The following is a 57671-nucleotide window of genomic DNA, read 5'->3' on the forward strand; positions in this document are numbered from 1 at the left end:
GAGGCGACCTGCTCGGCCAGGGAGACCACCTGGGCCAGCAGCGCGGGGTCGGCCGCGGCGAGCTGGGCGACGTCGGCGTGGTGGTCTCGTGGCACCACCAGGACGTGCAGGGGAGCCTGCGGGTCGATGTCCCGGAACGCGACAGCCGCCGAGCTCTGGGCCACGACCGTCGCCGGGACGGCCCCCGCCACGATCCGGCAGAACAGGCAGTCCGGGGCGGTGAGCGGGGCGCTCTCGTTCGACGACATGCCGCCAGGGTAGTGCCCTGGCCCGACGTGGGCCTGCGACGATGGCGACCTACCACCTCCGGCCGCGGCCGGGAGAACGGAGGCTGACGTGGCTCCTGCCCGGCCCCGCGCGCTGCGTGCCCTGGTGACCGGCGGGGCCGTGGTGCTGCTGCTGGCCGCCTGCCAGACGGGCTCGGAGGAGGTCGCCCCCTCCGAGCCCGTCCCCCCGACGGCCACCGAGGAGCCGGCCCAGAGCCCCGACCCGACCCCCGAGCCGAGCGGGTCCGCGCCGGAGCCGAGCGCCGAGGAGGGCGCGAACACCCTCACCAACGGCGACAACTCGATCCTCGAACCGGCCCCGGGCGCGGTCCTGACCGGTCCCGACGTGACCGTGAGCGGCGAGGGGACCGCCTTCGAGGCGAACCTCAACTACCACGTGCTCCGGACCGGCACCGAGGAGGTCGTCGGCGAGATCGGCTACACCATGGCCGGGGCCAACGGCGAGATCGGGCCCTGGGAGATCGCGCTGACCCTCGACCCAGGCACCTACACCGTGCAGGTGTGGGAGCCGAACGCCTCCGACGGCGAGGGCGAGGCCGGCCCCTTCATCAACCTGGTCGAGGTCACGTTCACCGTGGAGTGACCGCGCTCAGGTCCACCGGCCCAACCGCTGCGCGAGCACCGCGACCGCCACGGGCCCTGCGGTCGAGCTGCGCAGCACGTGCGGGCCCAGACGGACGATCCGAGCCCCGGCCTCGCCCAGGGACGAGACCTCTCGCTCGCTGATCCCGCCCTCGGGACCCACGACCACGAGCACCCGCGCACCCCTGACCGAGGGCAGCGGAACCTCTGCGACGGGCACCGAGCCCGCCTGGTCCAGCACGAGGGCGGCACCGCCCTCGGCGACGACCTCTCTCACGAGCCGGAGGAGGCCCGGACCGTCCTGGGCGGGGACGAGGTCGGGGACCCGCGCCCGGCGGGACTGCTTGGCCGCGGCCCGCAGGCACGCGGCCCAGCGCGCGCGGTTCTTCGCCACGCGGTCCCCCCGCCAGACGACGATCGAGCGGTCGGCCTGCCACGGCACCACGGCGTCGACACCGATCTCGGTCGCGGACTCGACGGCCATCTCGTCCCGCTGCCCCTTCGCGAGGGCCTGGACCAGGACGAGGCGGACCTCGGGGGCCGGTTCGACGACCCGCTCGACCACGTCGAGCTCGAGCTCCCCCGCCGCCACGGCGCGGATCTGACAACGCAGCCGGACCCCGGCGCCGTCGACCACGTCGATCCGCTCGCCCGGCCCACGCCGCTGCACGACCCCGGCGTGACGCCCCTCGGTCCCGCACAGCAGGTACGTCGAGCCTGCGGCGTACTCGTCCAGGCTCCCCGGCTCGTCGAGGAAGACCGGTGCGCTCACCGGCCCGCGAGCCTGTCGCGCAGCTTGGAGAACACCCCCGGGTGGGCCGGCGACAGCCGTGAGGCCGGCCGCTCCTCGTCGCGCAGCGCGGCGAGCTCTCGCAGCAGCCGCTCCTGCTCGGCGTCCAGACCGGTCGGCACCTGGACGTCGACGTGCACGTGCAGGTCACCGCGACCGCCGACGTGCAGGTGACCCACGCCGAGGCCGCGCTCGACGATGACCTGGTCGGGCTGCGTCCCCGGGCGCACGTCGATGTCCCGTGAACCGTCCAGGGTCTCGAGCTGGACGACCGTGCCGAGGGCGGCGGCGGTCATCGGGATCTCGAGGGTGCAGTGCAGGTCGTCGCCACGGCGCACGAAGGTCTCGTGCCGCTTCTCGCGGATCTCGAGGTACACGTCACCGGCCGGTCCACCTGCGGGGCCGACCTCGCCCTGCCCGGTGAGCTTGATGCGGGTACCCGTGTCGACCCCGGCCGGGACGTCCACGCTCAGGGTGCGACGGCTGCGCACCCGCCCCTCCCCCGAGCACTCGGTGCAGGGCTCAGGGATGACCGTGCCGAAGCCGTGGCACGCGGCGCACGGGCTCGAGGTCATCACCTGCCCGAGGAAGGAGCGTGCGACGCGCTGCACCACGCCACGGCCGCCGCACACGTCGCAGGTGCGCGGCGAGGTGCCCGGTCGGCAGCAGCTGCCCTGGCACGTCGAGCAGAGCACCGCCGTGTCCACCGGGACCTCACGGTGGGCACCGAAGGCGGCCTCACGCAGCTCGATCTCGAGACGGACGAGGGCGTCCTGACCGCGCCGCGCGCGCGGGACGGGTCCACGCTGGCCGCCGCCGCCCTGACCCCCGCCGAAGAAGGTCTCGAAGATGTCCTGGAAGCCGAACCCGGCGCCGAAGCCCGGGTCTCCCCCGCCGCCGGGGGCCGAGGGGTCGACCCCACGGTCGTACATCTGGCGCTTCTCGGGGTTCGACAGCACCTCGTAGGCCCGGGACACGTCCTTGAAGCGGTCCTCGGCCCCCTCGCCGGTGGCGACGTCGGGGTGAAGCTCGCGGGCGAGCCGTCGGTAGGCCTTCTTGATCTGCTCGGGGGTCGCGTCGGGGCTCACGCCGAGGACCTCGTAGTAGTTGCTGCTCACGTGTCGCTCTCTGCTGGGTTCGGGCTGCTGGGGTGCGGGTCAGCCCGCGAGGATCCTGGACAGGTACCGGGCCACGGCGCGGACCGAGGCGATGGTCCCCGCGTAGTCCATGCGCGTGGGCCCGAGGGAGCCGATGCGGGCCAGGGCCTCGCCGTCCCCCCCGTAGCCGGTCGCCACGAAGGAGGTCTCGGCCAGGCCGGCGTGCTGGTTCTCGTGGCCGATGCGCACCGTGACCCCCGCCGTGTCCTCGGCCATCTCGGTCAGCAGACGCAGCAGGACCACCTGCTCCTCGAGCGCCTCCAGCACGGGCCGGATGGTCTGGCTGAAGTCGGTGCCGCTGCGGGCCAGGTGCGAGGCGCCCGCCATGACGACGCGCTCCTCGGTCGCCTCGGCGAGCGTGTCCTCCACGACCCTGACCACCCGGTGGACCAGTGGGCGGTCCTCGGCCACGAAGGCGAGGGCCATCTGCTCGAGGGGCTCGGGGAGGTCCACGAGACGACGCCCGGCCACCGCGGCGTTGAGCCTGGCGCGCAGCTCGGGGACCACGTGCTCGGCGATCGGTGCGTCGAGCTCGAGGGTTCGCTGCTCGACCCGGCCGGTGTCGGTGATGATGACGACGAGCAGCCGGGTGTCCCCGACGGGGACGAGCTCGAGGTGTCGCAGGGCCGAGCGCCGCAACGAGGGGTACTGCACGACGGCGACCTGCTGGGTCAGCTGCGAGAGCAGGCGCACCGAGCGGTCGACGACGTCGTCGAGGTCGACCGCGTCCGCGAGGAACTGCTGGATCGCACGGCGCTCGGGCGAGGACAGGGGCTTGATGGTGGACAGCCGGTCCACGAACATCCGGTAGCCCTTGTCGGTGGGCACCCGTCCTGCCGAGGTGTGCGGCTGGGCGATGAACCCGGCCTCCTCGAGGGCAGCCATGTCGTTGCGGATCGTGGCGGGCGAGACGCCCAGGGCGTGCCGTTCGACGAGGACCCGGGAGCCGACCGGCTCCTGGGTCTGCACGTAGTCCTCGACGATGGCGCGCAGCACGTCGAGCCTGCGGTCGTCGCTCATGGCACCTCCCGTCCTGCCGTCGTGGTAGCCCTTCCCCGCCCCTGGGTCAGGTGACCGGCGGGGTCGGGCGGCGCTCGTGCCCGAGCTGCGGGCATGATCAGGGCATGGCACTCGCCGACCCGGAGTGCTAATCCTACGACGGCAGGACCGGAAGGCCCAGGTCGCGGCCCTCAGGCGGCGGGCACCATGTGCTCACGCACGGCCGAGACGAGCTCGGGGGTGATCGTCGTGATGCCGTGGTCGGCGGTCGCGTGCCGGCCGACCGCGCCGAGGATCTCGTCGTCGGCGCCGTGGAAGGTGGCCGTGCAGCCAGGCACGACGTCGCCGCAGCGGAAGGTCTTCATGGTTCCTCCAGGGGGTGGACGGACCCGCGGGGTGCGGGGTCCGAGAGCGTGACGCGGGGATCCGCGACAGGACGACCGAGGCGCAGCAGGGAGGTCATCGAGCCACCTCGAGGCCAGCGCTCCGGCCACCGACGAGGTCGTCGACCAGGCCCGCGATGCTCACGGTGCCCAGCACCCTGCCTCGCGCGTCGGTGCAGACCACCGGGGCGTGCTGGAGCCCGGCCGGGCGGGCCATCGCCCGCGTCAGCACGTCGGCGGGCGCGGCGCTCGGCGCCACGACGAGTGCCGGCAGGCGGTGCAGGGTGCCGTCCGGGCCCGGGCCGACGACCGCCGTCGGTCGGCCACGCCCGTCGACGAGCACGTCCTCGTCCGCGCACGCCCCCGCCTCCCAGTCGACGGCGGCACGGACCCGTGCGGGACGGACCAGGGTCAGCACGTGGGCCCCGACGCGCGAGCGGGCGACCTGCTCGCGCAGGAAGGTCCGCGTGAGGTCGTCCAGGGCGGGCCAACCGGGGGCAGGGCGGCCCACGGCCCACCCCTGCACGAGGGGGACGCCGAGGTCGACGAGCTCGGCGAGCTCGGCTCGGGTCTCGACGCCCTCGGCGAGAAGCCAGGCGTCCATCTGCCCGCTGAGGTCCCCGAGCAGCCGCACGACGGTGCGACGGACCGGGTCGCGGTCGAGGCCGGTCACCAGGCTGCGGTCGAGCTTGACCACGTCGGGACGGAGGCTGAGCATCTGCGACAACCCCGAGTAGCCGGTGCCCGCGTCGTCCATGGCGATGCGGCCGCCCAGCGCGCGGATCTCGGTCAGGACCTCCTCGAGGGCCGCGTCGTCCTCGGCCTCGACGTGCTCGGTGAGCTCCACGACCACCTCGTCCAGCCGGCCGTGGCCGCAGACCGCCTCGCGCACCACGGGGAGCGGCAGCAGGTGCGGCTCGACGTTCATCGTCCAGAACGTCGCCTGCGGTCGGTCGGCGACGAGCGCGTGCATCGCCCGGACCGTGCACGCCGTGAGCTCACCGTCCAGGCCGTGGCGACGAGCGGCGGCGAACCACACGTCGGGCGAGGCCGAGGGCGGGCCCGTGAAGCGGGAGAGGAGCTCGTACCCACCGACCCGGGCGTGGGCCACGTCGATGATCGGCTGGGCGACGACCGCCAGGCCCTCGCCGGCGAGCACGCGCTCGAGGGCGGGGCGCCAGCTCGGGTCGTCGAGACCCACGACCGGCCCCTTGCCGTCGACGTCGGGCGACACGCGGCCTCCAGAGATCAGGGGGTCCAGGCACCCCACTGGCATCATCGACACTCCCCCCGGCCGAGATGAGGAGTTCGTGACCACTGACAGGTACGGCCGGGACGTCCTGGCCAGCCCGCGGGAGCCTCGCCGCCCCACCTCGAGGCCGGTGCCCGCCGAGACCGGACTGGTCGTCGAGGAGGTCACGAGCGGGTGGGTGGGTGCCGTGCTGCGCGTCGAGAAGTCCGGCGGCATGCACGTCGTCGTCCTGGAGGACCGGCACGCGCGGACCCGGACGTTCCCCCTCGGGCCCGGCTTCTGGGTCGAGGGCGCCCCCGTGGTGCTCACGGCACCCGCCGGACCGGCGGCTCCGTCGGCGCCCTCCCGGACCGCCTCGGGGTCGGTCGCGGTGCACGGCGCGAGGGCCCGCGTGGCCCGCGGTGGTCGGATCTGGGTCGAGGGGCGGCACGACGCCGAGCTCGTCGAACGGGTGTGGGGCGACGACCTGCGGCTCGAAGGGGTCGTGGTCGAGATGCTCGACGGGGTCGACGACCTCGCGGGGGCGGTGCGGGAGTTCGCCCCCGGCCCGGGCCGCCGCCTCGGCGTGCTGGTCGACCACCTGGTCCCCGGCAGCAAGGAGTCGCGGATCGCCGCCGACGCGATGCGGGTCGCCCGCCCGGACGCGCTGCTGGTGCTCGGCCATCCGTACGTCGACGTGTGGCAGGCCGTGCGTCCCGAACGCGTCGGGCTCACCTCCTGGCCGACCATCGACCGCGGCACCGAGTGGAAGCGCGGGATCCTCGACGAGCTCGGCTGGCCCGCGCAGAGCCAGGCCGACGTCGCGCGGGCCTGGCAGCGCATCCTGGGCACCGTGCGCGACTACCGCGACCTCGAGCCCACGCTGCTCGGCCGCGTCGAGGAGCTCATCGACTTCGTGACCGCAGACCCCCTCCCCACGTGATGACCCGTTTCGCTAGGGTGCGAGTGCCGCACGGCGCAGCGACCCCTGCTGCGGCGTGCAGGCTCTCGTCCGGTGCCCACCGGTCCGTACCGAAAGGCCTCTGCCATGACTGATCCGAACACACCGCCGTACCCGCCCGGAGGGCCGAGCACGCCCCCGCCGGCAGGTCCGCACGGGGCTCCCGGGCTCTCCGACGCCGAGGTCCGCCAGTGGGCCGGGTTGGCTCACCTCGGAGGCATCCTGGGGTTCCTGCCCTCGCTCATCATCTGGCTCGTCTACAAGGACCGCAGCGGCTTCGTCGCCCAGGAGGCGAAGGCGGCCCTGAACTTCCAGATCACCCTGCTGATCGGCTACGTCGCGCTCAACGTCCTCGGCTGGATCATCCCGGGCGTCGGGCTGCTGGTCCCGGTGGTGTGGGTGGTGGGCATCATCTTCTCGGTGCTCGGCTACCAGGCCGTCAACCGCGGCCAGGCCTACAAGTACCCCTTCTCCCTCGAGCTGGTGAAGTGACATGACGACCGACCCGTCCGCCCAGAACCCCGACCACGGCGACCAGCCGGGGAGCGCGACCCCGCCTCCGCCCGCGGCTGGAGCCACGCCTCCCCCGCAGGGCTACTCCGCGCCGGGGGCCTACCCGCCCCCGCCGCCGGCGGCCCCCTACTCGGGCGCCCAGCCGCTGCTGAGCGACTCCGACCAGCGCCTGTGGGCGACGCTGTCCCACGTGGGCGGCATCCTGTTCGGCTTCGTGCCGCCGCTGGTCATCTGGCTGATCTTCAAGGAGCGGGGCCGCTTCGTCGAGGAGCAGTCGAAGGAGGCGCTCAACTTCCAGATCACGCTGGCGATCGCCTACGTGGTCGGCTGGGTCACCAGCCTGATCCTCATCGGCTTCGTGATCCTCGTGGCCGCAGCCCTCGCCGCGGTCATCTTCGGCATCCTCGCCGCGGTCGCCGCGAACCGGGGCGAGGCCTACCGGTACCCGTTCGCCCTGCGGCTGGTGAAGTGACCTCGGCGCGACGAGGTTGACGGAGCCCGCTCGCAGCAGTCGGGCGGTGAGCTCCTCGCAGTGCCACGGGAGGGTCGGCCACAGGTCGGCCCTCCCGTCCTGCGTCGGGCCTCAGTCGGTCAGGGCCCGGACCACGGTGTCCGCGAGGAGGCGCCCCCGCCGGGTCAGGACCACCCGGCCCTGGAGGGCAGAGCGACCGTCGAGCAGCTCGTCCGCGACGAGACCGGCCACCGCGGTGCGTGCCCGCGCCGTGAGCGAGGCCACCGCGAGGCCCTCCCGGATCCTCGAGCCGAGCAAGGTCCGCTCGAGACCGACCTCCGCGGGGCCGAGGAGCTCTCTCCCGGCAGCCGGGCTGAGGCCGCCCTCCAGGCGCGACGCGTAGGCGCGCGGGTGCTTGACGTTCCACCAGCGCACCGCCCGCTCCCCTGCGCCGACGTGCGAGTGCGCGCCGGGACCGATCCCCCACCAGTCGGCACCCCGCCAGTACGCGAGGTTGTGCTGGCAGGCGTCAGCGGGGGTCCGGGCCCAGTTGCTGACCTCGTACCAGGCGAGGCCCGAGGCCTCGAGCAGGTCGTCGACGAGCTCGTACTTCGCGGCCTGGTCGTCGCCGTCGGGCAGGTCGAGCTCGCCCCGCCGGACCTGGACCGCCATCTTGGTGCCGGGCTCGACGACCAACGCGTAGGCCGACACGTGATCCACCCCGCAGGCGACGGCCGTCTCGACCGACCGGCGCCAGTCGTCGAGGGACTCCCCCGGGGTGCCGTAGATCAGGTCGAGGGAGACGGCGAGACCTGCGTCCTGGGCCCACCGGACCGCCTCGGGTACCCGCGCAGGGTCGTGCGTCCGCTCGAGGGTCGCCAGGACGTGCGGGACGGCTGACTGCATGCCGAAGGACACCCGCGTGAACCCCGCCTCGGCGAGCCGGGCCAGCGAGCCAGGGGTGACCGAGTCAGGGTTCGCCTCGGTGGTGACCTCGGCCCCGCTCTCGAGCCCCCAGGTCCCCCGGACGTGGTCGAGCATGCGCACGAGGTCCTCGGTCGGCAGCACCGTGGGTGTGCCGCCCCCCACGAAGACCGTGCCGACCTCACGCGAGCCCCGACCCACCGCCTCGAGGGTCCTCGCCGCGAGGTCGATCTCGCGCAGGGCGGTCTGGGCGTAGGCGAGCTGACTAGCACCACCCCCGAGCTCGCTCGCGGTGTAGGTGTTGAAGTCGCAGTAGCCGCACCGCACCGCGCAGAAGGGCACGTGCAGGTAGACGCCGAACCCCGGGACCTCAGGAGTCGCCTGGCCGACCCACCCGGGCAGGTGCCCGTCCGGCGGGGGCACCTCGCCGTCGGGCAGGGCGGGGGTCACGCGGCGACCCGGGGGGCGGCACCGCGGGGTCGGGTGCTCACTTCTTGGGCTTGTCCTTGCCGCCGCTGTCGTCGGAGGACAACGCAGCGATGAAGGCCTCCTGCGGCACGTCGACCCGGCCGATGGTCTTCATGCGCTTCTTGCCCTCCTTCTGCTTCTCCAGGAGCTTGCGCTTGCGGCTGATGTCTCCGCCGTAGCACTTGGCCAGGACGTCCTTGCGGATCGCGCGGATCGTCTCGCGCGCGATGACCCGGGAGCCCACGGCTGCCTGGATCGGGACCTCGAACTGCTGGCGCGGGATGAGGTCCTTGAGCTTGCCGGCCATCATCACCCCGTAGGCGTAGGCCTTCTCCTTGTGCACGATCGCGCTGAAGGCGTCGACCTGCTCACCCTGCAGCAGGATGTCGACCTTGACGAGGTCGGCGGCCTGCTCGCCGGCCGGTTCGTAGTCCAGCGAGGCGTAGCCGCGCGTCTTGGACTTGAGCTGGTCGAAGAAGTCGAAGACGATCTCGGCGAGGGGCAGCATGTACCGCATCTCGACCCGTTCCGCGGAGAGGTAGTCCATCCCCTGCAGGTCGCCCCGGCGGCTCTGGCACAGCTCCATGACGGCACCGATGAACTCGCTCGGCGCAAGGATCGTCGCCTTGACGACGGGCTCGCGGACCTCGCCGATCTTGCCCCCGGGGAACTCGCTCGGGTTGGTCACCGTGACGATCGAGCGGTCCTCCATCGTGACCTCGTAGACCACGTTGGGCGCCGTCGAGATCAGGTCGAGGTCGAACTCCCGCTCGAGCCGCTCACGGATGATCTCCAGGTGCAGCAGACCGAGGAACCCGACCCGGAAGCCGAAGCCCAGCGCGACCGACGTCTCGGGCTCGTAGGCGAGAGCGGCGTCGTTGAGCTTGAGCTTGTCGAGGGCGTCGCGCAGCACCGGGTAGTCGGACCCGTCGATCGGGTAGAGCCCCGAGAAGACCATCGGCCGAGGGTCGTGGTACTCGGCCAGGGCCTGGTTCGCAGGCTTGCTCGCGTTGGTGACGGTGTCGCCCACCTTGGACTGCCGGACATCCTTGACGCCGGTGATCAGGTAGCCGACCTCGCCGACGCCGAGCCCCTGGGTCCGGATCGCCTCGGGCGAGATGACGCCGATCTCGAGGAGCTCGTGGGTCGCCCGGGTGGACATCATGACGATCTTCTCGCGCGGGTTGAGCTGTCCGTCGACCACCCGGACGTAGGTGACCACGCCGCGGTACGTGTCGTAGACCGAGTCGAAGATCATCGCTCGGGCCGGAGCCTCGGCGTCGCCCACGGGCCCCGGGACGGTCGCGACGATGCGGTCCAGGAGCTCGGTCACGCCGGCGCCGGTCTTCCCCGAGACACGCAGGACGTCCGCGGGGTCCCCACCCACCAGACCGGCGATCTCCTCCGCGTACCGCTCGGGCTGGGCTGCCGGGAGGTCGATCTTGTTGAGCACCGGGATGATCGCGAGGTCGTTCTCCATCGCGAGGTAGAGGTTCGCCAGGGTCTGCGCCTCGATCCCCTGGGCGGCGTCGACCAGGAGGACGGCGCCCTCGCAGGCCGCCAGGGAGCGCGACACCTCGTAGGTGAAGTCGACGTGGCCGGGCGTGTCGATCATGTTGAGCGCGTACGGCGTGGTGGTCCCGTCCTGCTCGACGGCCCACGGCATCCGGACGGCCTGGGACTTGATGGTGATGCCCCGCTCGCGCTCGATGTCCATCCGGTCGAGGTACTGGGCACGCATCGCACGCTGGTCCACCACCCCGGTCAGCTGGAGCATCCGGTCGGCAAGGGTCGACTTGCCGTGGTCGATGTGGGCGATGATGCAGAAGTTGCGCAGCAGCGACGGCGGCGTGGCCGCGGGCTGGATGCGCGACGTCAGCTCGGTGCTCGGGATCGGGGACAAGCGATGGGCTCCGGGGATCGGGAGGGCACGAGGACAGGTCGCTCCATGGTCCCATGCCCCGGGACGGCACGGCCCCACACCTGCACCTTCAGGCACGGCGTGGCGACCCCGTGACGGCGGCGCTCCTGGGCGGACGTGGCCGTCCACGCGCTCAGACTGCTAGCATGTGAGAACGCGTGTCCGCCCAGGTCGGCGGGCACTGATCCGGCCCCTCTCCGCGGGTGTCCCCACGCCCCAGTCCCGGAGCCGGACGCGCCCTCGACGACCTGTCCATACGCACAAGAGAGTTCACACGTGGCGAACATCAAGTCCCAGATCAAGCGGATCCGTACCAACGAGATCTCGCGACTGCGCAACAAGGCCGTGAAGTCCGAGCTCAAGACGCAGGTGCGCCGCGTCCGCGAGGCCGTCGCCGCCGGCGACAAGGAGGCAGCGGCCACGGCCCTGCGTTCCGCCTCGACCAAGCTCGACAAGGCCGCCAGCAAGGGCGTCATCCACGCCAACCAGGCCGCCAACCGCAAGTCGGCCCTGGCGAAGCAGGTCGCCTCGCTCTGACCGGCCCGCGGGTCGACCCGCACGCATGACGACGGCGCCGCTCCCTGAAGGGAGCGGCGCCGTCGTCATGCTCAGGCCGTCGTCATGGACAGGCCGTCCGACCATCGATCAGCGACGTACCACCACGTCCGGAAGCGACGCCAGCGCTGGCTCCCCCTGCAGGCCAGCGCTCACGTGCACCCGGACGAGGTGGCCCCGGTCACGCCTCCGAGCGGTGAGACCCGGCTGCCTTCGTGCTGGCCACCTGTCCTGGGGTGACGAGGGGGGTCGTCGTCGGCCGGATACCGACCTCGCGCAGCGCGGTCTCGTAGGCCTGGGCCGCGCCTGCGAGGTCGCCGTGGGCCAGGAGGCGGTCGCCCAGCGCGCGCCAGACCGAGGCCGACTCGCGGCCAGCTGACATCATGCCGAGCATGTCCGCCGCCCAGCGGTAGGCAGCATGGGCCTCGTCGAGAGAGCCCTGGGCGGCGAGGACGTCGCCCAGGAGGATGTGGCCGTTGCAGCGGTCCAGGGTGGCGGTCTCGTCGAGCCGTCCGAGCCCAGACCGCGCGAGGTCCTCGGCCGCGTCGATTTCCCCGAGAAGCAGACGGGCGCGCCCACTCTCGAAGTCGCATCGCGCGAGCTCCACCTCCGAGCCCACGAGGGCGAGGTTCGTCTGTGCGCGGCCGAGCTGCTCGAGGGCTGCCTCGGGCTCGGGGGCGTCCAGGCGCAGGAGCAACCATGCGTAGTGCAGGCGAAGCCGTGGCACGTCGCGGCTGCTGGCTCCTTCGCTCAGGTAGGCGAGGGCTCGCTCGGTCAGCCGGCGCGCCTCGGCGAGGTCACCACGCCCCTCGGCGACCAGCGAGGCGTTCCAGTAGATGCTGCCCCGGCCTCGCATCGTGCCCGCCTCGTCGGCGAGCCTGACCAGCTCGGCCGCCCGGTGCGCTGCGAAGAGCAGGTCACCCCGCTCGTAGTAGGACCACAGGATCGTCGAGGCGAGCCTCAGGTGCTCGTCCGTCCCGGCGACCCCGAGGGTCTCGAGCTCCTGGAGCACCTGCTCCCCGAGCTCGATGCTGTGCCCGAGGTCACCGGCTTCGTGGTACGCGGCGACGAGGCTGGTCGCGAGGGTGGCCGCCTCCGTCGCACGGCCCCTCAGCCGCGCCTCCTTGAGGAGCGGCTCGAGGACGTTGATCGACTCGTCGAGCTCACCCAGGGCCTCGTGGGCCTGGGCGAGGGCGTGCAGGGCCTCGGCGTGGTGCCTCGGCGCGATCGTCGAGAGGTCGAGGGCGAGGAGCCGGTCCCGTGCTTCTTCGGCGGCGCCGTTCGCGAGGGCCAGGCGTGCGAAACCGATCTCCAGACGGGCGCGCTCCTCGCTCGGAGCCTTGTCCCCGTGGCGCAGGTAGTCCGCCGTGGTGCCCAGCCGGTCGGCCAGGACCGCGAGGGCCGCGTCCGTCGGCATGCGACGTCCGGCCTCGATCAGCGAGATGTAGCTCGGAGAGAAGTCCTCACCCGCCAGGGCGGTCTGGGACATCCCGGCACGGGTGCGCTCGTCACGGAGTCGCTCGGAGAGTTCAGTCACAGTTGGTCACTCTAGCCTTGACATCGCCCTCGCGGGAGGGCCCCGGTCCCTCCGAACGGGTGAAATCTTCAACTACTGCTTGCAGCAGCCGGTGCTGCCTATCGCGGTGACCGTGACGGCGTCACCAGGGACAGGCAGCCCGACGACGGCGAGACCCAGGGTCAGCAGGGCGGTCGAGACGATCTTCGTGGTGCGGTTCATGGAGGCTCCTCGGTAGGACGACGCGGTGTGTCACGACGACTATGACAGGATTCCTCCGCGTTTGCACCCCCTCTGACCTGGCTTTTTGACGTGATCATGAGGGACTTTTGAGCATGAACACGCAGAGACCGGGGCAAAGCTTGCGGGTTTTCGAGCGCGTTCAGAGACGAGGCTCACAGCATCAGATCTCGCCTGCGGCAGCGGGAGTCATTCCCTTCATGACCACCGCATCGCCTGAGTCGCCAGGATCTGCGCCTCACCCGCCGCGAGAGCTCGTGATCAGCCGCGAGCGGCCTCGGCCACACGGAGCACCGCGCGCTCGACGGCGAAGACGGGATCCTTGCCAGCGCCCTTGACCTCGGCATCGGCCCGGGCGACCGCCGTGATCGCGGCGGCCAGGGACTCCGGTGTCCAGCCGACGAGCTCTCTGCGTGCCCGGTCGACCTGCCAGGGCGCCAGACCCAGATCACGTGCGGGGTCGAGGCCACGTCCCCGCGCGGCCGCGACCTTCGCCAGGAGCCGGAGCTTCGCGGCGAGGGCTGCGACGACGGGGACGGGGTCAGAACCGGTGGCGAGGGCGTGCCGGAGGAGCGCGACCGCCTCGCCGGCCCGGCCCGAGGCCGCCGCGTCGGCAACCTTGAACCCGGTCGCCTCGACCCGGCCGCCGTAGTAGCGCGCCACCGTCTGCTCGGTGATCACACCGCTGGTGTCCGCCGCGAGCTGCTGGCAGGCCGCGGCGAGCTCGCGCAGGTCCGCGCCACAGGCCTCGAGCAGTGCCCGCAGCCCCGAGGCATCGGCCCGTCGGCCCGCTCGGCGCAGCTCCGCCGTGGCGAAGGCGCTCTTGTCTGCCTCACGCTTGATCGGGTCGCAGGCCACCACGAGCGCCCCCGCGGCCCGGATCGCGTCGAGGGCCTTCTTGCCCCGCACCCCACCTCCGTGGACGAGGACGAGGACCACGTCCTCCGCGGGTTCGGCGACGTAGTCGACGACGTCCGCGAGGGCGGCGTCGGTGCCGGCGTGCAGCTCCTCGACCACCACGACCCGGGGCTCGTCGAACAGGCTCGGGCTCACGACCGCACGGAGCCGACCGCCCTCGTAGCCGGCTGCCGAGACCCGGGTCACCTCGACCGCGGGGTCGGCCGCGCGCGCCTGGGCCAGCACACGGTCGACGGCCCTCTCCGCCAGGAGGGCCTCGGTCCCCGTGACGAGGACCACGGGGGCGGGGGTCACCTCGTCCCAGGGGATGCCCGAGCTCGTCGAGGGCGCACTGCGTCGCGGGGGACGTGCCATGGCATCAGCCTCCCATGGACCACCGTCATGCCATGGTCCGGCGCCGCGCGGCCCTGAGGGCGGCCGCGAGAACGCCCGCCGTGAGCACCGCGAGCAGGACGGCGCCGCCCGGCCCGGAGGGCCACGCGATCGTCGCGCCCGGGAGGTCGGCGGCAGCCCGCGCGACCCACGCGATCCAGCTCGCGGGGACGGCAGCCGCCTGGGCCAGCAGCGCACCGCATGACGGCGCCCAGGGCGCGACGAGGGTCGCCAGGACCCCCAGCAGCGTCGCGGGCACCAGGGCCGGGGTCGCCAGGAGGTTCGCCGGGACGGCGTAGGGCCCGACCACGGGCTCGAGCAGGACCAGGACCGGGGCGCACACCGCCTGGGCCGAGAGGGGGACGGCCAGGAGCATCCCTCGCGGGCGCCCGGCGTCCAGGGCCCGCACCAGGGCCGGGGCCAGCAGGACGATCGCCCCCGTCGCGAGCACCGAGAGGATGAACCCGTACGACCGCGCGAGCCAGGGGTCGAGCACGACCAGCACCACGACGACGGCGCCCAGGGCGGGAGCGGCGCGAGACGGCCGACCGACCAGCAGCCCGACCAGGCCGAGCGAGCCCATCAGCCCGGCGCGCATCACGCTCGGCTGAGGGTGCACCAGCAGCACGAACCCCAGCATCGTGACCGCGGCGACGACCACGCGGACGGACCGCGGCGCCCCGGACACCGCGAGCAGGGCCAGGACCGTGCTCGAGACGATCGCGAAGTGCGCCCCCGAGACTGCCGTGACGTGCGTCAGGCTCACCGTGCGCATGGCCGCGTCGAGGTCCTCCGGCACCTTGCGGGTATCGCCGATCGCGGTCCCGGGGACGAGCCCTCGGGCGTCAGGGGCCAGGTCGTCGCTGGCCTCGAGGAGGGCCTCACGCGCAGCGGCCACCCACCGCGCCGAGCCCTCAGGTGCGGCGAGGACCTCGGGCGGCCCCGTCGTGCTGAGGACGCCGAGGGTCGGCGCCCCTGGCTCGCCGCCTCGTAGTCGCCCGGCGACCCGGACCTGGGCCCCTCGCTCGGCCGCCTGCCAGCTCGGGTCACCGATCACGACGACGCTCGCCGCCGCGCGTCCCGCCCGTCCCCGGACCGTGATGTGCTCGACGCGCAGGACCACACGGTACTGAGACGGTTCGACCTCGGTCTGCCAGGGGGACACGACCGGCACGGGCTCGGAGGCCACCCGACCGACCAGCGCGACGACCGCACGTTCCTCGAGCGACCGGGCGAGGTCGCCCGAGCCACGCAGGTGCGCCTGTGCTGCGACCGAGGAGAGGCAGCAGGCCACCGTGACGACGGCGAGCCAGATCGTCCACCCCGGCCGCCCCGGTGCGCACCGGTGCGTGCCCGGCCCGGTGCGGCGAGGCCGAGCTCGCCGACCGGCGCCTCGCCGTCCTCGGCGGTGCCCAGGGAGCAGCAGCGCCGCCCCCACGGCCGCGACGCAGGTCGCCACCACGCACGCGAGAAGCAGCACCCGCAGGGGCAGGGTCACCCCCACCACGCAGGTCAACCAGCCGGCGGCTGCGGCCGGCACCAGGCGGAGGTCGACCCCTGTCGGCACCATCAGACGCGGACGAGATCACGGAGCCCGGCGAGCAGGGCCGGACCGATGCCGGTGACCTCCTGGAGCTCCTCGACCGAGGTGAAGGGTCCCCTCGAGCGGTGGTCCACGATGCGCTGGGCCAGCACCGGCCCGATCCCCGGCAGCTCCTCGAGCTCGGCCGCCCCGGCGGTGTTGAGGTCGACCAGCACTCCCCCGCCTCCGGCAGGACCCGCCGCCGAGGTCGTCCCCGGGCCGGCGTCGGGTCCCGCCGGAGGAGGCAGGGCCGCGGCCTCGGTGGCGTCGGGGACGTACACCTGCTCACCGTCGACCAGCACCTGGGCGAGGTTGACGGCCGCCAGCTCCGCCCCGGGGGTCGCACCCCCCACAGCCGTGATCGCGTCAGCCACCCGGGCGCCCTCGGAGAGCTCGACGATGCCAGGCGCCGCAACCTGTCCCGCGACGTGGACCACCACGACCGCGGCGCCGCCGTCCTCGTCCGTCCCGGGCCCACCGTCCTCCGTGGGGTCGCCGTCCACCGGCGCGGAGGCCCCGGGCTCGCCCGTCGCGGTCGTCGCCCCCGCTGTCGCGCCGTCCCCTGCCGCACCCCCGTCGGGGCGCTCGCCCTCGTGGACCCAGGAGGTCGACGGGTCCTCGCCCAGCTCGACCGACGGTCCCGGCACGCGAGTCAGGGAACGCACCACGACCAGGCCCGTGAGCAGCGCGAGCACCACCGCTGCTGCCAACGCGGCCGCGGCAGGGGTCCGCCACCGGGGCGGGCCGACCTCCTCGGGGCGCGGGTGGTCGAGCGGATGCCCGTGCGCGGCCGTGTAGGCCCCGACCGCGGCGGCCATGGCTCGCTCCCGGAGGTCCTCCCGCGGCCCCCTGTCGGCGTCCGCGAGCTCGACGAGCCTCAGGTGCACCTCGTCACGGGAACCTCGGGGGTCGCTCACGGGTCGACGCTAGGTCCGCCGCAGCTCCTTTCCCTGGCCGGGACCGAGGCGGCTGTGGAGAGCAACGCCCGTCCCCGGGCTGTGCACGGACCGGTCCGTGCCGCCGCTACCCGTCGGAGAGCACGACAGCCAGCAGGCCAGGCCCGACGTGCGCGGCGAGCACCGCACTGACCTCGGCCACGTGCACCGCGCGCACGGCCGTGCCGCACAGGTCCTGCAACCTCTCGGCGGTCGCCGCTGCGAGGTCCGGCTGGCCGAGGTGGTGGACCGCGACGTCGCACCGACCTCGCCGGACGACCTCGGCCGCCGAGATCTCGACGATCCGGTCCCGGGCCCGCCCGCCGGTACGAGCCTTCTCGACCACCTCGATCGTGCCGGCCTCGACCCCGAGCACGGGACGCAGCCCGAGAACGGTGCCGAGCGCGGCGGCCATCGGGCCCAGGCGCCCGCCGCGGCGCAGGTGGTCGAGGGAGTCGACCGCGAAGAGCACCCGGCTCGTGGCGGCCCGGCGGCGCGCGGCCTGAGCCGCCGCAGCACCGTCCCCGCCCGCCTGGGCTGCCGCGAGGGCCGCGAACCCGAGCCCCATGCCGACCGTGCGGGAGTCGACCACGGTGACGGGGACGCCCGCGGTCTGCGCAGCGAGCTCGGCCGAGGTCACGGTCCCCGAGAGGGCACCGGAGATGTGCACCGAGATGATCTCCCGCGCCCCTCGCGCGGCGACGCGCGCGTAGACCCGGCTGAACGCCTCGGGCCCGGGTTGCGAGGTGGTCACCGTCCCACCCCGGCGCAGCGCCTCGACGAGGCTCGACGGGCTCAGGTCGACGCCCTCGAGGTAGGGGGTGCCGTCGATCACCACCTGCAGGGGGACGACGACCACCTCCGCCGTCTCGAGGGCGAGGGCGGGCAGCGAGGCGGTCGAGTCCGTGACCACGGCCACCCGGCGGTCCATCGTCAGACCGGGACCACGTTGACGAGCTTGGGGGCCCGGACCACCACGGTGCGGATCTCTCGGCCGGCCAAGGACCGGAGGACACCCGGGGCGGCGAGGGCCAGCTCACGGAGCTCGTCCTCACCGATGCCCGGTGGCACCTCGAGCCGGTCCCGGACCTTGCCCTGGACCTGGACCACGCAGGTCACCGTCTCCTCGACGAGGTACGCCGGGTCTGCCACCGGGTACGGGGCCCGCACCAGGCTCTCGGTGTTCCCGAGCCGTTCCCACAGCTCTTCGGCCACGTGCGGCGCGAACGGCGCCACCAGCAGCACGATGACCTCGGCAGCGGCCCGGGGAACGCGCTCGAGGGAGGTGAGGTGGTTGTTGAGCACGATCAGCTTGGCGATGGCGGTGTTGAACCGCATCGCGTCCATCTCGGTGCGGACCTCGTCGATGGTCCGGTGGACCAGCCGCAGGGTCGCGGCGTCGGGCTCGGCCTCGACCACGGTGAGGTCACCCGTGTCCTCGTCGACCACGTTGCGCCACAGGCGCTGCAGGAAGCGCTGGGAGCCGACGACCGCCCGCGTCTCCCACGGGCGGGACAGGTCCAGGGGACCCATCGACATCTCGTAGACACGGAAGGTGTCCGCGCCGTAGGCCTCGTACATGTCGTCCGGGGTCACGACGTTCTTGAGCGACTTGCCCATCTTCCCGTACTCGCGTCGGACCTCCTGGCCCTGCCACAGGTACGTCACCGAGCCGTCCTCGGCCGTCCGTTCCTCGACCTCGTCGGCCGGGACGTACTGCCCGCGCGAGTCGACGAAGGCGTAGGCCTGGACGTAGCCCTGGTTGAACAGCCGGTGGAAGGGCTCGACGCTCGTGACGTGGCCGAGGTCGTGCAGGACCTTGTGCCAGAAACGCGCGTACAGCAGGTGCAGCACGGCGTGCTCGACGCCCCCGACGTACAGGTCGACGCCTCCGCTCGCCCCGACGGTCGCGTTGTGGTCGGGGCCCATCCAGTACTGCTCGAGGGACGGGTCGACGACCATCTCGCGTCGGGACGGGTCGAGGTAGTTGAGGTAGTACCAGCAGGATCCTGCCCAGTTGGGCATCGTGTTGGTGTCACGGCGGTAGGTCCGTGGGCCGTCACCCAGGTCCAGGGTGACGTGGACCCAGTCCTCGTTGCGGCCCAGCGGGGGCTCGGGGTCCGAGTCGGCGTCCTCGGGCTCGAAGGTCCGAGGCGAGTAGTCGGGCACCTCGGGCAGGTCGACCGGGAGCATGGACTCCGGCAGCGCGATCGGCAGGTCGTGCTCGTCGTAGACGATCGGGAACGGCTCGCCCCAGTAGCGCTGCCGGCTGAAGAGCCAGTCCCGCAGCCGGTAGGTGACCGTGCCCGTCCCTGCACCACGGCCCTCGAGCCAGGAGATGATCGTCGACTTCGCCGTCACGACGTCCATCCCGTCCAGCGAGATCTCGGCGTTGGCCGAGGCCACGACCACGCCGTCCCCGGTGTAGGCACCATCGGGCACCTCGGCGTCGGGTGCAGGGAGCACGGTGTGGACCACGGGCAGCTCGAAGGCCCGCGCGAAGGCGTGGTCGCGCTCGTCGCCGCCCGGGACGGCCATGATCGCCCCGGTGCCGTAGCCCATCAGCACGTAGTCGGCCGTGAACACCGGGACGGCCGTGCCGGTGACCGGGTTGGTGGCCAGGTGGCCGGTGAACACCCCGGTCTTGGAGGTCTCGGCCTGTCGCTCGACGGCCGTTCGTGCAGCTGCCTCGGTGCGATAGGCCGCGACCGCTTCCGCCGGGCTCGCATGCCCGCCGGTCCAGGAGTCCCGGGTGCCGTCGGGCCACGCCGCAGGGACCTCGTCGAGGAGCGGGTGCTCGGGGGCGACCACCATGAAGGTCGCGCCGAACAGCGTGTCCGGGCGCGTGGTGAAGACCTCGAGCTCACCTCCCCCGAGCACGTCGAAGACGACCTGGGCGCCCTCCGAGCGTCCGATCCAGTTGCGCTGCATCGCGCGGACCTTGTCGGGCCAGTCGATCAGGTCGAGGTCGTCCGCCAGCCGGTCGGCGTAGGCCGTGATCCGCATGTTCCACTGGCGCAGGCTGCGCCTGAACACCGGGAAGTTGCCGCGCTCGGAGCGGCCGTCGACCGTGACCTCCTCGTTGGCGAGCACGGTGCCCAGGCCCGGGCACCAGTTCACCGGGGTCTCGGAGACGTAGGCGAGCCGCTGCGGGTCGATCACCCGGCGGCGCTCGACCTCGTCCAGCGCAGACCAGGGGCGGCCGTCGGGCGTCGGGCGTGTGCCGCTCTCGTACTGCGCGACGAGCTCGCTCACCGGACGGGCACGACCCGTGCCGCCGTCGGGGCGAACCGCCGCCTCGTCGTACCAGGAGCTGAAGACCTGCAGGAAGATCCACTGGGTCCAGCGGACGTAGTCCGTGTCCGTGGTCGCGAAGGTGCGGCGGGGGTCGTGGGCCAGTCCCAGCCGGCGCAGCTGGCGGCGCATGTTGGCGATGTTCGCCTCGGTCGTGGTGCGGGGGTGCTGCCCGGTCTGCACCGCGTACTGCTCGGCAGGCAGGCCGAAGGCGTCGTAGCCCAGGGCATGCAGCACGTTGTCCCCGCACATCCGCCGGTGCCGCCCGACGACGTCGGTCGCGATGTACCCGAGGGGGTGACCGACGTGCAGTCCTGCGCCCGAGGGGTACGGGAACATGTCCATGAGGAAGTACGCCGGGGCGTCAGCGGAGGCACGCGCGCCGCCGCCGTCGCTCAGCTCTCCTGAGGGGTTCGGGGCGTGGAAGGTCCCCCGCTCGTCCCAGAGGTCCTGCCACCGCTGCTCGATCCTGCCCGCGAGCTCGGCGGTGTACCGGAACGGCGGGATCCCCGGCGCGCCCGAGGTGGGGCTGGTCGCGGCGGGGCTGGCGGTGGTGGAGTCCTGCGTGTGCACCCGCCCAGGCTACCGGTGCGCCAAGGCCCGGCCGCACGTCGTGTGCGGCCGGGCCTGGGTGCTGGGTGAGGGCCCGGGTCGAGCCGCGGTCAGCGTGCCGAGCGGTACTCGAGGGTGAGCGGGCACTGGAACGGGTCACGCGCCGCCAGGCCGACCCTGTTGAGGTACTCGATGACGATGCCGTACGAACGGAGCATGGTCGTCTCGGTGTAGTGGATCCCCCGGCTCTGGCAGAACTCACGCACGATCGGTCGGACGTGGCGCAGGTGCGGTCGCGCCATGCTCGGGAAGAGGTGGTGCTCGATCTGGTAGTTCAGCCCGCCCATGAACTCCTCGACCATCCGACCGCCCGAGACGTTGCGGCTCATGAGGACCTGGCGACGCAGGAAGTCGATCTTCGCGTCGGGGGGCACGATCGGCATCCCCTTGTGGTTCGGCGCGAAGACCGCGCCCATGTAGAGGCCGAAGAGCCCGAGCTGCACACCGAGGAAGGCGAAGGCGAGGCCCACCGGCATGAACCAGAAGACCAGGGCCAGGTACCCGCCCAGACGCAGGGTCACGAACGCCATCTCGACCGGGCGACGCTTGACCTCGCCCCGACCGAAGATCGTCTTGACCCCGGAGATGTGGAGGTTCAGGCCCTCGAGGAGCAGGAGCGGGAAGAAGAGCCACCCCTGGCGCTTCGCGAACCAGGCCTTGGCACCGGTACGAACCGCCGGGAGACCATCGGTGTGGAACACGAGCACCCCGTTGTCGATGTCCGGGTCGGCGTCGACCTGGTTCGGCTTGGCGTGGTGCCGGCTGTGCTTGTGCTGCCACCAGCCGTAGCTCATGCCCGCGTAGAGGTTGGCGATCACGAGGCTCGCCCAGTCGTTCCACCGACCCGAGGTGAAGATCTGCCGGTGCGCGGCGTCGTGCCCGAGGAACATCACCTGCCCGAGCACCAGGGCCATCGCTGCCGCGACCGCGAGCTGCCACCAGGAGTCTCCCAGCAGCACGACGGCTGCCACGAGTCCGGCGAGCGTGCCGGTCAGGACCACGAACCGGGTCCAGTAGTAGCCGTGGCGCCGGCGCATCAGGCCAGCATCACGGACCGTGCGGGTCAGCGCGGTGAACTCGCTGACCTGACGCTCGCGGGGGGTGGTCTCGGGTGGCGTGGCGGCGATGGCTTCCATGCGGTGCTTCCTGTCGGGTCCGGGAGAGGTGTGTCGCGAAGCCCGGGCGGCGCCGCTGTCGAACGAACCTACGCAAGCGTAACCTGGGGCGCCGTCGAAAGCACCCGTTCGTGGGTCCGACGTGTCGAGCGGCGTCCGCGGGCCTCGCGGCCCCCCGGTGGTCAGCGGCTCAGGACGAGGAGCATCTCGACGGTCGCCGTCGGCTCGACGGTGACGAACCCCAGGTCAGGGGCCGTGAGGTCGAAGTCCTCGAGGGTCACGGCGATCTGGCCGGCGACCTCGACCTGGTCCTGTCCGGTCGGCTGGACCTCGAGCACCGCGGTCGCCGGTCGTGCCACTCCGTGGAACGTCAGCGTGCCGAGGGCCTCGACGGTGACCGACTCGGTGACGCCTTCGAGGGCCGACAGGTCCACCGGGTCGGTGACCTCGAAGGTGGCCTCCGGGTGCGTGGTCGTGTCCAGCGCGCGCCGGAAGTAGGCGTCCCGTGCCGACTCGTCGGTCACGATCGAGGCGACGTCGACCACCACCTCGGCCTCGAGCAGGCTGCCCTCCTCCAGGACCACGCCGCCGGTGACCTGGTCGGTCCGGCCGACGACGGTCACCTGCTCCCCCGAGAGCACCTCCCCCAGCCGGTAGCCCGCCTCCGACCCGTCGACGACGGTCCAGGTGCCGTCGACCTCGTGGATCTCGTCGACCTGCGGTGCCGCCGAGGCGGCCGGGTCGGGGGTGCTCAGGGCCAGGGGCTCGGCGGGGTCAGGGGCGAGGTAGCGCGCGTAGAGCCACGGGCCACCGGCGATCGCTCCGAGCGCGACCGTCACCGCGACCAGGGTCCGGATCAACCAGCGCCGGCGGTGCTCGGGGTGCAGGTCGGACTGCCCGCTCACGAGGTACGCCGTCCCGCCGGGCACGGGCTCACGCCCGCGGACGCAGGTCGGCACGGGACGGCAGGGGGCAGCCGCACGGCGCTCCTCTCACAGGCAGGGGGGGATCATGCGGGGACCACCGTACGCCGCCCGCGGCACCGCCCAGGCACGGACACGGCGGCGCCCCGCCAGCAGGATCAGCGCGCGCCCCCAGGCAGCACCGAGGGCACCGGAGCGCCTGGCCACCGCACGGCGAAGCCGACGTCGGCCGAGGCGTCGGGGCGGACCTGCACCAGCCGGTAGTCGAGGACGCGGCGCTCCTCGAGGTCGAAGCGCAGGACGGTCATCTCGGCGACGCCGTTGAGCGGGCCCACGGTCGGCTGCCCGAGAGCCGCACCGGCAACGCTCGACCCGATGTACCGCACCCCCTGGCCGTAGCGGTACGGACCGATCCGGCGGTGCATGTGACCCGCCACGACGGCCGGGGCGCAGCCCTGCTCGAGGGTGGCTGCAGCCATGCCCGAGTCGTGGACGAGCATCAGGTCGACGCCTGCCTCGTCCGCGCAGGCCACCTCCGCCAGGCGGGCGCTCACCCCGGCGACCGTCTCCTCGCCCGCGAGCGCGGTCCCCCCACCGATGCGCGTCGCGCGCGGGTCCTTGTCCCCCAGGATGCGAACCCCCGCGACGTCGACCACCGCACCGTCGAGCACCGTCATCCCGGCGGCGCGTCCCTGGGCCGAGGTCTCGTCGCTGTCGTGGTTGCCGTCGGCCACGACCGTGGTGACCCCGTCGGGGATGGCGTTGGCGAGAGCGGTGACGCAGTACGACTCGACCGAGGTGCCGTTGACGGTGGTGTCCCCCCCGTTGAGCACGACGTCAGCCCCCGAGAGCTCGACCGCACGCCGGATCACCGGCGCCATGCCCACGTTGCAGTGCATGTCGGTGAGCAGGAGGAGGGTCACGACGCCCTCCTCCTCGGGAAGCAGGGGGCCCTCGTCGCCCTCGGACGGGTCCTCCTCCTCGGAGGAGGACCCGTCCGAGGTGCCAGGCTCCTCCGCGTCCTCGGGTGCGGCACCGGCGCCGATGTCACGCACCGCCTGGCGCAGCCGGGCGAGCTCCGCGTCGGCCTCGGCCCGGGCCGCCCACGACTCCTCCAGGTTGGCCGTCGCGGTGGCGTAGAAGGTCTCGTTCTCACGGTAGGCGTCGACCACGACGCCGCCGTAGGTGTCGATCACGCCGGCGAGCCGACCGGTGATCCGGGCGCCCTCGAGGGGGGTGTCGTCGAAGACTGCGGAGGCCTGGGGACCGCTCTGCGGGGCGGCGGGGAACGGCCCGCTCGCCGAGACGGTGCCGACCACCAGGAGGGCGACCACCGCACCCCCCGCGATGAGCGACCGGTGCGGTGCCGCCGCCGCGGCGAGCTCAGCCCTGCGGCGCTTCCCGAGACCGGAGCGGACGAGGACCACCGTGACGGTCACGGTGGTCGCCGCGAGCAAGGTTCGTCGCAGGGCGTCCACCGCCAGGGCCCGGACAGCGACCTCGACGGTCGAGGCCGGGGAGCTGAAGAACTGGACGTAGCTCTCGAGGTCGCCCAGCAGGGCGTCCAGCGTGTCGACCCCCTGCAGCGCCGTGACCTCGCGGGGGATCTCCTGCACGACCACCCGCGCTCCGAGGGCGAACGGCATCGGCGAGTCGACGACCACGGTGCCGAGGGGGCCGAGGTCGAGGGTCACGGCACGGTCGAGGGTGACCTCGTAGCGAGCCGTGTGGGGCCCGAGCCCGGCGTCGGCACGGGCGGTCGAGATCCCCCAGGCCGCCGACGGGATCAGCACCGCCAGCACCACGAGGGCGCTGGTCGCCAGGCGTCGGGGCGACAGGCGCACCGGTCGTCCGGCCAGGACCGCGAGGCGCTCACGGACGGTCGGCCGCTCGGACGGGGTCGGCGGCTCGGGGGAAGACGTCGTCGTCGGGTGCATCAGCGGTCCTCCTCTCGCGTCCATCGGACACCTGGGTGCGCCTGCAGGGAGGCGTGTTCACCGTGAGCGAACACCCCGACCGCGGCCGGAGCGCCCGGGCGCTCCCGCGACCCTAGGACCTCGTGCCGTGGTGAGCGAGACGTGCCCAGGGACACGCGGAGGGCAGATGGGGGTGCGCACCGCACCCTCTCCCGCCAGGCTGTCCCCGTGACGACTCTTCTGCTGCTCGGCGGTCTGGTCCTGCTCGTCGTCGGGGGCGAGGTCCTCGTCCGCGGAGCGAGCGGCCTCGCGAGGTCCTTCGGGCTCTCTCCCCTCGTCGTGGGCCTCACCGTGGTCTCGTTCGCGACCTCGGCCCCCGAGCTCGCGGTGACCGTCCGTGCCAGCCTGAGCGGCAGCCCGGGCCTGGCCGTCGGGAACGTCGTCGGCTCGAACATCGCCAACGTGCTGCTGGTCCTGGGGGTCGCCGGGCTGATCCTCCCGCTCGCCGTGCGTCGTCCGGTGGTGCGGCGCGACGTCCCCGTGCTCATCGCCCTCTCGGTGCTCTTCCTCCTGCTGAGCCTGAACGGGACGATCTCCCGGCTCGACGGAGCGGTCCTCCTGGCCCTGCTCGTCGCGTACACCACGTGGGCCGTGCTGCGCAGCCGCCGCGGGCACGACGAGCCCAGCACCGACCTCCCCCCCTCTGGTCCCCCGCCACGGTCTCTCGTCAGCGTGCTGCTCGTCGCTGTCGGCGTCGGCCTGCTGGTGGTGGGGGCGGCGTGGCTCGTGGACGGCGCCACCCGGGTCGCCACCAGCCTCGGCCTGAGCGAGATCGTCATCGGTCTGACGGTCGTGGCTGTCGGGACCTCCCTCCCCGAGCTCGCGACCTCGGTGATCGCAGCCATCCGCGGCGACGTCGAGATGGCGGTCGGCAACGCGGTCGGGAGCTGCATCTTCAACATCGGGGCCGTGATGGGCATGGCCGCGATCTTCTCCCCCGGAGGCGTGCCCATCGAGCCGAGCGCCGTGCGCTTCGACCTGCCGGTGCTCGTGGCGGTCGCCCTGGCCCTGCTGCCGATCGTCTTCACCGGGTTCACGGTCGAACGCTGGGAGGCGGGCCTGTTCCTCGCGCTCTACGCCGCGTACGTCCTCTACCTGCTGCTCGACTCGGCAGGTCACGACGCCCTGCCCGCCTACAGCTCGGTGATGATGCTGTTCGTCCTGCCGATCACAGCGCTCACGCTCGTGCTGCTGGCGACGTACGAGCTGGGTCTGCGGCGCGGCCGCCGCGAGTCGGGCTCGGTGGGCCCGAGCTGAGCACCTCGGGCCCACGGCCGGAGGATCCCGCCTCGGCAGGGGCCCAGGACTCGCGGGAGTGCCCGGGAACGACTCAGGGCGCCCGACCACGTGGTCGGACGCCCTGTTCGCGGTGGAGCTGAGGGGACTCGAACCCCTGACCCCCTGCATGCCATGCAGGTGCGCTACCAGCTGCGCCACAGCCCCGCTGCCCCGGAGGGCGAACTGCAGTCTAGGGGGAAGTCCGCGTGCATTTCCAATCGCGAGCCGCGACGTGACCCACGCCACGGAGCTGCCGCCGCGTTCAGGCCCGCAACGCGTCCTCGGCGCTGCTCGGCAGCTGGGCGCTCGCCGTCCCCTCGTTCCACTCGTCGGCCTGCACCGAGGGGCCGAGGTCGTGCCCCTCCAGCCGCCAGGCGGGGCGCGCCTCGCCGGCCGAGGGCCGCAGGACGGCCCAGTGCGCGTTGTGGAGGCCGACGAGCCCCCGCCAGGCCACAGGGTCCAGCCCGAGCAGGGCCGTCAGACCGAGGGTGATCGCAGCACCGTGCGAGACGACGACGAGCGCCCCCGTCGGGGTCCGCGCCGCCTGGTCCGCGACGGCCTCGGCCATGCGCTCGGCGACCTGGGCCCTCGTCTCGGCCCCCGCGCGCTCGGGGTCCTGGCCCCGACGCCAGACGGCGTGCTCCTCGGGCCACCGCGCAGCGATCTCCTCGGAGGTGAGGCCCTCCCAGGCACCGAAGCCCCGCTCGCGCAGCCGCGGATCGGTCTCGACCTCGAGGCCGGCCAGCTCGCCGAGCGCTGCTCCGGTGGCAGCCGCTCGCCCGAGGTCCGAGGAGACGATCCGTACCGGCCGGTGCCGCACCTGGAGGGCCCGTGCAGCCTCACGGGCCTGCCACCGGCCGACCTCGTCGAGAGGGATGTCGACCTGGCCCTGCAGCCGCGCCTCCGCGTTGTACGCCGTGCGTCCGTGCCGCCAGAGCAGGACGGTGCCGGCGCTCACTCCTGGGTCTCGGGGCCGCCGTCGCCGCCACGGGCATCGGCCGGGAGCTCGACGACCGGGCAGTCCGACCAGAGACGCTCGAGGGCGTAGTACACGCGGTCCTCGTCGTGCTGGACGTGGACGACGACGTCGCCGAAGTCGAGCAGGGCCCACCGGCCCTCGCGGACGCCCTCACGCCTGAGGGCCTTGACCCCCCGGGCATGCATGGCCTCCTCGATGGCCTCGGCGATCGCGACCACCTGCCGCTCGTTGGTGCCCGAGGCGATGAGGAAGACGTCGGTCAGGACGAGACGGTCGCTGACGTCGAGGGCGATGATCTCCTGGGCCTTGCGGTCCGAGGCGGCACGGGCGGCCTCGACCGCGAGGTCGAGGGCGTGGTCGGTGGCGGGCACTAGTCCCCAGCTTCGTGAGTAGGTGTGACGGTCATGGACTGCGCGGCGGGTTCCGTCGCGTCTGCGGGAGGCGGCTCGTTGACGACGACCATGAAGATCAGCATCCCCAGGACGAAGGCGACGAGCACCAGCACGAGCATGTGCAGGAAGGTGTACGGGTGGGCCCGGGCGGGGGTCTCGGCAGGCTCCTCGTCGGGGACGCCGTCGCCCTCGGTCCCGCCGTGCACCGGGGCGCCGGCCCCGCTGCGCGCAGAGCCGGGCTCGCTCGGCACCGGGCTCCAGCCCGCGGGGGACCCCGCCTCGACCGCTCCCCACCGCGGGGTCGACGGGACGTCCGCGGCTGGTGAGGCGAGCCCGGAGCCCTGGGGCACCCCCGGAGCCTGGACCGTCCCCGCCGGGGCAGGCCCGCCGTGGGGCGCGCCCGGGCCGGGCTGGAGGGAGACCGTCGCGAACGCGGACCCGACGACCGGGGGCGCAGGGGTCGACGCACGGGGAACGGGGGTCGGCTCCGCTGCCGAGGGCCTCGCCGTCGAGGTGCGCTGGGGTGCTGCGGAGGGTCGCCCTCGCGGGGCCTCGTGGCCTGCCCTGTCGGCGGCGTGCGACGCGGAGCCCCATGCGCTCGAGGACCACAGCGCGGAGGTCGGCGGGGTGTCGGGACGCGCCGGGGCTGCTGCGGTCTGGTCACCACGGTGCGAGGCCGGCTCGGCCCGCCCCGCCGGAGCAGCACCACCCGGGGCTGCTGGACGTGCGCCCACGTCAGCGGTCGGGGCCGCCCGAGGAGCGGGGACCTCGCGCGAGCTCCCCGGGCGCTGGGACACCGCATGCAGACCGCCGGCGGCTTCAGCGGCCTGACCGGTGGCGTGGCTCCCGGGAGCCGTCGAGGCGTCACGGCCACGGCCCCCCTGCTGCGAGCCTGACCGGGCCTCGGCACGCTGGGGCTGAGCAGGCTGAGACTGAGCAGGCCGGGACTGAGCGGGCCGGGGCGGGGCCGAGGGCTCGGCCCGCCGAGACTCACCAGGCTGGGGCTGGGGCTGGGGCTGGGCGCGCTGGCTCTGCGCCCGCTGGGAGGCTGCCCGCTCGGCGCCGAGACGCGCGGCCTCCTCGCGCTCAGCCTGTGCGCGGGCCGCCTGCGCCCGGACGGCGGCGGCCCGGGCCTGCGGGGAGAAGCTGGTCCGATCGGGCGCCTCGGGGTTCGGGCGCACGGCCGGGCCACCCCGGGCAGGAGTCGCCTGCTCGCTCTCCTCGCGCCCCGAGGCGGGCTGCACCTCGGACAACCGGCCTCCGGCGTCCACACGACGGATGCCACCCGTGGTCGCCGGGGGACGCACGACGGGCGAGGTCGGCCGCGGATCACGCACCGTCGTCGGCCCCTCGCCCATGGTTCGCGCGGCAGCGGGACCCGCCGGCGCCGAGGACTCCCGCAGGGCGCGCCGTGACGGTCGCGCCGACGGTGCCTGGGCGGGCGGGGTCGGAGCGCGCGGGGGCTGGACTGCCGGGGTCGGAGCGGGCGGGGCCTGGACGGCCGGGGTCGGAGCCGGCGCGCTCCGGGTGGGCCGCTCGCCGCTGCGTCCCTCGGCATCGGGCGAGACGGGTCCGGAGGCTCCGGCGTCAGCGGCGGCGGCCTGGGCGCGCTCGCGCAGCTCGCGCCGCGAGAGAGGACGTGAGGGGACGTCGGCCGCGGCGTTCTCGACCGATGACGCCGGCGTGCCCGCAGGATCGTTCTGCTGCTCGGCAGCGAGGCCGCGCAGGCGCTCCTGCTCCCGTCGACGGCGGCGCTCACCCCACTCCGTGGAGGACTGCTCAGACATCATGACCTCGATACAGACCGTGCTTGGCGATGTACTGGACCACGCCGTCGGGCACCAGGTACCAGACCGGCTCTCCCCGGCGCGCCCGTTCCCGGCAGTCCGTCGACGAGATCGCGAGGGCCGGGACCTCGAGCAGGCTCACGGCGTCCTCGGGCAGCCCGTCGAGGGACAGGGTGTGCCCGGGCCGCGTCACGGCCACGAGGTGCGCCATGGTCCAGAGCCGCTCGGCGTCCTTCCACGTGAGGATCTGCTCGATGGCGTCGGCCCCCGTGATGAAGAAGAGGTCCGCCTCGGGTCGCTCGGCCCGCAGGTCCGCGAGGGTGTCCACGGTGTACGTGAGCCCGGGACGGTCGACGTCGACCCTGCTCACGGTGAACCGGGGGTTGGACGCCGTCGCGATCACGGTCATGAGGTAGCGGTGCTCGGCAGGCGTGACCGAGGCGTGCTGCTTGAGGGAGGGACGCCCTGTCGGGACGAAGACGACCTCGTCGAGGTCCAGACGGGCGGCGGCCTCGCTCGCGGCGACCAGGTGACCGTGGTGGACGGGGTCGAAGGTTCCACCCATCACCCCGATCCTGGGCCGGTGCTGAGTCATGCCGCTGGTGTCCTCCAGGCCTCGTGGTTGGGAACGGCAGGTGTCAGTGGCGGGTGCCGACGCTGCGGAAGGCGTACGTGACCGCGAGCAGCGCCATCAGGGCACCGAAGGCCACGAGACCGAAGGCCTCGGGTGCCATGGGAAGGTGGTTCACGACCTCCGCCTCCTCTGCGGCGAGCAGGGCAGCGTGCACGTCGACCTCCTGATGATCGTTGTTCTCACCGCTGGCTGACGGCCGCAGCGGTCCGTCCAGTGTCGCACGTCTGGCGTAGCCGGGTCGTCGCGCCACGACGTCCGGACGGGTGACGAGAGCCTCAGGGACGGATGTGCCCGTCCCCGTGGACGACCCACTGGGTCGTGGTGAGCTCGGCCAGGCCCATCGGACCGCGGGCGTGCATCTTCTGCGTCGAGATGCCGATCTCAGCCCCGAGGCCGAGCTGACCGCCGTCGGTGAAGCGGGTCGAGGCGTTGACCATCACCGCGGCCGAGTCCACCCCCGCGACGAACCGCTCCGAGGCTCCGAGGTCACCGGTCACGATGGCCTCGGTGTGACCTGAGGACCACGTCCTGATGTGCTCGAGCGCGGCATCGAGGTCGTCGACCACCCGCACGGCGATCTCCAGTGCCAGGTACTCGGTGGCCCAGTCCTCGTCCTGCGCCGCCAGCACCTCGACCCCGGCGGGGGCGAGGTCGACGGTGCGCTGGTCGCCGTGGAGCACGACCCCGGCCCCGGCGAGCGCGGCGAGGGCGCTGGGCAGGAACCCCGGGGCCGCGTCGGCGTGGACCAGGAGCGTCTCGGCCGCGTTGCAGACGCCGACGCGCTGAGTCTTGGAGTTCATCAGGATGGGCAGGGCGACGGCCGGGTCGGCACTCGCGTCGACGTAGACGTGGCAGTTGCCGACTCCGGTCTCGACCACCGGGACCCTCGCCTCGCGCACCACGGTCTGGATCAGCTGGGCCCCACCGCGGGGCACGAGCAGGTCGACGAGCCCACGCGCGTGCATCAGGGCCACCGCACCGGCCCGCCCGTGCTCGTCGATCGACTGGACGCAGTCAGCCGGGAGCCCCGCAGTCTCGAGGGCCTCGCCGAGGACGCGCACGATCGCCGCGTTCGAGCCCGAGGCCGCCGACCCACCGCGCAGCACGGCCGCGTTGCCGCTCTTCAGGGCGAGGCCAGCCGCGTCGACGGTGACGTTGGGCCGCGCCTCGTAGATCATCCCGACGACACCGAGGGGCACCCGGACCTGACGCAGCCGCAGGCCGTTGGGCAGGGTCGAGCCGCGCACGACCTCCCCGACCGGGTCAGGGAGGGCCGCGAGCTCACGGAGGGCCTCGGCGATGTCCCGGAGGCGAGCGGGGTCGAGGGTGAGCCGGTCGAGCAGCCCGGGGGACACACCACGGGCGTGCCCGCGCTCGAGGTCGACCGCGTTGGCAGCGACGATCTCCTGGGTCCCGGCCACCAGGGCATCCGCCATCGCGTGCAGGGCGGCGTCCTTGTGCGCCCTGGACGCTCGGGCGAGGCTCCTGGCCGCGACCCGGGCGCGCTCGGCGACCTGCCTCACGGCCTGGGTCACCTCGGCCGGGACCTCCACGGGGACCTCGTCGACAGGGGCAGCGGCTGCGGTGCTCATGGCCGAAGGATAGGCACTACCGCCGCGTGGGGACGAGGACGAGGTCGTCCCGGTGGACCACCTCGCGGTCGTAGCCCACACCGAGACGGTCACGCAGCTCGTGGGTCGAGCTCCCGAGCAGCTCGGGGAGCTCCGCGGATCCGTACGAGACCAGCCCGCGGGCCACCACCGTCCCGGTGGTCGACACGAGCTCGACAGGGTCCCCCGCCTCGAAGTCGCCCTCGACGCCGGTCACCCCCGCGGGCAGCAGCGAGGTCCGGCGTTCGACGACCGCCGCGACCGCCCCGTCGTCGAGCACGAGGCGTCCCTCCGTGCGGGCCGCGTGGGCGAGCCAGAGCATGCGGCGAGAGCGCCGCCGCCCCGTGGCCCTGAACCAGGTGCCGACCTCGTCCCCGGCCAGGGCTCGCTCCGCCTGCGCCGCCGAGGTCAGCACGACGGGGATGCCCGAGCCCGTGGCGATCGCGACCGAGGCGAGCTTGGTCACCATCCCCCCCGTACCGACCGCGCTCCCCCGGGCGGTCACGGAGATCCCCTCGAGGTCCCCGGGGCCGTGGACCTCGGCGATGCGTCGGGCACCGGGCCGGCTGGGCGGACCGTCGTAGAGCGCATCCACGTCCGTGAGCAGCACCATCGCGTCCGCGCGGACCAGGTGGGAGACGAGGGCCGCCAACCGGTCGTTGTCACCGAAGCGGATCTCGTCGGTGGCAACCGTGTCGTTCTCGTTCACCACCGGCACGACACCGAGGTCCAGCAAGGTCTCGAGGGCGCGCTGGGCGTTGCGGTAGTGCCCGCGCCGGATCGTGTCCTCGGCGGTCAGCAGGACCTGCCCGACCCGCAGGCCGTGCTCGGCGAAGGCCTCGGTGTAGCGAGCGACGAGGAGCCCTTGCCCGACCGAGGCCGCGGCCTGGGCCGTGGCGAGGTCCCGGGGCCGAGCAGCCATGCCCAGGGGCCCGAGCCCCGCCGCGATCGCCCCGGAGGTGACGAGGAGGACCTCCCCGCCCGCGGCGCGCCGCTGCGCGAGGACCTGGACCAGCCGACGCAGGGCGTCCTGGTCGAGCCGCCCGTCGTCCCCCGTGAGAGAGGACGAACCCACCTTGACGACCACACGACGGGCCTCGGCGAGGCCTGCTCGCCCCGAGATCACGCGTCGTCCTCAGGGGAGGTCCAGTGACCCGACTCGCGCTCCGTCCACAGCTCGGCACGGGCGTCGGTCTTGGCGTCCATGCGCTCCTTGTACTCCTCGCGCCGGGCCGCACGGGTCGGCCGACGGGTGTCCTCGAGGCGCAGGTCCGTGCCGCGAGGGCCACCCAGGAGCTCGGTGCCGGTGAGCATCGTGGGCTCCCAGTCGAAGACCACGGCGTCGTCCCCCGCCCCGATGACGACCTCGGCCCCCGGGGTCGCGCCGGCCTTGAACAGCTTCTCCTCGACGCCCAGGCGGGCGAGGCGGTCCGCCAGGTACCCCACGGCCTCGTCGTTCGAGAACTGGGTCTGGCGCACCCAGCGCTCGGGCTTGGTGCCGAGGACCTGGAACCACACGCGGTCGCCGCTCTCGCGGCGTGTGACGGAGAACCCGGCGTCGTCGACGGCCTTGGGGCGCAGCACCACGCGGGTGGGGGTGCTGGGTGCGGCCGCCGCCCGCGCGGCGTCGACCATGGCGGCGAGGGCGAAGGTCAGCGGGCGAAGCCCTTCGTGGCTCGCTGCCGAGATCTCGAAGACCTGCAGGCCACGGGCTTCCAGCTCGGGCCGGACCATCTCGGCGAGCTCGCGCGCCTCCGGGACGTCCACCTTGTTGAGCACGACCATGCGCGGCCGCTCGGTCAGGGGTACCTCGCCCTGGACCTCGAGGTCCCCGGCGTAGGCGGCGAGCTCGGACTCGATCACGTCGAGGTCGCTCAACGGGTCCCGCCCGGGCTCGAGGGTCGCGCAGTCGAGGACGTGCACGAGGACGGCGCAGCGCTCGATGTGGCGAAGGAACTCCAGGCCCAGGCCCTTGCCCTCGCTCGCCCCGGGGATGAGCCCCGGCACGTCGGCCACCGTGAAGCGTGCGGAGCCGGCCTGCACGACGCCGAGGTTCGGCACGAGGGTGGTGAAGGGGTAGTCGGCGATCTTGGGGCGGGCCGCCGAGATGGCCGCGACCAGGCTCGACTTGCCCGCGCTCGGGTACCCGACCAGCGCCACGTCGGCGATCGTCTTGAGCTCGAGCACCACGTCCCGCGCCTCGCCGGGCTCGCCCAGGAGGGCGAAGCCGGGGGCCTTGCGTCGGGGAGAGGCGAGGCTCGCGTTGCCGAGCCCGCCACGGCCCCCCGCGGCGATCACGTACTGGCTGCCCGGGCCGACGAGGTCCGCCAGGACCGACCCGTCCGTGGCCTTGACGACCGTGCCGTCCGGGACCGCGAGAACGAGGTCTCCCCCCATGCTCCCCTGGCGGTGGTCGCCCATGCCCTGGGTGCCGGACGGGGCGTGCCGGTGCGGTGAGTGGTGGTACTCGAGGAGGGTCGTCACCTGGGGGTCGACCTCGAGGATCACGTCCCCCCCGTCCCCGCCGTTGCCACCGTCGGGCCCGGCGAGGGGCTTGAACTTCTCGCGACGGATGGAGGCACACCCGTGGCCGCCGTCACCGCCGGACGCGTGCAGGACGACGCGGTCGACGAACGTGGCCACGGTGAGCTCCCTTCGTGGGGCCGGTCCCGCGAGGCGGGCCGGCGGTCAGTCTGCTGAGACGACGAAGGGGCGCACCGTGCGGTGCGCCCCTTCGTCGACGAGATGGGTCAGGCGTCGGCCGTCACGATGTCGATGACCTTGCGGCCACGACGCACACCGAACTGCACGGCACCCGGGGTGAGGGCGAACAGCGTGTCGTCGCCGCCACGCCCCACGTTCACGCCGGGGTGGAAGTGCGTGCCGCGCTGACGCACGATGATCTCGCCCGCGTTGACGAGCTGACCACCGAAACGCTTGACGCCGAGGCGCTGCGCGTTCGAGTCGCGACCGTTCCGCGAGGAGCTTGCGCCCTTCTTGTGTGCCATGGCTGACCTGCTTTCGTGCTGAGCGGGGAGGGAAGGAGATCGGGACCGGCGATGACCGCCGATCGCCTCACTTGATGCCGGTGACCTTCAGGCGGGTCAGCTTCTGACGGTGCCCCATGCGCTTGCGGTAGCCCGTCTTGTTCTTGTACTTGAGGATGTCGATCTTGGGGCCCTTCTCGGCCCGGACGATCTCGGCGGTGACCGTCACCTTGGCGAGGGCCGAGGCGTCGGAGGTCACCTTCTCCCCGTCAACGAGCAGGAGCGCGGGCAGCTGGACGGTCGAGCCGGCGTCACCGGACAGCCGGTCCACGACGACGACGTCGCCGACCGACACCTTCTCCTGGCGGCCACCAGCCTTGACGATCGCGTACACCACGTTGCTGCTCATCTCTACTCGTACGGCGTTCTCACGTCTGATGACGTGCCCGGTCACTGCGCAGACACCCTGCCCGACCGGGCAGGTGCCCGGTCGAACCCAGCGCTGGTCGAACGAAGCCTCACAGGAGGCCCAGCACCCTGGGCACGTGAAACGGTACGCGCACGGCGCACCGACGTTCCAGAGTACGGAAGCCCGGGCCATCCGGTCAAATGGACAGGACGGCCCGGCCCCACGACTACGGGGTCGACCCCGACGGCTCCTCCGCGGCGACCTCGTCGGCGCTGCCGTGGTCGCCCTGCTCGACGGCTTCGATGCTCCGCACCGTCGCCTCGAGCTCGGCCTCGGCAGCCCGCGAGCCCTGGGCCGCGCCGTCGTGCTGGTCGGCGCTGCCCTCCTGGGTCTGAGCCGGGTCCTGGCCCTGCACCGGTTCGTGGTCGTGGTCGTGCGCGTGGGCCGCGGCCGCGGCGATCGTCGCGAGGGTCGCCTTGACGGCCTCGCGCGCCTCGGGGAGCACCGGGACGCTGACGGCCGCAGCAGGCTGCGACGCGCCCTTCTTGCGCCGGGACCGCTTCGACTCCCCGTCACCCTCGCCACCGCCCGAGGCCTGCTCCCCCGACCCCTTGGCCTCGACGGGCTCGTTCAGGACGTGGAAGCCGCGACCGTGGCAGTGCTCACAGGTCTCGCTGAAGGCCTCGACCAGCCCCTGGCCGACGCGCTTGCGGGTCATCTGGACGAGCCCGAGCGAGGTCACCTCGGCGACCTGGTGCTTGGTCCGGTCCCGCCCGAGGCACTCGACCAGGCGCCGCAGCACCAGGTCACGGTTCGACTCGAGGACCATGTCGATGAAGTCGATCACGATGATCCCGCCGATGTCCCTCAGCCGGAGCTGACGCACGATCTCCTCGGCGGCCTCGAGGTTGTTGCGCGTGACGGTCTCCTCGAGGGTTCCGCCGGTCCCCGTGAACTTGCCCGTGTTGACGTCGACCACGGTCATCGCCTCGGTGCGGTCGATCACGAGCGACCCACCCGAGGGCAACCAGACCTTGCGGTCCATGCCCTTGGCGAGCTGCTCGTCGATCCGGTGCGCCGCGAAGACGTCGCCCTGCTCGGTCCACCGAGAGACGCGGTCGGCGAGGTCGGGGGCCATGGCACCCACGTAGTCGGAGATCGCCGTCCACGCCTCGTCCCCCTGGACGACCAGGGAGGTGAAGTCGTCGTTGAAGATGTCCCGCACCACACGGATCGCGAGGTCGGGCTCACCCTGCAGCAGCGCCGGCGCCGAGGCCGTCTTGGCCTTCTTCTCGATCGCGGCCCACTGGTCCTGCAGGCGCTGGACGTCGCGGCGGAGCTCCTCGTCCGAGGCGCCCTCGGCAGCGGTCCGCACGATCACGCCTGCGGCGTCCGGCACGATCTCCTTGAGCAGCTTCTTGAGACGAGCGCGCTCGTTCTCGGGGAGCTTGCGGGAGATCCCCGTCATACCGCCGCCCGGCACGTAGACCAGGTAGCGGCCGGCGAGGGTGATCTGCGAGGTCAGACGAGCACCCTTGTGGCCGATCGGGTCCTTGGTGACCTGGACCAGGACCGAGTCCCCCGACTTCAGGGCCTGCTCGATCCGGCGGGGCTGGCCCTCCATCCCGGCGGCGTCCCAGTTGACCTCACCGGCGTAGAGCACGGCGTTGCGTCCCTTGCCGACGTCGACGAACGCGGCCTCCATGCTGGGCAGCACGTTCTGCACCCGGCCGAGGTAGACGTTCCCCGCCATCGAGGACTGCGCGTTCTGGGCCGAGCGAGACACGAAGTGCTCGACCAGGACGTCGTCCTCGAGCACCGCGATCTGCACCCGCCCGTTGCTCTCACGCACGACCATCGACCGCTCGACCGCCTCGCGCCGGGCCAGGAACTCGGCCTCGGTGAGCACCGCTCGACGACGACCCGCATCCCGGCCCTCACGTCGGCGCTGCCGCTTGGCCTCGAGCCGCGTCGAGCCCTTGAGGGCCGTGACCTCGTCCGACGCCGTCCGTCCGGCCCGCGAACGAGAACGACCCGAGCCCCCTGCTCCGTTCGAGCCCGAGGTCGAGGTCGAGCCGGAGTCCTCGGCCTGCTCGCCCTTGCTCCGGCGCCGGCGGCGACGGCGACGGCTCGAGGAGCTGCCACCCTCGTTGTCGCCGTCCTCGCCGACGTCCCCGTCCTCGGAGGGTTCCTGGTCCTCGGCGTCCTCGGCGGCGTCCTCCGTGGAGGTCTCGGCCTGGGGGGCGCGACCGCGCCGTCCCCGACGTCCGCCCGTGGCACGGGCGGGCTCCTCCTCGCGCTCGGCGCCCGAGCCGTCGGTGCCGTCCTCGTCCTCGTCCTCGCGGTCCTCAGCGGACTCGGCCGCGCCCTTGCGGCGGCCTCGACCGCCGCGACGACGACGGCGGCGGCCACCGGCGCTGCCCTCGTCCTCCGACGCGCCCTGATCGGCGTCCTCGTCCTGCGACGCCGCCTCCGGGCGGGCGGACGGGCGGCTCGGCTCGGCCTCGGCGACCTCGTCCTCGTCGACCGGGCGCGGCGGGCCGGCGGGGGCCTGGGCACGGCGCCGGGGCCGGGCCGTGGGGTCCGGGGCCTGGAAGAGCAGGGCCGTGGCGGCCGGGCGTACCGGCTCGACGGCCGCGGTGGACTCCTCGTCGTCCTCGGCGGGCTCGTCCTCCTCGGCGGGGTCCACGGGCTTCTCGGGCTCCGCCGCCGGCTGGGGGCGTGAGCGACCGAGCTCGGCGAGCACGTCCAGGCGCTCGGACTCGGCGGACGTGGTGTCAGGTCCGGCCGTGGCCCGCGCGCCCCTGCTCCGACCGCGACGCGCACGAGGCGCCTCCTGGGAGGAGGGCGTCTCCTCCTCCGCGACAGGTGAGGACGGAGCGTCCGCGGCGGCCTCGCCGCGGTCCTCCTGCGGCTCGGCCTTGCGACGACGTGACCGCGAGGACCGACCGGTCGACGGCTCGTCCTTGGTGGACCCCGCCTGCGCGGCTGCCGGCTCGTCCTCGACGGGGACGTCCTGCGCCGGGGTCGACCCCGACGCAGAGCTGGCGGCGGGGGCCTGCGCCTTGGCGGTCGCGCGGCGACGACGGGGGGCCGCCGTGGGTGCGGGCTCGGGCGCCGCGGTGTCCGAGGCGGCGGTGGCCGCGTCCTCGTCGGAGCCGGTCGACAGGTCGAGGGCGTCCTGGTTCGCCGGCGCGTCGACCTTCTTCTTGGCCCGCGACCGCGGGGCGCGGGCCTTCTTGACCGGCTCGGACGTCGGCTGGGCAACGGCACCCGACTCCTGCGGCGGGACGGCGTCCTCGACCAGGGGGGCCGCGGTGACCGTCGTCGTCGGGGCCGACGCGGCACGGCGTGCCCGGGTGCGGCGCACCGGGGCGGCGGGGTTCTCGGCCTCGGTGCCGGACGGGTTCTCTGTTGTCACGAGGATGCTCCAGGCCCGCTGGCTGTCCACACTCGCCGGCCCTCGGGCGGTTCAGTCGTCGTCGGGGGCGTCGTGCGCTCCCGCGACGGAAGTCGTCGGTGGCGTCCGGCCGAGCGGGCGGGTTGCACCTGCGCCTGCCTTGCCACCTGTGGGTGACGGCGGCGCCCGGTGAGCCTCGGACCGCGCTCGACGAAGATCGTCGTCGGCGGACGTGCCGGTGTGGCGACCCGTCCTGCCGCGGTCAGTATCGCACAGGGGCCCCCGACCGCCGCGCGACACGACGTCGGGATCGAGGTGACGTCACGTCACCAAAGAGGGACCTAGGTCCCGGGCCGGGCACGTCGCCGCTTCCTACCGTCGTCCTGCACCCCTGACGACCCACGGCCCTGCGAGGAGAACGCGTGGAAGCCCTCGAGCTGGCGCGATGGCAGTTCGGCATCACGACCGTCTACCACTTCATCTTCGTGCCGCTGACGATCGGCCTGGCGCCTCTCGTGGCGATCATGCAGACTGCCTGGTACCGCACCGGGAACGAGCGCTGGCTGCGCCTGACCAAGTTCTTCGGCAAGCTCATGCTGATCAACTTCGCGATCGGCGTGGCCACCGGGATCGTCCAGGAGTTCCAGTTCGGCATGAACTGGAGCGAGTACTCACGGTTCGTGGGAGACGTGTTCGGGGCGCCCCTCGCGATGGAGGCCCTCGCTGCCTTCTTCGTCGAGTCGACGTTCCTCGGCCTCTGGATCTTCGGCTGGGACAAGCTGCCGAAGAAGATCCATCTCGGCTGCATCTGGGCCGTGGCGATCGCCACCAACCTCTCGGCCTACTTCATCCTCGCGGCGAACTCGTGGATGCAGCACCCCGTGGGGGCGATCTTCAACCTCGAGACCGGGCGCGCCGAGATGGTCGACATCGTCGCCGTGCTGACGAACTCGACCCTGCTGGCCGCCTTCCCGCACACCATCGCGGCAGCGTTCCTCACCGCGGGCACCTTCGTCGCCGGCATCGCCGCCTGGTGGATGGTGCGGCTGGTCCGCCGCGGGGACGCCGAGACCGCGAGGGACGTCTACCGGCCTGCCCTCGTGCTCGGCCTCGTCACCATGCTCGTCTCGGGCGGGGGTGTCGCGCTCAGCGGCGACCTCCAGGCGAAGCTGATGTTCCAGCAGCAGCCCATGAAGATGGCCGCGGCCGAGGGGCTGTGCGCCACCGAGGACGGTGCAGCCTTCTCGATCCTCACCCTCGGGGACCTGAGCAACGACTGCGACGGCGTGGTCCACCTCCTCGAGGTCCCCGGGCTCACCTCCTACCTGGCCAACGGCGACTTCACCTCCACCGTGACGGGGGTCGAGGACCTCCAGGCACGGTACGAGGAGCAGTTCGGCGAGGGGATCGACTACTCCCCCAACCTGGCGGTGACCTACTGGAGCTTCCGGCTGATGATCGGCCTCGGGGCCGGCAGCGCCGCCCTCGCCCTCGCGGCCCTGTGGCTGGTCCGCCGAGGTCGGCTGACCGACAAGCCCTGGTTCGGTCGCCTCGGCCTCCTCGCCATCCCCACCCCCTTCCTCGCCTCCGCCTTCGGCTGGATCTTCACGGAGATGGGCCGCCAGCCGTGGGTGGTGCACCCGAACCCCGACCCGTCCGGCGTCGACGGCGTCTGGATGCTGACCGCGCGCGGTGTGTCGACCTCGGTGGGGCCCGGTGCGGTGATCGGCTCGATGGTCGCCTTCACCCTGCTGTACGGGGTCCTCGCCGTCGTGTGGTTCCGTCTCATGAAGCGCTACGCCTCCGAGGGCGTCGCCGCGACGGAGAAGGACCCGAGCCCGGACGCACGGCGGGACGACCCCGACGACGCCTCCGACCGCCCGCTGTCCTTCGCGTACTGACAGGAGCCGACATGGACCTCCCCCTCATCTGGTTCCTGCTCATCGCCGTCCTGTGGACCGGCTACCTCGTGCTCGAGGGCTTCGACTTCGGCGTCGGCATGCTCATCCCCGTCCTGGGTCGCAAGGACAAGGACCGCCGCGTCCTGATCAACACGATCGGCCCCGTGTGGGACGGCAACGAGGTCTGGCTGCTCACCGCGGGCGGAGCGACCTTCGCGGCTTTTCCCGAGTGGTACGCCACGATGTTCTCGGGGTTCTACATCCCGTTGCTGCTCATCCTCCTGGCGCTCATCGTCCGGGTGGTCGCCTTCGAGTGGCGCGGCAAGATCGACGACGACGGCTGGCGTGCCTGGGCCGACCGCGCGATCGTCTTCGGATCGGTGGTCCCCGCCATCCTCTGGGGCGTCGCCTTCGGGAACCTCGTGCGCGGGGTCCACCTCGACGCCGACCACCAGTACGTCGGGACCTTCTGGGACCTGCTCAACCCCTACGCGCTTCTCGGCGGAGCCACGACCTTCCTCATCTTCCTCACCCACGGTGCGGTGTTCGTCGCCCTCAAGACCGACGGCGACATCCGACGCGGCGCAGGGCGCCTGGCCTCCCGGCTCGCCGTCGCGACCCTGCTCGTCGCAGGCGGCTGGGCCGTGTGGACCCAGCTCGCCTACTCGACCGCGTGGACCTGGGGTGCCACCCTCGTCGCCGCCGTCGCCCTCGTCCGGCTGGTGGTGCTCACGCGCCAGGGCCGTGAGGGACGTGCCTTCGCCGCCTCGGCGGTCACCATCGTCGCGGCCGTCGTGCTGATCTTCGGCTCGATGTTCCCCGACGTCATGCCGGCGGTCGACCCGGCGAACTCCCTGAACATCCGCAACGCCTCGTCCACGGACTACACCCTGACGATCATGACCTGGGTCGCCGTGATCCTCACCCCGGTGGTGCTGCTCTACCAGGGCTGGACGTACTGGGTGTTCCGCAAGCGCATCAGCACCGCGCAGATCCCCGAGCACACCGGGCTCACCTTCCTGCGCAGGTGAAGCCCCTCGACCCGCGGCTGCTGCGCCGCGCCCGGGCGGCCCGCCACTACGTGCTGCTCACCGCGACCACCGGGGTGCTCACGGCCGCCCTCGTCGTGGCCCAGGCGCTGCTCCTGGCCCACGCCCTGGCCCCCGTGGTCACGCGCGAGGCCGACTGGCCCGACGTCGCGGGCACGGTCGGCTGGCTGGCCGCGGTCGTGGTCGCCCGCACCGCGGTGACCGCGGTCCAGGAGCGGTACGCCCACCGCGCAGCGACCCGCACCGTGGCCGAGCTGCGCGCCCAGGTCCTGACCCACGCCGCAGCTCTCGGACCCCGCTGGCTCGCGCAGGGACGGACCGCGACGGTGGCGACCCTGGCGACCCGAGGCCTCGACGACCTCGAGCCCTACCTGGTCCGCTACCTGCCACAGCTCCTGCTCGCCGCGACCGTCACCCCCGCGGCCCTGGCCGTCGTGCTCGGGCTGGACTGGATCGCCGCGGTGACCATCGCCCTGACCGTGCCGCTGGTCCCCCTGTTCATGGCCCTCGTCGGCTGGCTCACCCAGGGCTACGCCCAGCGACGGCTCGCGACCATGCAGCGTCTCGGGGACCAGGTGCTGGACCTGCTCACGGGCCTCCCGACGCTCCGCGCGCTGGGGCGCGAGCACGGCCCTGCGGCCCGAGTACGGGCCCTGGGCGACGCCCACCGTCGCGCCACGATGGGGACGCTGCGGGTCGCCTTCCTCTCCGGCATGGTGCTCGAGCTCCTGACGACCCTCGCCGTCGCGCTCGTCGCGGTCGGTGTCGGCTTCCGCCTCGTCTACGGGCACCTCGACCTGACCACGGCCCTCGCCGTGATCGTGCTCGCCCCCGAGGTGTACCTGCCGCTGCGCCAGGTCGGCGCGCACTTCCACGCCTCGGCCGACGGCGTGGCTGCCGCGGAGCAGGCGTTCACGATCCTCGAGACCCCCGCACCGGCCCGCGGTCGCCTCGCCGCCCCCGACCTGCGCTCGGCCACCGTCCGGCTCGAAGGGGTCTGCGTCACCGCGCCCGACCGCGACCTGCTCGCCCCCGCGGGCCTCGACCTGGCCCTCGCCCCCGGCACGGTCACCGCCCTCGCCGGCCCGAACGGCGTCGGCAAGTCGACCGCCGCCGCCGTCCTCCTGGGCCTGCTGGCCCCCACCGCGGGACGGGTCCGGGTCGCCGGGCTCGACCTGCGCGAGCTCGACCCGGATTCGTGGTGGGCGCAGATCACCTGGGTGCCCCAGCGGCCCGTCCTCACCCCCGGCACGGTCGCCGAGCTCGTCGACGACGGGCGGCAGGTCCACCCCCACGCGCGGGACCGCGCCAGCCGCCTCACCGGCCTCGACGCGGTCGTGGCCCGGCTGGGCGCGGGCTGGGGCACCACGGTCGGCCAGGGGGGCTACGGCCTGAGCCTGGGCGAGCGCCAGCGCCTCGCCCTGACCAGGGCCTTGCTCGACCCCGCCCCGCTCGTGGTGCTCGACGAGCCGACCGCGCACCTGGACCACGAGGGCGAGACCGTCGTGCTGCGCGCCGTGGAGCACCTGCGCGGCCAGGGCAGGACCGTCCTGCTCGTCGCGCACCGGCCCACCCTGCTGGCCTGCGCCGACCACGTCGTCGAGGTCCGCGCCAGCGCCCTCGAGGGTGCCGACGCCGCTCCGGACGGGCCGCCGTCATGAGCAGGCTCCGCGACCTGCGCACCGATCCGCTGGTCCGAGCCGTGCTGCTGCTCGACGTCTCCTGGCGGCGGGCGGCAGCAGCGGTGCTGGCCGGAGCCGGAGCCCTGGGCAGCGCCGTCGCCCTCGCCGCCGTCTCGGCCTGGCTGATCGCCCGCGCCTCAAAGATGCCACCGGCGATGGAGCTCTCGATCGCGGCGGTGGCCGTGCGCACCTTCGGGATCACCCGCGGGCTGCTGCGCTACCTCGAGCGCCTCGTCTCGCACGACCTCGCCCTGCGCGGCATGACGACCCTGCGCACCGAGCTGTACTCCCGGCTCGCCGCCGGGCGGACCGAGGCCCTGGTCGGCGTGCGGCGCGGTGACCTCCTCACCCGTGTCGGGGGCGACGTCGACCGCGTCGGGGACGCCGTCGTGCGTGGTCTGCTCCCGGCAGCGGTCGCGGCGGTCGTCGGTGCGGGAAGCATCGTGCTCCTCGCGGCCTTCCTCCCGGCGGCGGCGGCCTGGCTCGCGCTGTGCCTCGTCGTCGCGAGCGTGCTGGCGCCCTGGCTCGCCACCCGGGCGGCCGCGCGGCTCGAGCGCGAGCAGGCCCAGGCCCGCGCCGAGATCGGCGCCCTGACCCTCGTGCTCCTCGACGGAGCCGGGGAGCTCGCCGTCTCGGGCCGTGCCGCCGCCGTGCACGAGGCGCTCGCGCGCGCCGAGGCGGACCTCGCCCGGGCGACCGACCGCGCCGCACGCCCCGCTGCCGCGGCCACCGCCGCCGGCCCCCTCAGCACCGGACTCGCCGTGCTCGGTGCCCTGGTGCTCGGCATCCACGCGACCACGGTGGGGACACTGACCCCGGTCGAGCTCGCCGTCGTGGTGCTCACCCCCCTGGCAGCCTTCGAGGCGGCGACCCTGCTCCCCGGAGCCGGGGTCCAGCTGCTGCGCTCGCGCCAGGCCGCGACGAGGATCCTCGAGCTCCTCGACGCCGCGGCTGGGCCGGACCGGCACGACCGGGGGCCGGGCCCTGGTGACGGCGGCCGGGCCCGCACGGCACCACGCCCGGCCGCCGCTGCGGCCCTCGGGGCCGCGCCCGGTCCCGTCCCCGTTCCCGTCCTCGAGGCCCGGGGTCTGTCCTGCGGCTGGCCGGGCGGCCCTGCCCTGCTCCGCGGGGTCGACCTGCACCTCGAGCCCGGTCGCTCGGTCGTCCTCGTCGGCCCCAGCGGCGTCGGCAAGACCACCCTCCTGCTGACCCTCGCCGGGCTCCTGCCACCCCTGGCGGGACAGGTGCTGCTCGACGGCCAGCCGCTGGTCGACCTGCCGGCCGGCCGGCGCTCGGCGAGCATCGCGATGACCGGTGAGGACGCCCACGTCTTCGACACCACCGTGCTGGAGAACCTCCGGGTGGCCCGGGGCGGCGTGGACGAGACCACCGCCCGCGCAGCCCTGGAGCAGGTCGGCCTCGGGGCCTGGCTCGCACGGCTGCCCGCTGGTCTGGGCACCGTCCTGGGCACCGACGCCGCCCAGGTCTCCGGGGGCGAGCGCCGACGCCTGCTCGTGGCCCGGGCCCTCCTCGCCCCCGCTCCCCTGCTCCTGCTCGACGAGCCCACCGAGCACCTCGACCGCCAGGGGGCCACCCTGCTGGACGACCTCGTCGGACTGCGCGCGCCGCTCGTCCGGGACCGCGGCCTCCTCGTCGTGACGCACCGCCTCGCCGGGGTGGAGGCCGCCGACGAGGTGCTTCTGCTGGCCCCGGACGGCAGGATCAGCGCGCGGGGCGAGCACCGTGCGATGCTCTCCCGAGAGGACTCCGCGGCGTACCGGGCCGCGTGGCAGCACGAGAGGCAGGAAGTCCGATGACGCCGCTCGACCTCGGGCACCACGACAGCTCCCTCGCCGCGGCGGACCTGCTCCAGGCTGCGATCAACCTGGCCTCGGACCTCGACCTCCCGACCGTCCTGCAGCGCTTCGTCCAGGCCAGCGCGGACCTCACCGGTGCCCGCTACGCGGCGATCAACGTCCTGGACGCGCGGGGCCGGTCGACGACCTTCGTCCACAGCGGGATGGACGCCCGTCTCGCCGAGCTCCTGGGACGGCCGCCCCACGCGATCGGCGTGCTCGGCTCGATCCCCGCCCACGGCACGCTGCGCCTGGAGGACCTCACCCAGCACCCCTCCTTCGCGGGCTTCCCGCCTCATCACCCACCGATGGGCGCGTTCCTCGGCACTGCGGTCCGGGTGCGGGACAGGGTGTTCGGGTACCTGTACCTCTCGGAGAAGGCCGGCGGCTTCACCGCCGAGGACGACCAGGCCGTGCTGACCCTGGCCGCCGCAGCCGCCGTCGCGATCCAGAACGCCCAGCTCTACGGTCAGGCCGAGCATCGCGAGCGGTGGCTCCAGGCCAGCCAGCAGATCACCATGCTGCTGCTGCAGGGGGCCGACGAGGAAGAGGTGCTCGCGCACGTCGCGACCTCCTCGCGCGAGGTCTCCGAGGCCGACACCGCTGCGCTCGTGCTGCCGAGCCTGGGCGACTCCCTGGTGATGGAGATCGTCGACGGGCTCGGGGCCGAGGAGCTCCTGGGCACCGTCATGCCCCTGGACGGGAGGGCGCACACCGTGCTGCGGGACGGGAACGGCCTGGTCGTGGACTCCCTCTCCGGCGCGCGGGCCATGCGTGTGGACGCCCTGCGGCAGTTCGGCCCGGCGCTGTACGCCCCGATGCACGCCGACGGGCGCGGGGTCGGCGTGCTCGTCCTGCTCCGACGTGTCGGCTCCCCCCCGTTCGAGGCGAGCGACCTCGCGACGGCTGAGTCCTACGCCGGCCAGGCGGCCATCGCCCTCGTCCTGGCCGAGGCCCGTCACGCCCAGGACGTCGCCGCCCTGCTGGACGAGCGCGAGCGCATCGCCCGCGACCTGCACGACCTGGCGATCCAGCAGCTCTTCGCCACCGGCATGCAGCTCGAGACGGTCCGTCGTCGGGCAGCCCGCGGCGTGGACCCCTCGGAGCTGACCGGGATCGTCGAGGACGCCCTGGACAACGTCGACGCGACCGTGCGCCAGATCCGCTCGATCGTCCACGCCCTGCGGGACCCGGACGCCGACGCCCCCCTCGCGGAGCGGCTCCGGCGCGAGGCCTCGCTCGCCCGCACCGGACTGGGCTTCGCCCCCTCGCTCGTGATCTCGGTCGACGGCCGGGTGCTCGACTCGACCGCCAGCCTCGACGGTGACGCCGGGACGATCGACGACCGGGTCGGCGAGGACATGTCCGACGACGTCGTCGCCGTGGTCCGCGAGGGGCTGGCGAACGCCGCGCGCCACGCCCGGGCCCTGTCGGTGTCGATCTGCGTGACGCTCCAGGGTGATGCCCCCCTCGGTCGCATCACCGTGGAGGTCGAGGACGACGGCACGGGCCTGCCCGACGACCGGGAGCGCCGGTCCGGGACGGACAACCTGGCCGCCCGCGCGCGCCGTCACGGCGGGTCCTTCGCCCTCGGGGCGGCGAGCTCGGGCCGGGGTGCCCTCCTGACCTGGCAGGCGCCCGTCAAGGGTCGCGCCCGCTGAGCCGACGGGCCCCGCGGTCCCCCGGCTCAGTCGGTCGCGTCCGAGCGCCAGGCGCTGCGCTTGTGCCCGGCCACCCACGCAGCCGCCTGGGTGCGTCGCTGCAGGCCCATCTTCGCGAGGAGCGAGGTGATGTGGTTCTTGACGGTCTTCTCGGCGACACCGAGCCGCTCGGCGATCTCCCGGTTGGACATGCCCTCGCCGATGAGGTCCAGCACCTTGCGCTCGCTCGGGGTGAGCTCCTCGGTCGGGTCGTCATGCCCGGCACGACGTCGGGTGACGGTCCGCTCGTCGAGCAGGGTGCGCCCGGAGGCGACCGAACGGATCACGTCGGCGATCTCCGCGCCGCGCACGCTCTTGAGCACGTAGGCGGCGGCGCCGGCCTGCAGGGCTGCGGCGAGGGCGTCGTCGTCGTCGAAGGAGGTCAGGACGATGGCCCGGGTGTCGGGAAGGGTCTCGCGCAGAGAGGTCATGAGGTCGATGCCGGTACCGTCCGGCAGCTGCAGGTCGACGAGCATCACCTGAGGGCGGACGAGGTTGGCTCGGCGGATGCCCTCAGCCACCGAGCCTGCCTCCGCGACAACGCCCATGCCGTCGGTGCGGTCGATCACCTCCGCGATCCCGCGCCGTACGACCTCGTGGTCGTCGACGATCATCACGGCGATGTCTGCTGCGGGCCCGGACGCTGCGGGCGAGACGGTGGCTGCCACAGGTCGATCCTAGGGAACTCGGGGCCTCGAGGGCACGCGCCGTGCCGTGCGCGGTCGAGGCTGGCACCCCGGACAGGTGAACGACGAGCGGTTCATGAAGGCTTCACGGACCACCGGCCGACCGCAGCGCGGGCACGGTCGCCCGGCCTGGCCGTAGACCGCGAGGGACCGGTCGAAGTACCCCGAGGCCCCGTTCACGTTGACGTACAGGGCGTCGAAGCTGGTCCCGCCGGCCACCAGGGCCTCGCGCATGACCTCCTCGGCGGCGTCGAGCACGGTGACGACCTGGGCCGGTCGCAGGGCGTCAGCAGGGCGCGCGTAGTGGGTCCGGGCCCGCCACAGGGCCTCGTCCGCGTAGATGTTGCCGATGCCCGAGACGAGCCCCTGGTCGAGCAGCACCCGCTTGATGTCGCTCCGCCGCCGCCGCACCGCTGCGACGAGGCCGGTGCGGTCGAGGTGCGGGTCGAGCAGGTCTCGGCTGATGTGCGCCACCGGGACCGGGACCGCGGCGAGCTCGCTCCCCCGTCCACCCGGGGCGCCGTCGGGGGTGGTCAGGAGCTCGGTGACCGCGAGGTGGCCGAAGGTCCGCTGGTCGACGAAGTCGAGCACCCGAGAGCCCTGGGGGCCCTCGAGGGTGAGCCGGGCGCGCAGGTGCGGGTGGTCGGGGCCCGGGGTGTCTCGCACCAGGAGCTGGCCGCTCATGCCCAGGTGGGCCATGAGCGCCTCGCCCGAGTCGAGCAGGACCCACAGGTACTTGCCCCGCCGCACGGCCGCGGTGAGGGTCCGTCCACGCAGGGCCGCAGCGAAGTCGAGGGCCCCACCCTCGTGGCGGCGCACGGCCGACCCGCGCCTGACCTCGACCTCCTCGACCGCGCTGCCCAGGACGTGACGGGCCAGACCATCCCGCACGGTCTCGACCTCGGGGAGCTCAGGCACCCTGCGCGAGGGCCTGGAGGGCACGGTAGGCCGCCGCGGCAGCCTCCTGCTCGGCGACCTTCTTGGATGGGCCGTTGCCGGTGCCGCGCACCTCGTCCGCGAGCACGATGCTCGCGGTGAACGTCCGTGCGTGGTCGGGGCCGTCGCCGTGGACCCGGTAGTCGGGGGACCCTAGCCCGAGGCGTGAGGCGAGCTCCTGGAGGGAGGTCTTCCAGTCCAGGCCCGCGCCGAGGTCGGCGGCGATCGCGAGGGTGGGGTCGACGAGCCTCTCGACCACCGTGCGCGCGACCTCGAGGCCGTGCGTCAGGTAGGTGGCACCGAGGATCGCCTCGAGGGTGTCGGAGAGGATCGAGTCCTTGTCCCGTCCCCCGGTGGCGAGCTCCCCCTTGCCGAGGAGCAGGTACTCCCCCAGGCCGAGGTCGCGGGCGATCGCTGCGAGGGAGCGCTGCGAGACGGTCGCGGCCCGCATCTTGGCCAGCTCTCCCTCGGACAGCCCCGGGTGCCGCCGGTACAGCGCCTCGGTCACCACGAGCCCCAGCACCGTGTCGCCGAGGAACTCGAGGCGCTCGTTGGTGGGGATGCCGCCGGCCTCGTGGGCGAAGGAGCGGTGGGTCAGGGACAGCACGAGAAGCGGGGGGGGCCGGGGGGCCCCCCCCGCTTCTCGGCAAGCTGAGCGGCAGGGTGCTCGGTCATCGACCGGTCACCTGCGTGAGGAGCACGACCGACAGCGGTCAGCGCGACTCGTGCTCGGTGCGCAGCGCCTCGGCGTACTGACGCCCCTTGTAGGCACCGCACGACGGGCAGGCCTGGTGGGGCCGCGTGTCGGCGGAGCACCGGGTGCAGGTCGTGAGGGTCGCGGCAGTCGTCTTCCACTGCGACCGACGCGCACGGGTGTTGCTGCGCGACATCTTGCGCTTCGGAACAGCCACGGCTAGCTCTCTTTCGTGTCGTCGAACAAGTGCTTCATCCGGTCGAGCTCAGCCCACCGGGGGTCCAGGATCTCGTGCTGGTGGTCCGCGTTCTCCGGGTCCGCCAGGCGTGCCCCGCACTCGGAGCACAGACCTGGGCAGTCCGTCGAGCAGACCGGGCGGAACGGCAGTGCAGGCACCACGGCGTCCCGGACCACGGTCTCGGCGTCGATCAGGTCGCCGTCGAGCTCGCGGATCTCCTCCTCGTCGTCCCCGTCCTCGACCGCGACGCGAGCCCGCTCAGGATAGACGTACAGCTCCTGGATGCTGACGTCGATGCTCTCGACGACCTGCTCCAGGCAGCGTGCGCACTCCCCGACGGCCCGGCCACGGACGTGTCCGGAGACCAGGATCCCCTCCATGACGGACTCGAGCCTCAGGTCGAGGTCGAGGTCGTCACCGGCGGGGATGCCGATCACGGCGGTACCGAGATCCTCCGGCGCCTGCACCGTGCGGCGCACCTGTCGCATCGTCCCTGGTCGTCGGCCGAGATCGTGCGTGTCGAGCACGAGGGGCGAACGAGGGTCGAGGGCGATCAGACGCTCCGCAGCATGGTCCGGGGTCGAGGGGTCTCGGTCCGCGCCGCGAGCGGCAGGACCAACGGGAGATGCTACGCCATGGCGGGGCCCCGCCCAAACAGGCGGCGTGCCGCGACGCGTGCGGTCTCCCGCCTGCCGTCAGGACGGTGAGTGCCGGGGGCGGTCCTCGGTCAGCCTGCCGGCCAGCTTGGCCCGGCCCGCCTGGACCTGGGTGACGACCTTGCCGAGGTCGATCTCGAAGTCCGCGAGACGACGGTCGCAGTAGTCGTCGGCCTCGCGGCGCATGCTCGCGGCCGTGCTCTCGGCCTCGGCCACGATCTCCCGGGCGCGGACCTCGGCCGCAGCGACCACCTGCTCGGTGCTGACGAGCTCCTCGGCCCGGCGGCGCGCGGCGGTCACGATCCCCTCGGCCTCGGCCCGCGCCTCGGTGAGGACCTGGTCCGCCCCGGCCAGGACCTCGTCGGCCTCGGTCAGCTGGGTGGGCAGCACGGCGTGGGCCTGGGCCAGCAGGTCCATGACCTCGGCGCGGTTGACCAGCACCGAGGAGGACATGGGCATGGCACGGGCCTGGGCGACGGCCTGCTCGAGGGCCTCGAGGATGCCGGTGAGCCCTTCGGACCGGACGGTCGGGGGGGCAGGCTCGGCGGGACCGCCGGGCCCCGACCCTGGTGCGCTTGGGTTCATCCTCGTGCTCCTTCGTCGTGGGCCCGTAGCCGGGCGCGGACCAGCTCGGCGACACCGGGCGGGACGAGGTCCTCGACCCGCCCGCCGTGCCGGGCGACGTCCTTGACCAGTGAGGAGGCGATGTGGGCGACGGCGCGGTCCGCCGGGACGAAGACCGTCTCGATCCCGGTCAGGTGCCGGTTCATCAGGGCCATCGGCAGCTCGGCGTCGTAGTCGGCCCCGCCACGCAGGCCCTTGAGCAGGGCCGTCGCGCCGATCTCCTGGCAGAAGTCCACCAGGAGCCCCGGCACCACCTCGACCCGCGCTCCGGGGATCTCGGCGACGGCCGAGCGTGCCAGACCGACCCGGTCCTCGACGCTCAGCAGGGCGCTCTTGCTCGCGTTCCGCGCGACGCCCACGACCACCTCGTCGAAGAGCCTCGTCCCGCGGCGGACGACGTCGAGGTGCCCGAGGGTGATCGGGTCGAAGGACCCGGGGCACACGGCGATGGTCACAGGCCCACTCTAGGCCGGTCTCTCGGCGAACCACAGGGTCGTGTCCCCGTACCCGCGCCGGTCGGCGAGGGCGAGGTCCGCGCCCGGCCACCGTGGTTCAGGGCTGCGGGCCGAGCGCTCGACGACGACCACGGCCCCCGGGGCCAGGTGCGGCACGAGGAGCTCGAGCACCTCGGCGAGGGCCTCCTCGGTGACGTCGTAGGGCGGGTCGAGCAGCGCGAGGTCCGCGAGGTCGCCGTCGGTCCCCGGCGGTCGGCGCAGGTACGAGGCCACGGTCGCCGCGACGACCACGACCCCTGCCAGGCCCACGGTGCGCAGGTTCTGCCGGCACACCTCGGCCGCGGGGCGGGCGGACTCGACGAGCACCACCTGCCGAGCACCCCGGCTCGCCGCCTCGAGCCCGAGGGCCCCTGACCCCGCGTAGAGGTCGAGCACGACCGTGCCGTCGAGCAGGCCGCGGTGCTCGAGCCGGGAGAAGAGCGCCTCACGGACCCGGTCGCTGGTGGGTCGGGTGCCCCGGGGCGGCACCTTGAGGGTGCGTCCCCCGGCACGTCCTGCCACGATCCTGGTCACCGGGCCAGCCTAGGCGCGGGGCGCAGACCCTCAGGCACGGTCCAGGAACTCCTCGCGACGCGGGTCGAGCCAGGTGCCGATGGCCTCCTGGAGCACCGGCCATCGCGCCAGGTCCGGGTCGGCCATGACGAGCGGGGTCGCGTCCTGCCTCGCCTCGGCGATCACGTCCCCGTGGCGGACCACCCGCAGCAGGCGCAGCGAGCTGCGGCCACCGGACTGCGAGGCACCGAGCACGTCCCCCTCGCGCCGCAGCTCGAGGTCCACACCGGCCAGCCGGAAGCCGTCCGTGGTCTCGGCCAGGGTGCGCACCCGCGTGGCCGCATCGGTGCCCTCGGCCGCCGCGGAGACCAGCAGGCACAGGCCAGGGGCCTGGCCCCGACCCACCCGACCACGCAGCTGGTGGAGCTGGGAGAGCCCGAAGCGGTCGGCGTCGAGGATCACCATGACGGTCGCCTCGGGGACGTCCACGCCGACCTCGATCACGGTGGTGGCGACCAGCACCTGGAGCTGCCCCGAGGAGAAGCGCGCCATGGCCTCGTCCTTCTCGGCCGGCGGCATCCGACCGTGCAGGACGCCGACCTCGACCCCCGCGAGGTGGGGCATGGCCGCGAGCTCCTCGGCGACCTCGAGCACCGCGCGCAGCGGCGCGGCCGGACGTGCGGGTCCCGTCTCGTCCTCGCGGGCGGGCTCCCACCCCTCCTCCGCGGTGGCGGCGCCCTCGGCGGGGTCGTCCGGGCTGATCCGCGGGCACACGACGTAGACCCGGTGGCCGGCGTCGACCTCCTCGCGCACCCGCTGCCAGGTCCGAGTCATCCAGGTCTCGTTGTCTGCGGGGACCACGTGGGTCGTGATGCCCGGGCGCCCGGCGGGGACGTCGAGCAGCATCGAGGTCTCGAGGTCCCCGAAGACGGTCATCGCCACGGTCCGCGGGATGGGGGTGGCGGTCATGACCAGCAGGTGGGGCGGCACACCGGCCCGGGTCCGCAGCGCGTCGCGCTGCTCGACGCCGAACCGGTGCTGCTCGTCGACCACGACGAGCCCGAGCTCGGCGAACTGCACCGAAGGGCTCAGCAGCGCGTGGGTGCCGACCACGATGCCTGCACGCCCGGAGGCCGCGTCGAGCAGGGCCTCACGCCGGGCCGCGGTCGACTGCGACCCGGTCAGCAGCACCACCCTGGTCGCGCGCTCGGCCCCGCCGAGCAGCCCTTCCTCGGCGAGCGGTCCCAGCAGGGCCCGCAGGCTGCGCAGGTGCTGCGCGGCGAGCACCTCGGTCGGCGCGAGGAGCGCGGCCTGCCCGCCGGCGTCGACCACCTGGAGCATCGCGCGCAGGGCGACGACCGTCTTGCCCGAGCCGACCTCCCCCTGGAGCAGCCGCTGCATCGGCTGCGGGCGCTCGAGATCGGTCGCGACCTGCTCCCCGACCTCGACCTGCCCCGGGGTGAGGGTGAACGGCAGGCGCGCGTCGAAGTCGGCGAGCAGGCTCGGTCCCTCCCGCCGCGGCCGGGCGACGGCGTGCTCGGCGGCCACGATCGCGCGACGCCGGGCGAGGGCGGCCTGCAGCACGAAGGCCTCCTCGTACCGCAGCCGGGCCTGCCCGCGACGCCAGTCGGCGTCGGCGAAGGGCGCGTGCACCCCGCGCAAGGCCTCGTGCAGGCTGACCAGACCTCGCTGCTCGAGGATCTCGGCCGGCACCGGGTCCGGGAGGTCGGCCTCGGTCAGGGTGTCGAGCACGGTGCGGACCGCACGCTGGATGCGCCAGGTGGGCAGGGCGGCGCTCGACGGGTAGATGGGGATCGGGCGGGTGGCCTCGACCAGGACCGCAGCCTCGTCGTCGACGTCCTCACCGATCACCTGGTAGTCGGGGTGGGTGAGCTGCAACGCGCCCCGGTACTCCCCCACCGTGCCCGTGAACAGCGCGACCTTGCCGGGCCGGAGCCGGTGCTCGTGGCTGCGCAGCGCCCCGGACCTCTTGGCGAAGAACGTCAGCTGCAGGTCGTGCGTGCCGTCGGTGACACCCACCTGCATCAGAGAGCCGCCGCGCGAGCGCATGGTCCGGACGGTCGCCTGGCGTACCTGCGCCATGACGGCCACGTGCTCGCCGAGGGCGAGCTCGGACAGGTCGGTGAGCCGGCCCGGCTCGGCGTAGCGACGGGGGTAGTGCCGCACGAGGTCCCCCACGGTCCGCACCCCCAGGGCGTCGAGGGCCTCGGCCGTGCGCTTGCCGACCACCCGCTCCAGCGGCTCGAGGAGCCTGTCGGGCTCTGCGGTCACTCGATCCCCACCTCCAGCCGACTGCCCTCGCCGCCGCCCTCGAGCACGACCACCTCGAGGTCCGGGTGGCCGGCCCCGAGAGCGTCGACCAGGGCCGTGACGACGCGGGGCGGGGTGCCCTGCGCGGTCACGAGGGTGACGATCTCGGCCGTCCCGACCAGCGGGACGACCACCTCGGGAGCCGTCGAGGTCCCACCGGCACCGGTGTCGAGCACGACCGATCGGAGTCCACGCACGGCCGCCAGGACAGCACCGCGTTGCTCCTCGCTCCCCATGACAGGGTCGAGGCCGGCCCGGGTGGCGGCGCCCACCACGACCTGCACCTCGCTCAGACCTGCCACGACCTCCACCTCGAGCTCGTCGCCGTCGACCGAGCGCGGCACCGGACCGGGCAGCACAGCGGTGCCGGCCGGGCCGGTCGCGAGCACGAGGACCTCCTGGGCGCCCGAGTCCTCGACGGCTCGGGTCACCGCGCGGGTGAGCGTCCGGCCCTCGGCCGCGAGCACGACGACCGCCCCCGCCCGGGCCAGCGCGGGGACGAGCCCGGGGGCGCCGGTCACCGCGACGAGGCCCAGCGCGGGCGCCCGGTCACCGTGCACCCCTGACTGCCGCAGGAGGTGACGCACCATCACCTGGTCCGCCACCAGGCCGAGGCGAGGTGCGAGGGCGACGGCCTCGAGCGGCCGGTCGGTGTGCACGTGCACCTGCCAGAGCGCGCGGTCCTCGACCACGACCACCGAACGACCCAGGTCACCGAGTCCTGCACGGAGCGCGTCGGCCGGTGCATCAGCATGCTCGACAGACGCAGCACGGTCGGCGGCCGGGCCTCCTGCGGCACGCTCGGCGAGGTACATGACCTCGAACTCCCCGTCCGACCCCGGCTCCTCGCCAGGCGTCGACGGGGTGGGGGGCTCCCCCCACGGCTCCACCGTGACGCGGCGGGCCCGGCGCGTCACGGTGCCGTCCCCGGACCCGGGCTCGGGAGGCAGGGCGTCCGCGAGGGCCTCGAGCACGAGGAGGAGGCCCAGGGCCCCCGCGTCCCGGACCCCCGCGGCGCCGAGGGCGGGCAGCTGGTCGGGGGTGAGCGCCAGGGCGACTCCGCCGGCCACCAGGCCGGCGTCGAGCACCGCGGCCAGGGACTCCTGCCGACCGGCCGTCGCGGCGCCGTCGGCCACCGCTCCGGCCACGGTCAGGACCGTTCCCTCGACCGGCTCGCCGACCGCGCGTCGGGCGGCGGCTGCGGCCCGGACCAGGGCCGGGACGGCAGGGTGCACGGAGGGCGGGCCCGCAGCTCGGGGCGGGTCCGCGGCAGGGTCAGCGGGTCGGGCGGGTGTCGGCCACCCCAGGAGCAGCGCGCTCAGGTACTGGCTGAGGATGACCCCGGAGTTGCCCCGGGCACCCACGAGCGCGCCGCGGGCCAGGGCGTGGGCGACCTCCTCGGCCGTGGCCTCTGCCGGCAGGTCCGCCACGGCCTCGGCGGCGTCAGCGAGGGTCAGGTAGAGGTTCGTCCCGGTGTCGGCGTCGGGGACGGGGAAGACGTTCACCGCGTCGAGCGCGCGGCGATGGTGCCTCAGCGTCTGCGTGGAGCCCGCGAGCCAGCGTCGCAGCGTGGACGCGGAGAGGCCGAGGAGCGGTGCTGCTCGATCCACCCGGCTTCCTCCTCGCCCTCGCGGCCCTCGGCCCTGACGTCACGTTTGGGTGCACCCGCGACGATCGGCTACCCTATCGAGGTTGCCCGGTCATGCCTGGGTGGGTGCAGGCCTCGTGAGGCGCCGGTCGAGAGTCCGGCACCAGCGCGTGCCACGCACCATGATGAACGTACAGAACCGCTTCAGCCGCCCTCGGAATGTGCGCGCGGCATGCACGACGATCAGGAGAGAACGTGGCTGCCAACTGCGACGTGTGCGGCAAGGGCCCGAGCTTCGGGCACAGCATCTCGCACTCCCACCGCCGCACCAAGCGTCGTTGGAACCCGAACATCCAGCGCGTGCGCGCCGTCGTGGCGGGCGCTCCCAAGCGGCTCCACGTGTGCACCTCGTGCCTCAAGGCCGGCAAGGTGCAGCGCACCGCCTGAGCCCGACCCTCGGTCGACGAGACCCACGGAGCCTGGCTCCGTGGGTCTTGTGCTGCCCGCGGCGGGGCGAGGGCGCCGCCGCTCGCAGCCCCTCGTCGGCCAACGGAGCATCAAGAGTCGCCCAAGGGGTGGCCGGGACGCGATCCAGATGGCAGGGTGGCCGTCATGGTGGACGACCTCACCGACATGGTGATCCGGCCGGCGACCGATGACGACGCACGCGCTATCGCCGAGGTGCACGTGGCCTCCTGGCGGCAGGCGTACACAGGGGTGATCGACGAGGACTACCTCGCGAAGCTCGACGTCTCGGCGCGGGCAGCGTGGTGGAGCGAGCTCCTCGACAGCTCGAACACGAGCACGTCCGTGTGGGTGGCCGAGAACGAGGGCCGCGTCGTCGGTTTCGCCTCGATGGGACCGAGCCTCGACGAGGACGCCGATCGTTCAGCGCTGCAGATCTACACGATCTACCTCGACCCGTCAGCCTGGGGGCACGGCATCGCGAGGGAGCTGATGCGCACGGTCCTCGCCGACGTCCCGGAGGGAGTGCCCGTCACGCTCTGGGTCCCCGCGGCCAACGAGCGAGCGCGGCACTTCTACCGTCGGCACGGCTTCTCGGCCGACGGCGTCGAGCGTGTCGAGGAGTTCGGTGGCGACCAGCTCCGCGAGATGCGCTACCGCAAGGGCTGAGCCCCCGCGCCTGGCGTGAAGTGGTCCCACCCGGTCCCGGCGACCGGGGGCGGACCGCCGTCGACCAGCACCGCGGGTTCCCCCTCCCGCACGCGTCCCACGGGGACGAAGCCCTCCGGCAGGTCCGCGGAGGGGAACGTCGCCAGGAACCCGTGGTCCTCACCGCCGGTGAGCAGCCAGGCGAGCGGGTCCGCGCCGAGGGCCGAGGCTGCCGGGCTCAGGGCGTCGAGCTCGCGCGCGAGGGCCAGGGCCGGTGCGGCGAGATCGATCACGACCCCGCTGGCGCGGGCGATCCGACCCGCGTCACGCAGGAGCCCGTCGGACACGTCGAGCATCGCGCGGGCTCCCGCGCGGGCCGCCGAGACCGCCGTGGCGAGGGGTGACACGGGCCGGAGGTAGCCCTGGACGAGGTCGGCGCACCCGACCGCCTCACCGAGGCCCGCCTCGAGCAGGGCCAGACCTGCCGCCGAGCGACCCAGCGCGCCGCTGTGCGCGACGTGGTCCCCGGGCTGCGCCCCCGAGCGCAGCACCGGAGCGCGACCCTCGAGGTCGCCGTGCACGGTCACGGCCACGACCACCTCGGTCCCTCCCGAGAGGTCTCCCCCCACGACGCCGGCCCCGTGCGGGGCGCCCGCCGCCGCCAGCCCCCGGGCCAGGTCCAGGGCCCACTCGACGGGCAGGTCGCCCGGGGCGACGAGGGCGACCACCAGTCCCGTGGGCCGGGCGCCCATCGCCGCGACGTCCGCGAGGTTCTGGACCGCGGCCCGCCAGCCGACGTCGTACCCCGAGGACCACGCCCGGCGGAAGTGGCGCCCCTCGACCAGCACGTCGGTCGAGACGACGACGCGACCGTCGGGGGCCGCGAGCACGGCGGCGTCGTCCCCTGGGCCCAGGAGGGTCGCCGACGAGCTCGGCAGCAGCGGGAAGATCCGAGCAAGCAGGGCGTCCTCGCCGAGTTCGGCGACGGTCTCGACGTGGTCCACAGGTCTCACGCTACCCAGGACGGCGGTTACGGTGATCCCGTGCCCGTCCGCCCCTGCCCACCCCGCTCGTCTGCCCACCCGGCCTCCGGCCCGCCGCGGTCCGCACCCCGCGCGCGGCGCAGGTCCCGCAGGAGTGCCGGCCTCGCGGGGACGGCCGTCGCGGCCGCCCTGCTCGCCGGCTGCACGACCCCCGTCACCGTGCCCGTCGCCCCGGCAGCGGCGGACCCGCTGTGCGCCGAGGTCGTCCTGGCCCTCCCCACGGACCTCGAGGGCCTCGAACGGTTGCGCACCGGGTCCCAGGCCACCGTGGCCTGGGGGGACAGGTCGAGCCCCGTCGTCCTGCGCTGCGGCGTCACCCCCCTCGGCCCGACCACCGACCAGTGCGTCGCGGCCGACGACGGCACGACGAGCATCGACTGGGTCGC

Annotated in this window: 54 protein-coding genes and 1 tRNA gene (2 of these 55 cut by a window edge); 14 read left to right on the top strand and 41 right to left on the bottom strand. The window is 73.6% G+C overall.

Going from position 1 to position 57671, the window contains the following annotated elements; translation table 11 throughout:
• Positions 1–248: the 5' portion of an HIT domain-containing protein gene (locus J4G33_RS02665; protein WP_208054320.1), read on the bottom strand. 121 nt of this gene lie to the left of the window's left edge; the window shows 248 of its 369 coding nt (coding positions 1–248); it begins with the start codon at positions 246–248; its stop codon lies off the left edge, out of view.
• A gap of 88 nt (positions 249–336) precedes the next feature.
• Here J4G33_RS02665 and J4G33_RS17385 point away from each other — a divergent pair, with 88 nt between their 5' ends.
• Complete coding sequence (locus tag J4G33_RS17385) at positions 337–870, top strand: Gmad2 immunoglobulin-like domain-containing protein (RefSeq protein WP_208054321.1); 534 nt, start codon at positions 337–339, stop codon at positions 868–870.
• 6 nt (positions 871–876) lie between these two features.
• On the opposite strand, the gene J4G33_RS02675 is transcribed toward J4G33_RS17385, so the two are convergent.
• From J4G33_RS02675 to J4G33_RS02695, 5 genes are all read right to left on the bottom strand, one after another.
• Complete coding sequence (locus J4G33_RS02675; RefSeq protein ID WP_208054322.1) at positions 877–1641, bottom strand: 16S rRNA (uracil(1498)-N(3))-methyltransferase; 765 nt, start codon at positions 1639–1641, stop codon at positions 877–879.
• Entirely contained in the window at positions 1638–2777 is a 1140-nt protein-coding gene (gene dnaJ, locus J4G33_RS02680) for a molecular chaperone DnaJ (RefSeq protein WP_208054323.1), read from the bottom strand. Before dnaJ ends, J4G33_RS02675 begins: the two co-directional genes overlap by 4 nt.
• Positions 2778–2816: 39 nt before the next feature.
• Positions 2817–3836, bottom strand: coding sequence for a heat-inducible transcriptional repressor HrcA (hrcA, locus tag J4G33_RS02685; RefSeq protein WP_208054324.1), 1020 nt, complete (start codon positions 3834–3836; stop codon positions 2817–2819).
• A 170-nt stretch (positions 3837–4006) separates the two neighbouring features.
• Positions 4007–4180, bottom strand: coding sequence for a DUF1059 domain-containing protein (locus J4G33_RS02690; protein ID WP_208054325.1), 174 nt, complete (start codon positions 4178–4180; stop codon positions 4007–4009).
• A gap of 94 nt (positions 4181–4274) precedes the next feature.
• Positions 4275–5432, bottom strand: a complete 1158-nt coding sequence (locus tag J4G33_RS02695; RefSeq protein WP_208054326.1) for an EAL domain-containing protein — start codon at positions 5430–5432, stop codon at positions 4275–4277.
• Between the two features lie 76 nt (positions 5433–5508).
• Here J4G33_RS02695 and J4G33_RS02700 point away from each other — a divergent pair, with 76 nt between their 5' ends.
• The 3 genes from J4G33_RS02700 (at position 5509) to J4G33_RS02710 (ending at position 7375) form a co-directional block, all read left to right on the top strand.
• Positions 5509–6372, top strand: a complete 864-nt coding sequence (locus J4G33_RS02700; RefSeq protein ID WP_208054327.1) for a DUF3097 domain-containing protein — start codon at positions 5509–5511, stop codon at positions 6370–6372.
• A 105-nt stretch (positions 6373–6477) separates the two neighbouring features.
• Positions 6478–6882, top strand: a complete 405-nt coding sequence (locus J4G33_RS02705) for a DUF4870 domain-containing protein (RefSeq protein WP_208054328.1) — start codon at positions 6478–6480, stop codon at positions 6880–6882.
• A 1-nt stretch (position 6883) separates the two neighbouring features.
• A complete protein-coding gene (locus tag J4G33_RS02710; RefSeq protein ID WP_208054329.1) occupies positions 6884–7375 on the top strand; it encodes a DUF4870 domain-containing protein in 492 nt (163 codons plus the stop codon).
• A gap of 111 nt (positions 7376–7486) precedes the next feature.
• On the opposite strand, the gene hemW is transcribed toward J4G33_RS02710, so the two are convergent.
• Positions 7487–8728 carry a radical SAM family heme chaperone HemW gene (hemW, locus tag J4G33_RS02715; protein ID WP_208054330.1) on the bottom strand — a complete coding sequence of 414 codons (1242 nt, stop codon included), beginning with the start codon at positions 8726–8728 and terminating at the stop codon, positions 7487–7489.
• Between the two features lie 37 nt (positions 8729–8765).
• On the bottom strand, positions 8766–10649 hold the full coding sequence (lepA, locus tag J4G33_RS02720; protein ID WP_208054331.1) for a translation elongation factor 4: 1884 nt from the start codon (positions 10647–10649) through the stop codon (positions 8766–8768).
• A gap of 294 nt (positions 10650–10943) precedes the next feature.
• Here lepA and rpsT point away from each other — a divergent pair, with 294 nt between their 5' ends.
• Positions 10944–11204, top strand: coding sequence for a 30S ribosomal protein S20 (gene rpsT, locus J4G33_RS02725; RefSeq protein ID WP_208054332.1), 261 nt, complete (start codon positions 10944–10946; stop codon positions 11202–11204).
• A gap of 199 nt (positions 11205–11403) precedes the next feature.
• On the opposite strand, the gene J4G33_RS02730 is transcribed toward rpsT, so the two are convergent.
• The 10 genes from J4G33_RS02730 to J4G33_RS02770 form a co-directional block, all read right to left on the bottom strand.
• Entirely contained in the window at positions 11404–12759 is a 1356-nt protein-coding gene (locus J4G33_RS02730) for a helix-turn-helix domain-containing protein (RefSeq protein ID WP_208054333.1), read from the bottom strand.
• A 72-nt stretch (positions 12760–12831) separates the two neighbouring features.
• Positions 12832–12960 carry a hypothetical protein gene (locus tag J4G33_RS17390; RefSeq protein WP_256436021.1) on the bottom strand — a complete coding sequence of 43 codons (129 nt, stop codon included), beginning with the start codon at positions 12958–12960 and terminating at the stop codon, positions 12832–12834.
• Between the two features lie 279 nt (positions 12961–13239).
• Entirely contained in the window at positions 13240–14250 is a 1011-nt protein-coding gene (gene holA, locus J4G33_RS02735) for a DNA polymerase III subunit delta (RefSeq protein WP_208054334.1), read from the bottom strand.
• 25 nt (positions 14251–14275) lie between these two features.
• Entirely contained in the window at positions 14276–15835 is a 1560-nt protein-coding gene (locus J4G33_RS17395) for a ComEC/Rec2 family competence protein (protein WP_208054335.1), read from the bottom strand.
• A gap of 2 nt (positions 15836–15837) precedes the next feature.
• Complete coding sequence (locus tag J4G33_RS02745) at positions 15838–16767, bottom strand: helix-hairpin-helix domain-containing protein (protein ID WP_307793693.1); 930 nt, start codon at positions 16765–16767, stop codon at positions 15838–15840.
• A 106-nt stretch (positions 16768–16873) separates the two neighbouring features.
• Positions 16874–17716 carry a DegV family protein gene (locus tag J4G33_RS02750; protein ID WP_208054336.1) on the bottom strand — a complete coding sequence of 281 codons (843 nt, stop codon included), beginning with the start codon at positions 17714–17716 and terminating at the stop codon, positions 16874–16876.
• A gap of 2 nt (positions 17717–17718) precedes the next feature.
• The gene (gene leuS / locus J4G33_RS02755) at positions 17719–20652 is read right to left on the bottom strand and encodes a leucine--tRNA ligase (protein ID WP_208054337.1); all 2934 of its coding nucleotides are present in this window, start codon (positions 20650–20652) and stop codon (positions 17719–17721) included.
• An 89-nt stretch (positions 20653–20741) separates the two neighbouring features.
• Entirely contained in the window at positions 20742–21827 is a 1086-nt protein-coding gene (locus tag J4G33_RS02760) for a fatty acid desaturase family protein (protein WP_208054338.1), read from the bottom strand.
• A 161-nt stretch (positions 21828–21988) separates the two neighbouring features.
• Positions 21989–22765 (bottom strand): YceI family protein, encoded by a 777-nt coding sequence (locus J4G33_RS02765; RefSeq protein ID WP_208054339.1) that lies wholly within the window; start codon positions 22763–22765, stop codon positions 21989–21991.
• A gap of 122 nt (positions 22766–22887) precedes the next feature.
• Positions 22888–24666, bottom strand: coding sequence for a metallophosphoesterase family protein (locus J4G33_RS02770; protein WP_208054340.1), 1779 nt, complete (start codon positions 24664–24666; stop codon positions 22888–22890).
• Between the two features lie 207 nt (positions 24667–24873).
• On the opposite strand from J4G33_RS02770, the gene J4G33_RS02775 reads away from it, so the two are divergent.
• Complete coding sequence (locus J4G33_RS02775) at positions 24874–25962, top strand: calcium/sodium antiporter (RefSeq protein ID WP_208054341.1); 1089 nt, start codon at positions 24874–24876, stop codon at positions 25960–25962.
• A gap of 113 nt (positions 25963–26075) precedes the next feature.
• On the opposite strand, the gene J4G33_RS02780 is transcribed toward J4G33_RS02775, so the two are convergent.
• From J4G33_RS02780 to J4G33_RS02835, 12 genes are all read right to left on the bottom strand, one after another.
• Positions 26076–26148, bottom strand: a tRNA-Ala gene (locus J4G33_RS02780).
• Between the two features lie 97 nt (positions 26149–26245).
• Positions 26246–26941 carry a histidine phosphatase family protein gene (locus tag J4G33_RS02785; protein WP_208054342.1) on the bottom strand — a complete coding sequence of 232 codons (696 nt, stop codon included), beginning with the start codon at positions 26939–26941 and terminating at the stop codon, positions 26246–26248.
• Complete coding sequence (rsfS, locus tag J4G33_RS02790; RefSeq protein ID WP_208054343.1) at positions 26938–27333, bottom strand: ribosome silencing factor; 396 nt, start codon at positions 27331–27333, stop codon at positions 26938–26940. Before rsfS ends, J4G33_RS02785 begins: the two co-directional genes overlap by 4 nt.
• Positions 27333–29141: a hypothetical protein gene (locus tag J4G33_RS02795; protein ID WP_208054344.1), complete on the bottom strand. Its 1809-nt coding sequence runs from the start codon at positions 29139–29141 to the stop codon at positions 27333–27335. The genes rsfS and J4G33_RS02795 overlap by 1 nt, the downstream gene beginning before the upstream one ends.
• Positions 29134–29736 (bottom strand): nicotinate-nucleotide adenylyltransferase, encoded by a 603-nt coding sequence (gene nadD, locus J4G33_RS02800; protein WP_208054345.1) that lies wholly within the window; start codon positions 29734–29736, stop codon positions 29134–29136. Before nadD ends, J4G33_RS02795 begins: the two co-directional genes overlap by 8 nt.
• A 43-nt stretch (positions 29737–29779) precedes the next feature.
• Entirely contained in the window at positions 29780–29929 is a 150-nt protein-coding gene (locus J4G33_RS02805; protein ID WP_208054346.1) for a hypothetical protein, read from the bottom strand.
• A 121-nt stretch (positions 29930–30050) separates the two neighbouring features.
• A complete protein-coding gene (locus tag J4G33_RS02810) occupies positions 30051–31367 on the bottom strand; it encodes a glutamate-5-semialdehyde dehydrogenase (protein ID WP_208054347.1) in 1317 nt (438 codons plus the stop codon).
• Between the two features lie 16 nt (positions 31368–31383).
• Positions 31384–32511, bottom strand: a complete 1128-nt coding sequence (proB, locus tag J4G33_RS02815) for a glutamate 5-kinase (protein WP_372434941.1) — start codon at positions 32509–32511, stop codon at positions 31384–31386.
• The gene (gene obgE, locus J4G33_RS02820; RefSeq protein ID WP_208054348.1) at positions 32508–34028 is read right to left on the bottom strand and encodes a GTPase ObgE; all 1521 of its coding nucleotides are present in this window, start codon (positions 34026–34028) and stop codon (positions 32508–32510) included. The genes proB and obgE overlap by 4 nt, the downstream gene beginning before the upstream one ends.
• A 107-nt stretch (positions 34029–34135) precedes the next feature.
• Positions 34136–34393, bottom strand: coding sequence for a 50S ribosomal protein L27 (rpmA, locus tag J4G33_RS02825; protein ID WP_208054349.1), 258 nt, complete (start codon positions 34391–34393; stop codon positions 34136–34138).
• 67 nt (positions 34394–34460) lie between these two features.
• A complete protein-coding gene (rplU, locus tag J4G33_RS02830) occupies positions 34461–34769 on the bottom strand; it encodes a 50S ribosomal protein L21 (RefSeq protein WP_208054663.1) in 309 nt (102 codons plus the stop codon).
• Between the two features lie 238 nt (positions 34770–35007).
• On the bottom strand, positions 35008–38202 hold the full coding sequence (locus tag J4G33_RS02835) for an Rne/Rng family ribonuclease (protein ID WP_208054350.1): 3195 nt from the start codon (positions 38200–38202) through the stop codon (positions 35008–35010).
• A 401-nt stretch (positions 38203–38603) separates the two neighbouring features.
• Here J4G33_RS02835 and J4G33_RS02840 point away from each other — a divergent pair, with 401 nt between their 5' ends.
• From J4G33_RS02840 to J4G33_RS02860, 5 genes are read left to right on the top strand one after another with little or no spacing between them, the layout of a single operon-like run.
• Positions 38604–40082: a cytochrome ubiquinol oxidase subunit I gene (locus tag J4G33_RS02840; RefSeq protein ID WP_208054351.1), complete on the top strand. Its 1479-nt coding sequence runs from the start codon at positions 38604–38606 to the stop codon at positions 40080–40082.
• Positions 40083–40093: 11 nt separating this feature from the next.
• Positions 40094–41113 (top strand): cytochrome d ubiquinol oxidase subunit II, encoded by a 1020-nt coding sequence (gene cydB / locus J4G33_RS02845; RefSeq protein ID WP_208054352.1) that lies wholly within the window; start codon positions 40094–40096, stop codon positions 41111–41113.
• Positions 41110–42792: a thiol reductant ABC exporter subunit CydD gene (cydD, locus tag J4G33_RS02850; RefSeq protein WP_208054353.1), complete on the top strand. Its 1683-nt coding sequence runs from the start codon at positions 41110–41112 to the stop codon at positions 42790–42792. The genes cydB and cydD overlap by 4 nt, the downstream gene beginning before the upstream one ends.
• The gene (gene cydC, locus J4G33_RS02855) at positions 42789–44630 is read left to right on the top strand and encodes a thiol reductant ABC exporter subunit CydC (protein WP_208054354.1); all 1842 of its coding nucleotides are present in this window, start codon (positions 42789–42791) and stop codon (positions 44628–44630) included. The genes cydD and cydC overlap by 4 nt, the downstream gene beginning before the upstream one ends.
• On the top strand, positions 44627–46330 hold the full coding sequence (locus tag J4G33_RS02860; RefSeq protein ID WP_208054355.1) for a sensor histidine kinase: 1704 nt from the start codon (positions 44627–44629) through the stop codon (positions 46328–46330). Before cydC ends, J4G33_RS02860 begins: the two co-directional genes overlap by 4 nt.
• A 26-nt stretch (positions 46331–46356) precedes the next feature.
• On the opposite strand, the gene J4G33_RS02865 is transcribed toward J4G33_RS02860, so the two are convergent.
• The 10 genes from J4G33_RS02865 to J4G33_RS02910 form a co-directional block, all read right to left on the bottom strand.
• The gene (locus J4G33_RS02865) at positions 46357–46983 is read right to left on the bottom strand and encodes a response regulator (RefSeq protein ID WP_208054664.1); all 627 of its coding nucleotides are present in this window, start codon (positions 46981–46983) and stop codon (positions 46357–46359) included.
• Between the two features lie 63 nt (positions 46984–47046).
• A complete protein-coding gene (gene mutM, locus J4G33_RS02870; protein ID WP_208054356.1) occupies positions 47047–47973 on the bottom strand; it encodes a bifunctional DNA-formamidopyrimidine glycosylase/DNA-(apurinic or apyrimidinic site) lyase in 927 nt (308 codons plus the stop codon).
• A complete protein-coding gene (gene rnc, locus J4G33_RS02875; RefSeq protein WP_208054357.1) occupies positions 47966–48598 on the bottom strand; it encodes a ribonuclease III in 633 nt (210 codons plus the stop codon). Before rnc ends, mutM begins: the two co-directional genes overlap by 8 nt.
• 106 nt (positions 48599–48704) lie before the next feature.
• Complete coding sequence (gene rpmF, locus J4G33_RS02880) at positions 48705–48902, bottom strand: 50S ribosomal protein L32 (protein ID WP_208054358.1); 198 nt, start codon at positions 48900–48902, stop codon at positions 48705–48707.
• Positions 48903–48904: 2 nt separating this feature from the next.
• Entirely contained in the window at positions 48905–49411 is a 507-nt protein-coding gene (locus J4G33_RS02885) for a YceD family protein (RefSeq protein WP_208054359.1), read from the bottom strand.
• A 207-nt stretch (positions 49412–49618) separates the two neighbouring features.
• Complete coding sequence (locus tag J4G33_RS02890) at positions 49619–50164, bottom strand: ATP synthase subunit B family protein (protein ID WP_243758372.1); 546 nt, start codon at positions 50162–50164, stop codon at positions 49619–49621.
• On the bottom strand, positions 50161–50658 hold the full coding sequence (gene coaD, locus J4G33_RS02895; protein ID WP_208054360.1) for a pantetheine-phosphate adenylyltransferase: 498 nt from the start codon (positions 50656–50658) through the stop codon (positions 50161–50163). The genes J4G33_RS02890 and coaD overlap by 4 nt, the downstream gene beginning before the upstream one ends.
• 9 nt (positions 50659–50667) lie before the next feature.
• The gene (gene rsmD, locus J4G33_RS02900) at positions 50668–51231 is read right to left on the bottom strand and encodes a 16S rRNA (guanine(966)-N(2))-methyltransferase RsmD (RefSeq protein WP_208054361.1); all 564 of its coding nucleotides are present in this window, start codon (positions 51229–51231) and stop codon (positions 50668–50670) included.
• A gap of 30 nt (positions 51232–51261) precedes the next feature.
• The gene (locus tag J4G33_RS02905; protein WP_208054362.1) at positions 51262–53502 is read right to left on the bottom strand and encodes an ATP-dependent DNA helicase RecG; all 2241 of its coding nucleotides are present in this window, start codon (positions 53500–53502) and stop codon (positions 51262–51264) included.
• The gene (locus J4G33_RS02910; protein WP_208054363.1) at positions 53499–55151 is read right to left on the bottom strand and encodes a DAK2 domain-containing protein; all 1653 of its coding nucleotides are present in this window, start codon (positions 55149–55151) and stop codon (positions 53499–53501) included. The genes J4G33_RS02905 and J4G33_RS02910 overlap by 4 nt, the downstream gene beginning before the upstream one ends.
• Before the next feature lie 233 nt (positions 55152–55384).
• Here J4G33_RS02910 and rpmB point away from each other — a divergent pair, with 233 nt between their 5' ends.
• Both rpmB and J4G33_RS02920 read left to right on the top strand, forming a co-directional pair.
• Positions 55385–55576 carry a 50S ribosomal protein L28 gene (gene rpmB, locus J4G33_RS02915; protein ID WP_208054364.1) on the top strand — a complete coding sequence of 64 codons (192 nt, stop codon included), beginning with the start codon at positions 55385–55387 and terminating at the stop codon, positions 55574–55576.
• A 165-nt stretch (positions 55577–55741) separates the two neighbouring features.
• Positions 55742–56263 carry a GNAT family N-acetyltransferase gene (locus J4G33_RS02920; RefSeq protein WP_208054365.1) on the top strand — a complete coding sequence of 174 codons (522 nt, stop codon included), beginning with the start codon at positions 55742–55744 and terminating at the stop codon, positions 56261–56263.
• Here the strand turns inward: J4G33_RS02920 and J4G33_RS02925 are convergent.
• Entirely contained in the window at positions 56248–57246 is a 999-nt protein-coding gene (locus J4G33_RS02925) for a thiamine-phosphate kinase (RefSeq protein ID WP_208054366.1), read from the bottom strand. The two genes, J4G33_RS02920 and J4G33_RS02925, sit on opposite strands and share 16 nt — an antisense overlap.
• Positions 57247–57285: 39 nt before the next feature.
• Here J4G33_RS02925 and J4G33_RS02930 point away from each other — a divergent pair, with 39 nt between their 5' ends.
• Positions 57286–57671 carry the 5' portion of a DUF3515 family protein gene (locus J4G33_RS02930; protein WP_208054367.1) on the top strand. It continues 178 nt past the right edge of the window, so only the first 386 of its 564 coding nucleotides appear in the window; its start codon is at positions 57286–57288; its stop codon lies off the right edge, out of view.

Origin of the sequence: Actinotalea soli (assembly GCF_017565425.1) — a bacterium.
GTDB lineage: Bacteria > Actinomycetota > Actinomycetes > Actinomycetales > Cellulomonadaceae > Actinotalea > Actinotalea soli.

Coding starts and splice junctions, on each gene's coding strand:
- cydC (WP_208054354.1), top strand. CDS start 42,789: ATGAGCAGGCTCCGCGACCTGCGCACCGATCCGCTGGTCCGAGCCGTG.
- cydB (WP_208054352.1), top strand. CDS start 40,094: ATGGACCTCCCCCTCATCTGGTTCCTGCTCATCGCCGTCCTGTGGACC.
- J4G33_RS02795 (WP_208054344.1), bottom strand. CDS start 29,141: ATGTCTGAGCAGTCCTCCACGGAGTGGGGTGAGCGCCGCCGTCGACGG.
- rpmA (WP_208054349.1), bottom strand. CDS start 34,393: ATGGCACACAAGAAGGGCGCAAGCTCCTCGCGGAACGGTCGCGACTCG.
- J4G33_RS02920 (WP_208054365.1), top strand. CDS start 55,742: ATGGTGGACGACCTCACCGACATGGTGATCCGGCCGGCGACCGATGAC.
- J4G33_RS02890 (WP_243758372.1), bottom strand. CDS start 50,164: ATGAACCCAAGCGCACCAGGGTCGGGGCCCGGCGGTCCCGCCGAGCCT.
- J4G33_RS02860 (WP_208054355.1), top strand. CDS start 44,627: ATGACGCCGCTCGACCTCGGGCACCACGACAGCTCCCTCGCCGCGGCG.
- J4G33_RS02885 (WP_208054359.1), bottom strand. CDS start 49,411: ATGCGACAGGTGCGCCGCACGGTGCAGGCGCCGGAGGATCTCGGTACC.
- J4G33_RS02865 (WP_208054664.1), bottom strand. CDS start 46,983: ATGATCGTCGACGACCACGAGGTCGTACGGCGCGGGATCGCGGAGGTG.
- holA (WP_208054334.1), bottom strand. CDS start 14,250: ATGGCACGTCCCCCGCGACGCAGTGCGCCCTCGACGAGCTCGGGCATC.
- J4G33_RS02810 (WP_208054347.1), bottom strand. CDS start 31,367: ATGAGCACCGCAGCCGCTGCCCCTGTCGACGAGGTCCCCGTGGAGGTC.
- J4G33_RS02770 (WP_208054340.1), bottom strand. CDS start 24,666: ATGCACCCGACGACGACGTCTTCCCCCGAGCCGCCGACCCCGTCCGAG.
- J4G33_RS02690 (WP_208054325.1), bottom strand. CDS start 4,180: ATGAAGACCTTCCGCTGCGGCGACGTCGTGCCTGGCTGCACGGCCACC.
- J4G33_RS17390 (WP_256436021.1), bottom strand. CDS start 12,960: ATGAACCGCACCACGAAGATCGTCTCGACCGCCCTGCTGACCCTGGGT.
- J4G33_RS02705 (WP_208054328.1), top strand. CDS start 6,478: ATGACTGATCCGAACACACCGCCGTACCCGCCCGGAGGGCCGAGCACG.
- hrcA (WP_208054324.1), bottom strand. CDS start 3,836: ATGAGCGACGACCGCAGGCTCGACGTGCTGCGCGCCATCGTCGAGGAC.
- nadD (WP_208054345.1), bottom strand. CDS start 29,736: ATGACTCAGCACCGGCCCAGGATCGGGGTGATGGGTGGAACCTTCGAC.
- J4G33_RS02760 (WP_208054338.1), bottom strand. CDS start 21,827: ATGGAAGCCATCGCCGCCACGCCACCCGAGACCACCCCCCGCGAGCGT.
- J4G33_RS02710 (WP_208054329.1), top strand. CDS start 6,884: ATGACGACCGACCCGTCCGCCCAGAACCCCGACCACGGCGACCAGCCG.
- J4G33_RS02750 (WP_208054336.1), bottom strand. CDS start 17,716: ATGGACCGCCGGGTGGCCGTGGTCACGGACTCGACCGCCTCGCTGCCC.